Consider the following 57671-nt stretch of genomic DNA (forward strand, 5'->3'; position numbering starts at 1 on the left):
TCTCGCTCCGGTTTGAAGTTGAGGAACGGGTACTTCCGGTTGGACGGACGGATGTCATCCAGGGTAATCTTCTCCAGCTGCTTCTTCCGGGAAGTCGCCTGTTTGGACTTGGAAGCATTGGCGGAGAAGCGCTGGATGAACGCCTGAAGTTCCTTGATCTTGTCTTCCTTCTTCTTGTTGGCATCACGCTGCAGCGTCTGTGCCAGCTGGCTGGACTCATACCAGAAGTCGTAGTTCCCTACATACATCTGAATTTTGCCGAAGTCGATGTCCGCAATGTGGGTGCAGACCTTGTTCAAAAAGTGCCGGTCATGGGATACCACGATAACGGTGCCTTCGTAGTCCATGAGGAAGTTCTCCAGCCAGCCGATGGATTCGAGATCCAAGTGGTTGGTAGGCTCATCGAGCAGCAGGTTGTTCGGACGTCCGAACAGGGCTTGCGCAAGCAGTACCCGGACCTTTTCGTTGCCGCTGAGTTCGGCCATTTTTTTGTCATGCATTTCACGCATAATTCCCAGACCGATCAGCATGGCGGCAGCATCAGGCTCCGCGTCCCAGCCGTTCAGCTCGGCAAATTCGCCTTCAAGCTCGCCGGCACGCAGTCCGTCAGCTTCGGAGAAGTCGCTTTTGGCATATAGCGCATCCTTCTCCTTCATGATGTCATACAGTCTGGTGTGGCCCATAATTACGGTCTCCAGCACCGGATATTCGTCGTATTCAAAATGATTCTGCTTGAGGACTGCCATACGCTCGCCGGGTGTAATATGCACTTCACCGGTGTTCGCTTCAATCTCGCCGGACAAAATTTTCAGAAAAGTTGATTTTCCGGCGCCGTTGGCCCCAATGAGGCCGTAGCAGTTACCGGGTGTGAATTTTATGTTTACATCCTCAAATAGTGCGCGCTTTCCGTAGCGGAGTGTTACGCCGCTTGTACTAATCATTAAGCATTACCATCCTTTTCACATAGGTTCCGGCTCATTATAGCATAAAATCAAGCAAAAAAGGCTGCAAGAAAGCCTGTTAACATGGTTTTGGCGCAAAATTAGGAAAAAGGTTCTCTCTTCCGGTATTTCCGTCCTAATCCCCGGCATAACGCTCTTCCGGATGCACGATCAGCGTCTCTCCGTAACCTAATGTACGGATCCGCTCCGCGCTTATTCCATGGGCTTTCCGGGCCAGATCCATCCGGTCCAGCGCTTCACGCGCCGTGTCATCAGCCAGCCTGAAGGTTCCGAAATGCATCGGGATCATCAGCTCTGCCCCCACATCAAGAAAAGCCTGCACCGCTTCCTCCGGGTTGACATGCTGCGAGCTCATGAACCACTCCGGCTCATACGCCCCGATCGGCATGAGGGCAATATGCAGCTTGAAGCGGCTGCCGATCTCCTTGAAGCCCGGAAAAAAACCGCTGTCTCCGGCGAAATAAAGGTTCGGCGGGAGCTTGCGCTTTGTCCCGTCCCCTTCTCCCTCCGGGTGCTGCCCCGGATTTGACGGCTGAAGCACATACCCGCCCCAGTGGGAGCTGTTGGTGTCAAAAGGCGTCCGCCGCGTCCAGTGCTGGGTCGGTACGAACGTCAGCTTCACCGGACCCACCGTCAGCTCCTCCCACCACTGCATCTCCTGGCAGTTCGGAAAGCCCCTGCGGAGCATTTTCCGCTTCAGGCCGGCCGGCACTATAATTTTGGTGGACGCTTTATACAGCTTGCGGACCGAAGGGAAATGCAGATGGTCATAATGGGAATGCGAGATCAGAATCAGATCCACCGGCGGGACCTCATTCAGCGGAATGCCCGGCTGGCCGATCCGTTTCTCGAAGCCCAGTCTGCGTGCCCAGATCGGGTCGGTTATGATGTTCAAACCCTCATACTGCAGAAAAAAGGTGGAATGGCCGATCCAGGTGATGGTCGTATCCAGCCGGTTCCCTGTCAGGTAGGTCAGCTCCGGCGGATGATTCGGTACTTTATAGGAGTAGTCTTTCTTCTTGGTCCTCCGCTCCTCACGCCACTGGCGCAATTCCTTAAGCGTCTTGTCGACACCGACGTTATCAATATTTTTGTATCTTATTTTAGCCATAACGGCATCTCTCCTTAGCAGCATTCAGTACAAATTTTACCCATTTTACCTTCTCCTTAAGCGCTGCGGCGGCATGGCCGCCTTTGTATTCAGCCATGGAAATGATGTAAAATGCGGATAAAGACCACGGTATTGTACCGTTCAAAGGGGAGCTTAACGTATGAAGATCACATTTATTGAACCGACTCCTAGTCCAAATACGATGAAGCTTCATCTGGACGAAAGCCTCGAGCCCGGCATACGCCGGACATACACTCCGGAAAGCCAGCGTACTGCGCCTGCCTGGGCGCGGGATATGCTGGGCATTCCGGGCGTTACCAGCATCTATCACGCTGCCGACTTTGCCGCCCTGGAGCGTAAGGGCAGTGCCGACTGGGCAGCGATTCTCCGCGAAGTCCAGAGCCGCTTCGGCGCTGACGGGTTAAGCGCGGACTTTGACCCTGCCGATGAGAATGCGGGAGCCCATTTTGGGGAATCGCAGGTATTCGTGCAGATGTTCCGCGGCATCCCGATTCAGATCCGCGTAAAGACGGGCGCACACGAGGAGCGCATCTCCCTCGCTTCACGCTTCACGCAGGCGGTCACCGATGTCGCCAGCGCCGTGCTGATCAAGGAGCGCAAGCTCAGCGACTACGGCGTCCGCTACGGCGAGCCCGCCGAAATCGCGCGCGAAGTGGAACAGGAGCTGGAGGCGGCGTATCCGCAGGAACGCCTCGACTCTCTCGTGCAGCAGGCCATCGCGCACGGAACCGCCGGCGAGTTCATCGAGCAGCGGCGCAAGAAAGAACAGGCCGAGCTGCTGCGAGACCTGAAGGATGAAGACTGGCGCGTGCGCTACGCCGCGCTGGAGGATCTTGAGCCGGCGGCTGCGCTCCTGCCGGAGCTGCGGGCGGCGCTCCACGACCCCAAGCTGCATATCCGCAGGCTTGCGGTCGTGTATCTTGGCGACATCCGCACGCCTGAGGCGATGGAGCTGCTCTATGAGGCGATGGGAGACAGCAGCCCGGCCGTGCGGCGCACGGCAGGCGATACGCTGTCCGACATCGGCGATCCGGCGGCGACGCCTGTGATGACGGCGGCGCTGACGGATGCCAGCAAGCTGGTCCGCTGGCGGGCTGCCCGCTTCCTCTATGAGGTGGGTACAGCAGATGCCCAGGAAGCCCTGACGCTTGCCGCGGAGGATCCCGAGTTCGAGGTCGGACTGCAGGCCCGTATGGCTCTTGAGCGCATTTCTTCCGGTGAGGAAGCGGCCGGAACCGTCTGGCAGCAGATGTCCGAACGGCGCCGGAGCTGACGCAAACCTGCCGCTATTTGTCATTGCCCGATCACAGAGCTTGCATTATACTAGTCCCTGTTGTGTTCAACATTGTATAAAGATAGCCTCATCATACCCAAGATGAGGTAGAGGTCGCGAATATTAAGAGTACGCGCGTGGAGACGCCAGAGCCGTCTGTGAAACGCTGCGGAAAGGAATATCCGCCGAAGTCTTTGCCGCTGCTCTAATTGCCGCAAAGACTGGGGCCGCTGCCGAACAGGCACGGAACTGTCACGGTGCCCGCAAGTCTTAGGACTGCGGGATACATTGTGTTGCGCTATCTTAACAGGGAGTATGATGCGGAGCTGTAATACAGAAAACCGCAGAATCCGTCTGCGGTTTTTTTTGCGTTTGCCGGGCATGCCGCTTCCGGAAATGCCGGGACAACAGCATTCACCACTCCCCCTATTGAACGGACACGCACAAATTCAAAAGGAGTGTTCTATATTATGCAGGATAAGCTGTCCCCTGCAGGAAACGGCAGTCCACCTGCCGCCCCTGCTTTACGTAAAACCTTCAAGGCCAGGCACCTGACGATGATCGCCCTCGGCGGCTCCATCGGTACAGGCCTGTTTCTGGCCAGCGGCGGCGCTATCGCCTCCTCCGGACCTGGAGGTGCGCTGCTTGCCTATGCGGCAGTCGGTATTATGGTGTATTTCCTCATGACCAGCCTTGGTGAGCTGGCCACCTACCTGCCGGACTCCGGGTCCTTCAGCACCTACGGCACCCGCTTTGTCAGCCCGGCCTTCGGCTTCGCCATCGGCTGGAACTTCTGGTATAACTGGGCTGTAACCATTGCCGCCGAGCTGTCTGCAGCGACCGTAATCATCAAATACTGGTTCCCGGACAGCAACTCGATGCTCTGGAGCCTGCTGTTCCTGGTGCTGATGTTCGGTCTGAACTTCCTTTCTTCACGCGGATACGGCGAATCAGAATACTGGTTTGCAATCATCAAGATCGTCACCGTGATTGTCTTCCTGGCTGTCGGTGTATTGATGATTTTTGGCATCATGGGCGGCGAAGCTGTAGGCTTCAGCAACTTCCAGCTTGGAGGAAGCTCCTTCCACGGCGGATTCTTCGCCTTTGTCGGTGTATTTATGGCTGCAGGATTTTCCTTTCAGGGCACGGAACTGGTCGGTGTTGCCGCCGGTGAGAGCGAAAATCCGCGCCGCAATGTGCCGCTGGCGATCCGCCAGGTATTCTGGCGCATCCTGATCTTTTACATTTTCGCAATTTTCGTCATCGGTATGCTGATTCCATACACCAATCCCGACCTTCTGCGCGGCGGCATTGACGACATCGGCGTCAGCCCGTTCACGATTGTCTTCAATAAAGCCGGGCTGGCCATTGCCGCCTCTGTCATGAATGCGGTCATCCTCAGCTCTGTGCTGTCTGCCGGCAACTCCGGAATGTATGCCTCCACCCGTGTCCTGTACGCAATGGCAAAGGATGGAATGGCTCCGCGTGCACTGGCCAGGCTGAACCGCCGCGGTGTTCCTGTCGGTGCGCTGCTGGTGACTTCAGCTGTCGGTATGCTGGCCTTTCTGGCCTCATTCTTTGGCGACGGTGCAGTGTATAACTGGCTGCTTAACGCTTCCGGGATGTGCGGATTTATCAACTGGCTGGGGATTGCCGTCTGCCATTACCGTTTCCGCCGCGCATTTGTGAAGCAGGGGCATTCTCTCGATGAGCTGCCTTACCGGGCCAGATGGTTCCCGTTCGGACCTTTGTTCGCTTTGGCCTTATGTCTGATTGCTATATTCGGGCAAAATATGGGTGCCTTCACCGGAGACTCTATCGACTGGTACGGGATTCTGGTGTCCTATGTCAGCCTGCCGCTGTTCCTCTTGATCTGGCTGGGATACGGCTGGTTCAGAAAAAGCAGCATTGTGCCGCTGGATAAGTGTGATCTCAGCACAAACGGGGATTAAGCCGGACCTATCCGCTTGAATCATGCCTGCCGCTAGCGGTTAATTGTATTTTCTACAGTTAAAAGACTGCAAAATAACGGCTTTGGAAGTATAACTGTATTCTGTACATTTAAAAATGGCAGCAAGTCTCTTTTTGTGGGATATGCGGATATTTAGCTGCAGAAAATACAGGTAAAGTCCTCCTCACATAAGAAGAGCCCGCTTTAGCTGCATAAAATACACTTAAGGCTTCGGCCCGGTTCCTCCACTGGACAATTACGGGGAACTCATCAAGAGTAGAAGAAGGGATGCCCTGCGCTGGTCGCGCTGGAGCATCCCTTCTTCTATCCCATAACACACAGCTACTTCCAGGTCACATACACCTTAAAGTCCCCTGTATTGTCAAAAGCCGAGCTGTTGTAGGAAATATTATTCAGCCCGATGTTATAAAGCTCCTGAAGATCACTTTTCAGAGATTTCTCGCTGCCGCGGTAGCGGAACAGCAGGGACTGCTGACCGGAGGCTGCCGCCTGCTTCGCCAGCATCTTCAATCCGGCGGCAGAGCTGACAATCTGGTCTTCTTCATACAGCCGGTAGTCCAGTACCTCCTGGAGATTCTTGTAGACACTTACCCCCTGGCCGCCGCGGCTGACCAGCTCGGACAGCGTCTGGGCATAGCTGACAGAGGCTGCCGGATAGGATTTGGTCCAGCTGTGGTCACGCCGGATCTGGGAGTCTGTCCGCATGTAATAAGCTGTGCTGATTTCTCCCTCTGCGCCCTGCGCCGCCGGATCATCCCAGGTCGTATCCAGATGATACCATCTGCCTTCAAGCTGCACCAGATTCCAGGCATGTGACTCGGTTTTGCCTCCTTCCGGCCTTGCCTTCCCTTCCACAATTTTGTTAGGGATACCGGCTCCCGCCAGCAATTTATAAGTAAGGAGAGTATATCCCTGACATACGGCGCTTCCGCTCTGCAGCCCCTCATACGCCGTATATTTGCTGTACGTGTTATCATACTGCAAATGCTGCACTACCCAATCATGAATGACCTTCACCTTCTGATGGCTGTTCATGCCGGGCAGGATAATTTCCTTCAGAATAGCCTTGACCTGCTTGTTAACGTAAGCGGTCTGCTGCAGCGTTTCACGGTATTCCACCTGCACCGTCACATTGGCCGAGCTGCTGCTTCCCCGGTAAGAGAAGGCATAGCTGTCGATGATATAGTACAAGTACGGATCACTGCCCATTGCCTGATCAATCGCGCTTTGAATCTGCGATTTCAGCTTGCTTGTATTCCCCTTATAGACAAACGTGATTGTCTCCCTGCGGTTATTCATTGCCCCGGTGAGCTTCTCTGCCATTCCGCTTGTAGACACATATGCAGCCGAGTCTGCAGCAGCATAGGCATGATCCCAGCTCCAGTATGCCACCGGCGGCAATGCGCCGAATACAATCATTCCCCCAAGAACAGCCTTCATCAGTGATAAACGTTTTTTTGCCATGTTCCCCCGTGCCTCCTGCTGTATATAATGGCGCTAAACCAGTTAGTTTGTACTTTATTATTAGATGCGGAGATTTCCCTTCTCACGACCTAAATATATTACATTAATTATTATCGGTTTTATGCTTCTGATACATTAAAAAAGCTGCTTTTCCAGCAGGAAATTCCCGCTGGAAAAGCAGCTGTAACAGTTCTTATATTATGATCCGGACAACGTCACCAGATACACCTCTCCGGCTTTAACATCCCACGTCCCGCCTGGAGCGGCTGCTCTGCCGTCTGCAAGCCGGACAGTCAGCTCACGGTCATACCGCAGTGTACACTTCCCGTCATACGCTGCTGTAATGCGTGCGGATACCAGTGTATGATTCCGCCATTCCATATCCACTTCCAGGCCGCCGCGTGCCTTGAGACCCTTAACCCTGCCGTCTTTCCAGCTGCCGGGAAGCGCAGGCAGCAGACGGAGTTCACCAAGATGGCTCTGCAGCAGCATTTCTGCTATGCCTGCCGCGGCACCGAAATTCCCGTCAATCTGAAACGGCGGATGGGCATCGAACAGATTGGGGTATGCTGAACGGGACAATAGCGTACGGACAAAACGGTAAGCTTCCTCCCCGTCCTTCAGCCTGGCGTACAGATTAATCAGCCAGGCACAGCTCCAGCCGGTATGACCGCCCCCGGAGGAAATTCTGTGCTGCAGCGACAGTCTGGCTGCTTCCAATAGCTCCGGTGTATCCCGTTCATTGATATAATCGTCCGGATACAATCCGTACAGGTGGGATACATGTCTGTGTCCGGGCTCTGATTCCTGGAAATTCTCTCCCCATTCCTGAATGCGGCCATCCTCCGCAATCTTAAGCGGAGACAGCCTTGGGAGTGTATCCTGCAGTTCTGAAGTGAACTCATGCTCAATCCCCAGAATTTGCGCAGCTTCAATGCAGTGCCCGAACAGCTCGCGGATCAGGCTCATATCCATGGCAGAGCCATAGGCGACGCTGCTGATTCTGCCGTCTGCGGTCACAAAACGGTTCTCCGGGGAAGTAGACGGATTGGTTACCAGATAACCGTCCGGCCCTTCTACCAGCCAATCGAGACAGAACAGAGCTGCGCCTTTCATTAATGGGTAGGCTGTTTCCTCCAGATAAGCAGCAGAAGGATTATAGAGATAGTGCTCCCATAGATGGCGGCACAGCCAGACGCCTCCCATCGGCCAGAAGGCCCAGCTGGCATCTCCGCCGGACGGCACGGAGCTCCGCCACAGGTCCACATTATGGTGAGCCGTCCAGCCGCGCGCACCGTAATGAACCGCAGCTGTTCTCGTCCCCGTCTCGCTCAGTTCCGAAATGAAGTCGATCAGAGGCTCATGGAATTCACTCAGATTTCCTGCCTCAGCCAGCCAATAATTCATCTGTGTATTGATATTCGTCGTATAATTGCTGTTCCAGGGCGGGGTCACATGAGGATTCCAGATTCCCTGGAGATTGGCAGCCTGGGTACCGCTGCGCGAGCTGCCCATCAGCAGATAACGGCCATATTGGAACAGCAGCGCTTCGAGCGCCGGATCCTCTTCTCCGTCCTTATAATCGGCCAGCCGCTGATCGGTAGGCAGGTCATCCTTGCCGCGGCTGCCCAGATCCAGCTCCACGCGGCGGAAGATCGCGCTGTGATCCCTGATGTGCCGCTGCAGCAGCTCCTCGCAGGACTTGGCTGCCGCTGCAGCGAGTCTTGTTTCACAGCTCTCTGAAGGGCTTACGATCTTCCCGGGCCCCGCAGCAGCAGGCTTCTTCAAATGAGCTGCACGGCTTTTCAGCTCTTCATAGCTGGTAGCCGATGCCAGCAGCAGCAGCACACGGTCAGCACCGGATATCACGAGCTTCCCATCCTCATACTTCACCTCACCGCCCTCTGCATGCACCTGCAAATGCAGCTCGAACGACATGCCAAGTCCTTCTTCATACAGGATAGCGCCCGGATGATCCTGGTGGTAGTTGTCAGCGATGTGGGTCGGACATTGCCCTTGCAGCACGAGCTTACCGGCTTCTGCCTGCTTGACGGCATGCTTCAATTCACTGTCCAAAGACAGGGAAAGGCTCAGCCCTCCCTTGGCTTCACTTGCCGCCTGAATCACGCAAACGCCGTCCGGTGCACTGATCCACGCTTCCCTTGTGAAGCTCCCTGCTTCAGTACTATAGGATACTTTTGCAACCCCGCTGTCCAGGTCCAGTTCCCGCAGATAACCGCTGTAATTCTCCGCTCCGGGATGCTCTATGTAAAGATTGCCGAGCGGCATATACGCCTGTGAGTTCACGCCAAGCATGCGGGAGTTAATCAGAGCCTCGGCTTCGGCATAGCTGCCCTCATTGACAAGCTCCCGTGCCTTCTTCAAATAACGCAGCGCTTCATAATTGTTGGTATCCCGCGGAAATCCTGACCATAACGTATCTTCGTTGAACTGAAACCGTTCTTTCGCCGCGCCGCCAAATACCATGGCTCCCATGCGACCGTTCCCGAGCGGGAGCGCTTCTTCCCAGACAGCCGCCGGCTGGTTATATTTTAATCTATATGCATTACTCTGCTGATGTCCGCCCATTGTTCTCACCCTCCTATGTTATCCAAATACAGCAAAAGACCCTGACCAAAGTCGGGCCTTTTGCTGCAATTTTACTGCCTAATCAGAATTATTTGCTTCTTACAGATCTTTACCAGTCCACAGGGATACTCTCTTCTTCACAAGTTCAGTGAATTCTGCTTCCATGTCTTGTGCGCCGGCTTTGTCCAGCTCAGCAAGGAATGCGTCATACACTTTGTCGAAGTCTTCCGGTTTGGACAGAATCGCTTCAGGGATACGCTTGCGCACGATATCTTGAGTCTTCTTGAAGATTACCTGATATTGGCCGTCAGTTGGAACAGGCATGTTGTACAGGGCGCCGGTTTCTTTGACAGGGAACTCATCTTCTTTAGGGAACAGGTCTTTCCATGTTGTAGCGCCATAGCCTGCAAGAGATTCCTTCTCAGCTTCGGAGTAAGCAGCTACGATTTCTTCAGGGAAGGTTGCAGTGTAATAGTTACCGGAAGGATCCTTCACGCCGTCACCATAACGAGCACCGAAGATCAGGTATTGTCCAATACCGGATTCTTTTTGGAAAGCAGCGGCATCATTGGCCTTTCTGTCGGAAATTTCAGCCGGAACTTCACGTTTGCCTTCAGCATTTACAGTGTAATGCTTGCCTTCAATACCCCAGCTTCTCAGGACTTGGCCTTCATCGGAGGACATCCAGTCAAGCCATTTGATGATGCGGACAGGATCTTTAGCGGCAGTTGTAATCGCAAGACCATAGCCGTCGATACCTGTTTGGATGAAGGAGTGATCTTTATACTCTTCAGTCAGGGTTACTGGGAAGTGACCATAAGTATACTCATCTTTACCCGCTGCTTTCAGTGCGTTTTCACCATCAGAGTATTCCCATTCCTGGGAGATCAGACCGAGTACACGGCCGCTGGCCACTTTTGCTTTGTATTGGTCATCTTTTTGTACGAAAGTATCTTTATCCAGCAGTCCTTGGTTGTACATGCCGTTCAACCAGCGGAAATATTCTTTTTCTTCCGGACGTTTGTAGTGAAGCTTAGCTTCATAAGTCTCTGGATCTACATAATATTCACCATCATCCGGTGCACCTGTTGCAATGAACGCAGGGTTCGTAACAGTGATCATGATTTTCCAGTCATCGGCGTTCAGTGTCAGCGGAATTGTAGGCTGGCCATCCGTTTCAGGATGCAGTGCCACATAATCCTTCAGCGCTTTCTCAAAGTCTGCTACCGTACGAATTGTAGGGTAACCCAGCTCTTTCAGCACGCGGTGCTGGAGTTCAAAGCCGCCTGTTGCATCGAAGGAGGACTGGCCGACACCCATATTAGTAGGAATTTGATAGATGCTTTGATCATCCAGACTGTATTTCAGACGGTTCATGTTCTCGCCGTACACCTTTTTGAGGTTCGGAGCATGCTTCTCGATCAGGTCCGTCAGATCAATAATCAGACCGGCATCCACCAGAGTGCTCAAACTTCCTTTAGCGAAGATCAGGTCAGGAACGTCACCGCTCGCAGCCATCATCGCGATTTTTTGGTCGCCGCCGCCGCTGCCGACGTCAAATTCGGCCTCAAGCGTTACACCTGTTTTTTCAGTGATTGCTTTACCTACATCATCCTGCATGTTGGCCCAGTTTGGACTTGCATCCGCACCGAAGAATGAGATTGTAAAAGGGCTTGTATCCATAGCACCGTCATCGGTTGCCGCGTTGGTTCCTGCATTGTTGCCGGTATCGGTACCTGCGCTATTGTTAGCAGTATTATTGGCTGCATTGTTACCGCCACAGCCTGCAATCAGCATGGAGCTCATGAGCATAAGTGTAAAAGCGGTTTTAATGCTCTTGCTTTTCATTTGTAATCCCCCTTAATAATGTGTGTTGAATTATCTATGCATATCAGGTTAAACCTGAATATACCATTGTGAGCGCTTGCAAAAGAAATATAATAATAAAATTTTCAGCTGCCCTGGAACCAGGTTAGCTAGGGGGAGCGCAATCTGCCGGATCTTCGGTCAGCATATACGCTCCCTGCAAGCTTTACCTTAAGAAAACCTTAAGCCTTAACTGCACCCAGTGTCATACCGCCGACAAAATACTTTTGCAGGAACGGATAAACTACCAGGATAGGTACGGTTACAACAATCGTGATTGCCATCTTGATGGATTCAGGTGAAATCTGTGCCATCTGCTGGGCCATATCGTTGGCATTTACCATGCCGCTGCCCTGGTTGGTAGTCGCGAGTACCTTCATCAGCTCATATTGCAGTGTTGTAAGATGCGCTTTGTTGCCGTTGTACAGATAGGTAGAGAACCATTCATTCCATTGTCCGACCGCCAGGAACAGGGCAATAGTTGCCAGAACCGGCTTACAGAGCGGCAGGATGATCTTATAGAAAATCTTGAAGTCATTCGCCCCGTCCAGCTTGGCTGATTCCTGCAGCGCGAACGGCAGACCATCCATAAAGGAGCGGATAATGAAGACGTTAAATGCGGAAACTGCACCTGGCAGGATGTAAATCCAGAACGTCCCGATCAGGTTCATATCTCTCATCAGAATGTACATAGGCACCATACCGCCGGAGAAATACATAGTCAGGGCCAGGAAAACCGAGATGAACTTTCTGGCTCTGAATTCCGGGCGGCTCAGTGTAAAGGCGAGCATTGCTGAACTCGCCAATCCGAGCAGTGTACCTGAAACGGTACGCAGAAGAGAGATCTTAAAGCCCTGAATCAAGCCGGTATAGCTGAAGATCCGCTCATAGTTATCAAGGGTCCATTCTCTCGGCCAGATATAGATACCGCCGCGAACAGTGTCTGTAGATTCATTGAAGGAAATCGCCAGCACGTTCAGGAAGGGATAAAGCGTCACAATCATTACCAATGTGAGAAAAACATACAGGAATATATCGAATGCACGTTCAGACTTTGACATTTGAAAAGCTTTGGTAGCCACTTAAGATCCCCTCCTTACATAATGCTTTCTTTAGTTAATTTCTTCATCACACCGTTGGCAGTGAACAGCAGGATTACGCTGACTACTGAAGTGAACATACTGATTGCTGTACCATATGAGAACCGGCCTATTTGAATACCGTATTTAAGCGCATACAAGTCGAGCACTTCCGAATAATCGGTAACGAGGTTGTTCTGAAGCTGGAACTGTTTTTCAAAGCCGATACCGATCAGGTGACCGATGTTCATAATCAGGAGCACCATAATGGTTGAACGGATACCCGGCAAAGTAATGTTGAACATTTGCTTGATTCTTCCTGCACCATCCACTTTTGCCGCTTCATACAGCTCTTTATCGATACCTGTAATCGCTGCCAGATAGATGATCGCATTCCAGCCTGTTTCTTTCCAGATATCAGCTCCTGTTACAACTCCCCAGAAGTATTGCCCTTTTGCCATGAACTGGATCGGCTCATCAATGACATTCATCCAGAGCAGCAGGTCGTTCACGATCCCGCCGTCGATCGAGAGTGTCTTATAGACAATCCCGCCTACAACGACCCAGGATACAAAGTGAGGCAGGTAAGATACTGTTTGAACCGTTCTTTTGAATACGCTTCCCCGCAGCTCATTGAGCAGAACCGCAAAAAGGATGGGGACCACAAATCCGACGATCAGTCCGAGAATACTCATTGCCAGAGTATTTCTTAATACGAGATAGAAGCGTTCATCCTGGAACAGCTCTTTGAAGTTGTCCAGTCCGACCCATTTCTGTTCCCCAAACGACTTGGCAGGCTTATAATTCTGAAATGCCATCGTCCATCCCCATAAGGGCAGGTAGCTAAAGATGAAGACCCAGATTACGAATGGAAGAGACATCAGGTACAAGTACTTTTGCTGCAGTACGCTACTCCAAAATCCGTTTTTCCGCTTCGCAGGTGGGTGGGGGGTTACGCTTTTATTTGCTGTAACACCGTTTTCAGTGAGCGCTTTCACGATCATTATTCCCCCTTCGTTTTTATAGATTTATCATACCGCACCATTTTGTAAGCGAATACCCGACAGATTTTACCTAAAATCATATACAAATTAGACATTGGAGCAGCTGCAGGCAACTACATCTTGTAATCGCTATCAAAGGGGATAGAAAAGGAAATTTCTGTGCCCTGCCCGTCTGTGCTCACAATCTTTAGACCATGCTGTTCACCGTAATACAGCACAAGCCGCTGATGTACATTACGCAGGCCGATCCGGCTGCCCGGCTCCTCCTCCGGCTTGGTAATCAGCTCCAGAATCTCAGTCAGCCGCCCTGCTGTCATCCCTATCCCGTCATCTGTAACACTCACCAGAATTTCCTCATCGTTTAAAGTTACTTTCACTTTGACGTTCACTGTGCCCTCTTTATTCTCCAGCCCGTGGACAACGGAATTCTCCACCAGCGGCTGAATGATCAGCGGCGGAATCATAAATTCAGCTGCTTTCGGTTCAAATTCAATCTCATACATCAGCCTGTCCTCATAGCGGAACTTCTGGATTTCCAGATAAGAACGGATCATCTCGATCTCTTCCTTCATAGGCGCACGCTCCCTGCCTACCTCCAGGTTTTTGCGCATCAGCTTGCCGAGCAGCCTTACGATATTGGCAAGCTCCTTCTCGCCCTTGAGATGGGCATTCATCCGGATCGATTCCAGGGCATTAAACAGGAAATGCGGATGGATCTGGCTGGCCATCATTTTCAGTTTGATCTCTCTTTGGGCGATTTCCAGCTTGCTGTTCTTCTCGTTGCTCTCTACGACCTGATTGATCAGCTGGTTAATGCTGGTCACCATATAATTAAACTGCCGTGATAACTGGCCGATCTCGTCCGTACCGTCAATCCGGGAGACGATATTCAGATTGCCCAGCGCGACCTGGTTGAGCTGGCGGCTAAGCCGGAGCAGACGGTTAGTGGTCAAAAGAGAGATCGTATAGACAAGCACAAGCGCCACCAGCAGCACGCCAAAAATAATCAGCAGGCCGAGCTGGCTTACCTTATTGGCATCGCTTATAATGCTTTTCGTTTCGAACACGGAAATGAGCTTAAGCCTGCTGACGCTGAGCGGAGGTGTCACTTCATCTACAATCACATAGGAGTCCGCCCCCTTTACCGTTGTGCGGATCACGTCCTTGGACTTGCCATCTATATTCATCCCGATATCAAAAGCATCCAGGGTGCTCCCTACAAGCTGCGGATTCTTAGCAGCCACGATGTATCCCTGTTCATCGGTAATAATCGTCTCATAGGGCTCCTGCACCAGCATCCCGTTCAACTCGTCCTGTACCACCTGTACCATCAGTATTCCGGACTTCTGGTATTGAGGATAGGGTACTTGCCTCACAAGGCTAAGCTTGTTGATGGTCCCTCTGGTGCTGTTGAAATATTTATCCTTGTCGGGAATGTACATCCAGTAAATCCCTTTGCTCTCCATAACCTTTTTGTACCAGGCTCTTGATTCTATTTCAGGTGTCAGCGGCGCGACAGACATGTTATCCACCAGTGAATTGTTTTCAATAAAAACGCGGATGTTGGAAATCTCCCGGTAACGCAGGATGTACTCCTGAAAATTTGTATAGTCTAAGTAAGCCTTGGTCAGTTCCAGAATGCTGGGGTATTCCGTATTTACAAGCCCTTCAAGCTCCTCATCAAAGTACAGCAGATTGGAGATATCCGTAGGTACACGAAGCTTGGTGGTCACCTGGCTCTTCAGCTTATCGACATTGTTGGTCGCCTGATCAATGGCTCTGGTCAACGCCGCATCACGGAAGTAACCCGTCAGAATGATGCCGACAATAATTACCGGAATCATCACCACGACAATATAAAACAGGATAAGCTTGTATTTCAGCTTCAGATTATTAATGATGCGCACCAGCTTTTTAATCAACCGTAACCCTCCTTCACAAGTCGCCTGCCCTTCAAGGCAAACAGGCTGCCCCCCTCATTATCAAAAGGGAAACAGCCTGTCTATCATAATCTTCCCGCCGATTGTTCGGCAAGCCCTTTCAGCCTAAAGAGGCTCAAGGCACTTACGCTCCAAACTACTGGTCCTTCCGGAAGGCGGTTGGAGATACTCCGACATATTTGCGGAATTTGGCATTAAAATAATCGGAATTCATGTAGCCGACTTTTTCAGCCACCTCATAAACCTTCATACCTTGGGTCAAGAATTGCTTGGCCTTCTCGATTCGGACCTTGTCCAGGTAAGTATTGAAGTGCTCACCCACCTGCAGCTTGAACATCTTGCCCAGATAGGCGCTGTTATAATTAAAAATCTGCGCCAGCATTCCCAGCTTCAGATTCTCATTATACCGGCGCTGGATCAGGTCGGTAATCCGTTTGATCTCATCACCGCGGCCGCCCCCGTAATTCATCTGCTTGGAGAGTTGTACCAGATAACCTGACAGGATCTGCTCAACATCACTCAAATAATAGCCGCTGTATACCTCTCCTGCGGGGGAAGCATTGGCAGTAATATAAGAACGGATATCCGCGTTCACTGCCTCCAGACGGGCAATCGTACTGCTAAGGATGCGGATAAGATTGTCTTTGACATAAATCTCATCACGCCTTACTGCAACCAGCCTGCGGATAATCCGTCCCAGCAGGTGCCGGATTGCTTCCTCCCGTCCGGTTTCTATCGCAAGCAGCAACTCCATTTCATCATCGCGTTCGAAGTCGAGCGTCTCTTCCGGCTCCTCTACGGACTCTGTCCAATCATCCGGCTGCCCGCTGACCAGAATCTCCTTGCGGCCGAAAAAAGCGTTCTCCAGCAGCTCCCGGGCAGTTAGAAAAGACTCCCCTGCCTGCTCCGGGTCCTCCGCAGCTCCTCCGGCTGCTGCATGAAAATCAAGGCCTTCGCCTTCAATGATTCCTTTCAGGGTCTGCCACAATGCATTGCGCTGCATCTCATCTTCCAGCGGCTCCATAAGCAGAAGCCCCATATAAGGAGGGATGGTAAAGAACAGCGCCTGCTCCCGGGGCCAGTTCTCCTCCAGCAGGCTTTTGACACGCTCTTCCTTCCCGTCTTCCCCCTTGTGGGGCCGCTTAAGCTCTACCAGCACAACCTCACAGCTAGTTCCCGTAAGCCCCAGCTCCGCTGCAGCCTGAGCCGGTCCGGATCCGCCTTCACGCGGCTGAAGCAGCTCACGCAGGACGGCTTCATTGCTGCGTACAGGCATATCCGACCGACGCAGAGTCAGAAGCTCCTCCTCGGCTATCGACGTACGAATATCCTGCAGATAGGAGATCAGCTCATCTTCATCCACGGGCTTAAGCAAGTATCCGTCTATATGATAGGAAATGGCCCGCTTGGCATACTCAAAGTCGGCATAGCCGCTAAGAATCAGCACATGGCAATCTGCACCTTCCTTGCGCAGCTCACTGACCATTTCCAGGCCGTCCATTCCCGGCATCCGAATATCCGCGACAATCAGCTTGGGAGCAAAGGTATGGAACTTCTCAAGCGCCTCGATTCCGTTCGCCGCTGTCGCCACTACGGTATAGCCCTGCTCTTCCCAGGGAATGAGCGTCCGCAGCCCTTCTCTCAGCTTCGGCTCGTCATCAACAATCAGCACTTTTATCATGATGCTTCTGTCCCCCTAGATGGAAATCCGTAAGGGGGAATCCCCCTTACGGAAATCGCTAATAAACGTCAGCCTGGAGTACTCAGGCTCCGGTTTTTTATTTGCGGTACGCAGCCAGCTTGTCATTCATTCCGCGGGTCTGGCTGTATACTTCCTGGTAGACCGCGAACAAGCCGTCATAAGTTTTCACCTGTTCAGCGTCAGGTTTGAATTGTTCAGCCGGCCGGATAAAGGCCTCGGCACATTCAGCAAGCGAAGTGAACCAGCCGCTGCCGTAGGCAGCCAGCATAGCCGCACCCATTGCCGGTCCCTGTTCACTCTCCAGCTTGATGATTGAGGCATTAAAAATATCCGCCTGCATCTGCAGCCAGGCTTCATTCTTCGCCCCGCCGCCAATCGCTACAATCTCTGTAATTTCCTTGCCCGACTCCCGTACAATATCAATGGACTCGCGCAGTGAGAACGTAATCCCTTCCAACACAGAGCGGGTGAAGTGGTCCAGGGTGTGACCCGAATCCATGCCGATGAAGCTGCCGCGGATGTTGGCATCCGGATGCGGGGTGCGTTCACCGACAATATACGGTGTAAACAGCAGGCCGCCGCTGCCGGCAGGCACGGCATTCACGCCTTGAAGCAATTCATCGAAGCTCTTGTCCGCCGCGAAGGTTTCTTTGAACCACGTAAGGCTGTGGCCAGCGGCAAGTGTAACGCCCATGATATAGTAGGCATCCTTTTCACTGTGATTAAAGAAGTGAACCTTGCCTTCCAGATTCAGATCCTTGTTGCTCTCATAAGAGAGCACTACACCGGAAGTACCAATGCTGCACATCGTACGGCCTTCTCCGAGAATTCCGGCACCAAGCGCTCCGCAGGCATTGTCGGCGCCGCCGGCAAATACCTTCGTCGAAGGCAGCAGGCCTGAAGCTTCGGCAATCTCCGGAAGCAGGGTTCCGGTCTGTTCAAAGGATTCCACCAGTCTCGGGCACAGGCTTAGCGGCAGGTTAAAGGCTTCGGCAATTTCGGCACTCCACTCTTTCCCGGCCACATCCAGCAGCAGTGTACCGGCAGCATCAGAATAATCCATCGCATAGTCGCCGGTCAACCGCAAACGCACATAATCCTTCGGAAGCAGGAACTGGTGGGCCCGGGACAGAACCTCCGGTTCATTCTCCTGAACCCAAAGAATCTTGGGCAGAGTGAATCCTTCCAGCGCACGGTTTCTGGCGATATCGATCAGCTTGCTGCCGAGCGTGGATTCAATTCTGCGGCACTGTGCAGTGGTCCGCGTATCATTCCACAGGATCGCCGGACGCAGTACTTTGCCTTCACTGTCTACCAGCACCAGTCCGTGCATCTGCCCGGAGAAGCTGAGGCCGTCGACCTGGGAAGGGTCTACTCCCGATACCTCGATGAGCCGGCGCAGGCTGACCAGTGTACCGTTCACCCAATCCTCGGGGTTCTGTTCGCTCCAGTTCGGCTGGGGTCTGCTCAGCGGATAAGCTTCGGAATGCTCGAAGGCTACCTTTCCCTGCGGATCAACCAGCACCGTTTTTACTGCACTTGTTCCCAGATCGATTCCAATAACATATTTCATATTTATCCTTCTCCCTCTAACAAGTTATGCAAGCCTGGTATGACGTTAAAAAGGGGGCTGCCGAAGAATGCTCTCTTCAGCAACCCCCGCTGCATTTGATGCGGCTGTGAACTAAAGCCGGAGCTTAAAGTTCACAGGACAGGTCCTACTCAGCCAGGATGTACTGGTTCAAAGTGGCTCTGAGCAGCTCTTGGCGTCCGGATTGGTTAGGACGCGGATTTTCGTTGTTCAGTGCATATTCAGCAAGCGAAGCCAGTGTAGCTTTGCCGGACACGATGTCGGCGCCGATACCTTCGTTATAGCTGCTGTAGCGCTTGGCAATGAAGTCTTCGAATACACGGTCTTCCAGCAGCTTGGCAGCTACCTTCAGGCCTTTGGCATAAGTGTCCATGCCGGCGATGTGCGCCAGGAACAGATCCTCAGGCTCGAAGGAAGGACGGCGTACCTTGGCGTCGAAGTTGATTCCGCCTTTGCCAAGTCCATCGTTCTTAAGTACTTCATACAGAGTCAGTGTAGCATCATAGATGTTAACCGGGAATTCGTCAGTATCCCAGCCCAGCAGCGGATCGCCCTGGTTCGCGTCAAGGGATCCCAGCATGCCGTTGAGGCGGGCTACACGGAGCTCGTGCTCAAAAGTATGGCCGGCCAGCGTTGCGTGGTTCGCTTCAAGGTTCAGTTTGAAGTGCTGGGACAGGTTGTACTTCTGCAGGAATGCGATGCAAGTTGCCGCATCGAAGTCATATTGGTGTTTGGTAGGCTCTTTCGGCTTAGGCTCGATCAGGAATTGTCCTTCAAAGCCGATTTCCTTAGCATAGTCAATTGCCATGTTGAACAGGCGTGCGATGTTGTCCTGCTCCAGGCCCATATCCGTATTCAGCAGCTCTTCGTAGCCTTCACGGCCGCCCCAGAATACATAGTTGTCAGCGCCCAGACGTTTACCCACTTCCAGACCTTTCTTCACTTGTGCAGCTGCATGTGCGAAGACATCAGCGTTAGGCGTGGAGCCTGCACCGTGCATGTAGCGCGGGTTAGTGAACATGTTGGCAGTGTTCCACAGCAGTTTTTTGCCGGAAGATTTCATGCCTTGCTCAAGAATATCTACGATGGTGTCGATGTTGCTGTAGAATTCGCGCAGGGACGTGCCTTCCGGAGCGATGTCCACATCGTGGAAGCAGTAGTACTGCAGGTTCATCTTCTCCATGAATTCAAAAGCAGCTTCTGCGCGGGCCTTGGCTTTGTCCAGACCGCTCAGTTTGTCCCAGCTGCGTACTGCTGTTTCTGCGCCGAACGGATCGGATCCGCCTGCAGTTAATGTATGCCAGTATGCCATTGCAAATTTCAGGTGCTCTTCCATCGTTTTGCCGGCTACGATTTCTTTAGGGTTGTAGAATTTGAATGCGAAAGGGTTGGTGGAACGGCTTCCCTCGTAAGAGATGTTGCCTACTGATTCAAAATAAGCCATTTGTAAAATCCTCCTCGGTATTGTGCTTCGCCCGCAAGCGTTTACAGCATCATCTTAACACATCTTTCTGACTTTGTATATTGGTTAAACAAAGTTTTACAAACTTTTTATTTTGTCAATTTATGATATAAACTCCCCCTCCGCCCCATACCCTATTCACGCTGGCATAGAGCCGGGCTGACCTCTTTCCTGCACCCCCTGTTGCATTTTGCTCCACATCATTCTAGACTAAATGGCATACTGTTTTATGAGAACGTTATCAACAAAAGGAAGTGTAATGTGTGAAAGTAACCGGTGATCAGGCGCTGGTCAAAAAAATCAACAAGTCGCTTATTTTACATACCATCCGTACCCATTCCCCTGTCTCACGGGCCTCACTCTCAAGTATGACCGGCCTCAACAAAGCCACTGTATCCAACCTTGTGGGCGAGCTGTGCAGCCAGGAGCTGCTGACCGAAGCAGGGCCCGGGGAATCCAGCGGCGGCCGCAAGCCGCTGATGCTGCACTTCAACCACATGGCCGGCAGTGTAATCGGTATAGAGCTGCGCGTCAAACAGCTGACTGCAGTCCTGTGCGATCTGGGGGGCGGTATTCTTCAGGAACGGGAGGCACTGCTGGACACGCACAGCCTCCCTTATGTGCTGGAGCAAATGAAAGGCATGATTACAGAGTTGATTGCAGAGGCTCCCCCTTCCCCTTATGGCATAGTGGGCATAGGTGTAGGGGTTCCGGGGATGGTTGACGAGAACGGGGTCGTGCTGTTCGCACCCAACTTAGGCTGGGAAATGGTCGATCTGCGGGGAATTCTGGAAAATACCTTTGAAGTGCCGGTGACCATCGACAACGAGGCCAATGCCGGAGCGCAGGGTGAGCTGAGCTTCGGCGCAGCCCGCGGCGTCCGCCATCTGCTGTACATCAGCGCAGGCTCCGGTATCGGTTCCGGAATCATTATCGGAGGCGAGCTGTACAAGGGGGCCCGCGGGTACGCAGGGGAAACGGGCCACATGACGATCGAAGCGGACGGAACACCCTGCAGCTGCGGCAGCCGCGGCTGCTGGGAGCTGTATGCGTCGGAAAAAACCTATGATAATGCCGGCCTCTCATTACCGGCACGCACAACGCCTGAGCTTGTACAGTATGCGCGGAACGGGCAGGAGGATACGCTTCGCCATTTCGCCTCTATGGGGGAATCTCTGGGGATCGGGGTGACGAACCTGATTAACAGCTTTAACCCGGAGCTGATCGTCATCGGGGGCGCCTTATCCGAGGCTGAGCCGTGGCTTGGCGGGCCGCTCCGGAAGGTCGTAGCCGAACGCACGCTGCCCTATCACAAACAGCAGCTGGAAATTACTTTTTCCAGGCTAGGCAGCCGCGGAACGATGATCGGCGCGGGCTTCTCGGCGGTGATGCATTTTCTCGGCAATATCCGCGTAACCCTGTAGACTTCATAATGCTCAGGCAAAAGCCTTCATTTGGCTTCGCCAATCCGGGACCGCCAGCCATAACAGGATCGACAAACAATTGACGTAAAATAGACGTATTATAGTCCTTCAAGGTGCAGAAAAGACAGCCGCAATCCTATATAATTAAGGTCACAAGTGTGATAAATGTCACCATCACCCCTTCATCTGAAAGTGAGAGTGAGTCCATGACCTATGTTGATACGTCTGATATTTCGGCGCAGATGTTCATCGCTGTGCTGCTGCTGCTGCTCATCATTGCCCCTCTGGTCAGCTTAGGTGTGCTGCGTCTGTTCCAGTCCAGAAAGAAATCAGGATTCATGCTTATTTCCAGCGGTATTGCTGTATATGCTGTTTTTCAGGTCGTTATGTCTTTTACCCAGGCGTAGGCTGTTTAAGACTTACTTGATCCTGCCCATACACAATTTAGCCCTTGCCTGTGAACAGACATGACTGCTGATGCTGCGCAAGCTGCCGGCAGGTTCACAGGCTGGCCTCTTCGGAGCGGCTTAACGGCAGAATGCACTGGAATCTCTCTACTCCCGGATATTTTTCTCCCAGGCTCGTAACGCTGAACCCGGCCTTTTTATAGAATACGACGGCTTCATGGTCAGTCTCCGCCTTTAAGGCCCCTTTCCCCCAGGCCCGGGCAATCTCCTCAATCATCCCGCTTCCCAGCCGTTTATGGCGCCACTTGGCTTTGACGACAAAATGCCTGATCACGAGATCCTCACCGGAGCTGCACAGTCCGGCCAGGCCGGCCAGCTCGCCGTTTACGAAGCTTCCGAATAACCTCATTGAATCATCCTGCAGATAGCTTTGCACTTCCTCCTCTACCCGCTCTTCTCCGGCCCGCATACATTCAGCGAGCAGAGCTTTCACGGCTTCGGTATCCCAATAATTTTTCAGACTGATTAACACTTGTACGCAGCAACCTTTCATTGGTAAATATGATGAGCGGCCAGTCGGACCGGGCAAAACTAAAGACCGCTTCCGTCGCGGAAGCGGCCCTCTATTCATATTTTGTCAAAAGAAAATGTATTATACCGCAGCCAGGGCTTTGGCGAATTGTGTTTTGTTCATCCCTACGATTTTGAAATCACCGATCAGGGTGACAGGCACAGCTCTCATCCCCATATCCCAGACCTGCTGGGCAAAATCATCGTTCTGTTCAATATTGCGCTCTTCGAAGGGAATCCCCTTCTCGCTCAGGAAGCTTTTCACCTGGCGGCAATGCGGACAATTGGTCGACGTATATACAATTACATTTTCCATAGCGGAACCTCCCGAATTTTATGCAAAACCTGCCCTGCAGATTCTGTCAGCTGCTTTTAATTGTAGCATCAGAACGGCTCTGCTTCCAGGCGGAAGGTTACAGCATAACTGCGCTGTGTTCCAGACTTTCAATATATTTCTCGGCATCCATAGCCGCCATACAGCCGCTGCCCGCAGCCGTGATTGCCTGTCTGTAACGTGTATCCTGCACGTCGCCGCATGCGAACACGCCCGGAATATTAGTCTCGGAGGTACCTGGATTCGTAACGATATACCCATTGGCATCCGTAGTGATCTGTCCGCCCAGGAAGGCTGTATTAGGGTGATGGCCGACCGCTACGAATACACCGCTGGCCTCAATAAATTCTTCCTGTCCGGTCTCATTGTTGAGCACCTTCAGCCCGCTTACACCGCGCTCGCCTGAAGTCACTTCGATTGGCGTACGGTTCAGGCTCCAGCTCACTTTGTTGTTATCACGTACACGGTCCTGCATGATCTTGGAAGCACGCAGCTCACCGCGGCGGTGCACCAGCGTTACTTTGGATGCAAAACGGGTCAGGAAGCCCGCCTCTTCAAGCGCGGAATCACCGCCTCCGACAACGATGATCTCTTTGCCCCGGAAGAAAAAGCCGTCGCAGGTTGCACAAGTGCTGACACCGCGGCCGATGTTATCCTGTTCGCCGGGAATGCCCAGATACTTGGCAGTAGCGCCAGTGGACAGAATCAGTGTATCTGTAGTGAGCGCACCCATTCCTTCCACATTCAGCTTGAACGGACGTCCGCCCAGCTCTACGCTGTTCACCCATCCGGTAACGAATTTGGCTCCAAAACGCTCAGCCTGCTTGCGCATATTATCCATCAGCTCAGGACCCATAATGCCCTCAGGGAATCCGGGGAAGTTCTCGATTTCCGTAGTCGTGGTGAGCTGGCCCCCGGGTTGGGGTCCTTCAATGACCAGCGGATTCAGATTCGCACGGGCCAGGTAGATAGCAGCAGTCAGTCCGGCCGGTCCGGTACCAACAATAATGGATTTATACATGACTTTATCCTCCTTGAGTAGGGCGGTTAAGGTGCCGACTCTTAATTAAAATTATTATAATGTAGTCTCATTATGATGACCCCAAGGGAATATGTCAATATGCCAGACTCCTGCAAAGAGACTTTTTTTGTGAACAATTCAATTTTAAGCAATTTAATATTCAGCGGAAGGGTTTGCCCTGCCGGTTTGTATTTTTCAGCGCAAAAGACGCAGTCCGTTAAGAATGACCAGAATGGTGCTGCCCTCATGGCCAACCACGCCAAACGGAAGTGCGATCCCCTGTACAAAGTTGCTGATCATCAGCGCAGCAATGACGGTCACCGCAAAAATCATGTTCTGCTTCACGATCCGCTGTGTGCGGCGGGCCAGTGCTATGGTGGAAGCAATCTCTTCAATATTATCATTCATCAGCACAACATCGGCAATTTCCAGTGCTGCACCGCTGCCCTTCATGCCCATTCCCATGCCCACGGTCGCCGCTGCCAGTGCAGGAGCATCATTCACACCGTCGCCAACCATAATGACCTGGCCGTATTGTTCACGCAGCGCCTGAATCCGCGTTACTTTATCCTCCGGTAAAAGACCGGCAAACACGTAGTCGGCTCCCGTCTGGGCAGCTATTGCATTTGCGGCTACCGCCCGGTCACCGGTCAGCATCGCTACCTTAAGCCCAAGCTTCTGCAGCTTGCGCACCGCATCCGCAGCCTGCGGCCGCACCGTATCCTCCAGTGCAATCATCCCGGCAATGCGCTCTCCTTCAAGGATCAATGACACTGTTTTGCCCGCTTCCTCAAACTCTCTGCGCAGCGTTCTCCAATGCTCCAGCTCTTCCGCCGCATCCCCGGCCTCTGCTTCATCAAGAATATTGGTTTTCCCGATCCGCCACAGAGTCCCGTCAATCTGTCCTTCGATCCCCCAGCCGGTTACCGCCCGGCTCTCCTGAACACTGCGCAGCTCCGCGCCCTCCTCTTCGGCCAGACGGACTACCGCCTCCGCGAGCGGGTGACGGGACAGCGCCTCAACCGATGCACTGGCTGCCAGCAGTTCATGCCGGTTATAGCCCGGGCCAGCGATAAAATCAGTTACCCGGGGAACCCCTTCGGTCAATGTGCCTGTTTTGTCAAAGGCAACCACGGACACTTTAGCCATGTTCTCCAAATGGACCCCTCCTTTAAAAAGGATCCCTTTCCGCGCACTTTTGGAGATTGCTGACAGCATGGCCGGCATAATGGACGATACGAGAGCGCACGGGGAAGCAACGACAAGAAAAACCATAGCCTTGTAAAAGGTATCACTCCAGCTCCAGCCCAGCAGGAAAGGCGGCAGCACAATCAGGCCCGCAGTTGCCGCTACGACGACCCGGGCATACACCGATTCCAGACGTTTAATGAAACGCTGTGAATCCGGCACCTCGGTTTCCGCTTCCTCGACCATCCGGATGATTTTTGCAAAAAGCGTGTTCTCTGCTGCAGTCGTAACTTCGACATAAAGCGGACCTTCACCGTTGACGGTGCCTGCGTATACTTCGCTTCCGGCCATTTTATCAACCGGCAGCGGCTCCCCTGTGATGGAAGACTGGTCCACTGCCGATTCGCCGCGGTACACCCTGCCGTCAGCCGGAATCAGCTCGCCCGGACGGACGAGCAGCAGGTCGCCGGGGGCGAGCTGACCAATCTCTACCTCATTCATTACGCCCTGCTCAATCCGTACTGCAGTGGCAGGCTTCAAAGCGAGCAGCGCAGAAATATCCTTGGTGCTGCGCTCCATCGTGTAGCTCTCCAGCGCTCCGCTCAGCGCGAAGATAAAGATCAGCATCGCTCCTTCATTCCAGTAGCCGATGGAGGCTGCGCCCAGTGCTGCCGCGATCATCAGCAGATTGACGTCGAGCTCGCGTTCCTTAATAAGTGTCTCCACGCCTTCCTTGGCTTTGATCCAGCCGCCTAGGGTGTAGGAAATCACATAAAGCAGCACCGAGATGACTTCGGACCAGCCGCTGACAGCCCAGGCGATCAGCATCAGCAGCCCGCTGCCGAGAGCCGCCTGCATTTCAGTATTGCCGAGCATGGCCCGTGGATCAAAACGGCGCGGCTCCGGGATACGCGGCTGCTGCGCGCCGCCCTGGCGCGCGATGGATCCCTGCATAGATTTGGATGATGCTTGCATAAATAATCACCTTCCTGATGGTTTGTTGCCCCCCCTCCCGGCCGGTTACGGCGGGAAAGGACTGGCTTACTGAGAATGAGAGCCATTATTAAAGCCCTTAAAATGACACATGCTGCCCCGGCTCAGCCGGGACAGCATGTTAATGAGAATGATAATCATTGTTTCTATTAGGCAAATAAATTTCCTCAGTGCAACTTATAGCTCTACTATACCACTTTAATTTGTAATGTAAAGCCGGAGACAGGCTGAAATTTTAATATTGGGCGTTTGGCTGGTGCTGACCGGCGGAGCCGGCTATTGTATCGTAATCCGGCCTTCGTGCTTGCCGGCTGCACTCAGGGGATTGTGGCAGCCCAGAGGGTAAAGCGGATGAAAGTACCGGGATATGGGATCAGCTAAATAGCTGTATGAGTGAACTAAGGAGACTGATCTGGTGAAGGAAGAAGTTAATCTGATGAACAGAGGATCGAAAGTTTGCTTGGCAAAGAGATTAGTCTGATGAATAGAGGTGTTAAATGTGCTGGAGCAAGGAGGTTAATCTGATGAATAAAGGAGTTAAATGTGCTAGAGCAAGGAGGTGAATCTGAACAAAGGGAAATTGAATGTGCAGGACCAAGGAGATTAATCGGATGAACAAAGGAGTTAAATGTGCTAGAGCAAGGAGGTGAATCTGATGAACAAAGGAGTTAGATTTGCTGGAGCAAGGAGATTAGTCCGAATGAGCAAAGGAGTTAGATTTGTTGGAGCAAGGAGATTAGTCCGAATGAACAAAGGAGTTAAATCTGCTGGATCAAGGAGATTAATCCCATGAACAAAGGAGTTAAATCTGCTGGATCAAGGAGATTAATCCTATGAACAAAGGAGTTAGATCTGCTGGATCAAGAGATTAATCCCATGAACAAAGGAGTTAAATCTGCTCGCCGCCTGGATTTAATTGATGTTCTACTGGGATGTTTGTAAGCTGGGCAACATTTCCTAGTTCAGCTTAAATTGGCTTTGCGCATTTAGCTTAACCGGCAATCTACGTATTGGCTCCTAAACACTGTTTGAACCAACGCTGTCTGGGCAAGACCCGCCGCCGGTTCTAACAGTATATTGGGCACAGTTAGTACAGCTGTTCTTATTGCGGGAAATTTGTAGTTGTATGCTCCTGCACCTGTTGATTAGCCGTCAGAGAGAAAATTAGTCTAAGAGCGTCAGAAGCGTGACAGAGCAAGCTAAGTGGAATTTCTCCATTTAATTCTCCGAAAATTGCTGGTATTACAAAACTTATTGGAAAAACTCCACTTAAATGCGCTGAATGAGTCTGTAAAGGCCATTATCCACCCGATTAGCTGGAGTATTTCCACCTAAAGCTAATGAATGATCAAAAAGGACCCAATTAAATGGAGAAAATCCAACTAAGCTCTGTAGCCTCTAGCATTCTCACTGTTGCAGACTTTGCCCGTAGTTAAACGCTATGCGCTCTCATTTATTTGCGGCGTATCCAAAAAGCAGGACATTTAATAAGTTCAATCAACGGAAATAATGCGCCTGAACGTAGTAATCACTATAAGAGTCCCAAGGTTAGCGAAGTTATGAAGCTATAATGAGTTTCCTTCAACCCCGGTCCACTGAAGCATCGCTACTAGTCCAACTTTTATCGAGCAGTTATCCAACAAGCGGTTCATGGGACGCGAAAAAGCAGACCAACCTTCCCCCATCTTATGGGAGGAGGTGCTGGTCTGCTTAGTATTGCCGCAAAAATATACTCATTGGTGCTCCATTCACGGGAGCCCCGCTTAAGGGCGCAACTTGGTATGAGAAGGTTAAGCAGATGGTGTTATCGGACTGTACAACCGGTAAACTTAAGGGGCCCAGGTCAGCATATTATGCTGCATTTAGCAGGCAACTCCCACGCTGCCTGCAAGGCGGCGGCTGCCCTGCCGGTCACTGCCATCCGCCGGCGGCAGGTTCAATGTTGTCCTGCCGGGCCATCCAGGTCAGGCAGGCCGCCCTGAGCAGCGCTTCAGTCCGCTGTTCTGCGCTGCAGAAGATCCCGCTCATGCCGATCCGGTACAGATCGGCCAGCTCACTCGCCGCCGCCGGGCCCGCGGCGAGCACCACCGCCGCCGGCTTCACGCGCTGCACGGCGGCCAAAATCTCCGCCGCCGCGGACGCGAAGCTCCCGCCGGCAGGCTCCTCCGGCGCGGGCCAGCCCGCCGCGCCGTCCAGCACAAGGAAATCGGCGATACGCGCGATTTCCCCCGCGGCGGCGTGCCGCACATCCGGGGCGAGCATCGCCCCGGTGCGGCACGCTGCCGCGTAAGCGTGGCCGAGGGTCTGCTCGGCCACGTCCTCGATGAATTCGCGCTGTGCCGCGAATTCGGCTGCGCTGGCGGGATAAGGCGCCAGCAGATCCACGCGGCTGTCGCCGCCCTGCCGGTGGTGCTCCGCCACCGCGGCGAACAGCGCCTCAAGCTGCGCGTCCTGCAGCGCAGCCAGCTTTGCCGGAGCGCCGGCCAGCTCCGGCGTATAGATCAGGGTGACGGCGGCCCAGGCCCCGTCGCCTGATTCCAGCAGCCCGGCTGCAGCAGCACGCAGCCGGTAGTAGATCCGCTGCAGGATACGTTCCTCCAGCAGCGGATCCGCAGCCGACAGCCAGCTGTCATACAGACCGGTGAGTTCCGGGGTCAGCAGCCACTCCTCACTGCGGATCAGGCAGGGACCGGCCGGATAAGCCCCCTCCTCACGGAAGGACGTCCGGACCTCCTGGCCCTCGCGCAGCACCAGAAAAGCAGGGCGTTCCCCGGGCCGTCTAAAATAAGTCCTGTCCGGCACCTCCGTTTCCCTGCGGGGCTCCTCGCCCGCAATAAATTCCGCAGCAGCAGAAGCCACCGATGCAGCCTGGCTCATCTCCACGCCTACCGCCCGATTAACGGCATTATACGTAAACGGGCGCTCCTCATTGCTCCGAACAAGATCCTGCTGCTGTTCACCCTTCATCACCGCACCCACCTTTTTGGACTTTGATATGCTGCCGGCATCCGCTTTGCTGCCTAAGGACACCGCTGCGTAACCTCTTTCAATTTATAAATACGGGAGCACTCCATGAAATATGCAAGCGGTGTCAACAGAGTCAAATATTTACGGATTACGAAGAGCAGATGCTGCCGCCAAGTGCGGCTTGATTTTAAGGAGTATGCTGCCGGAGGGGGCTATATTCAGCTATTATGTTCACCTGGCTGTCCTTCAGTTCAGCACCTAAAAAGGCCGTCTGGCCATGCACGCCGTTCTTCATCAGAAGAGATGCCGTACAGGCCAGAGGCCCGGATGTATTAGGTATGATATCTTCTGCCCTTACTGCTGGCTGGCCGCAATGGCCTGCTCCAGATCATACAGAATGTCGTCAATGGACTCCGTTCCGATGGACAGGCGCAGCAGTTCAGGATTTACTCCGGCTGCGGCCTGCTCTTCAGCAGACAGCTGCTGGTGCGTAGTGCTTGCCGGATGGATAATCAGCGATTTGGAATCCCCCACATTCGCCAAGTGGGAGAACAGCTTCACATTCTCGATCAGCTTTACGCCCGCTGCGGCTCCGCCTTTGATTCCAAAGGTAAGAATCGCTCCCTGGCCCTTCGGCAAATATTTCTGTGCCAGCTGATAGGACGGATGGCTTGGCAGGCCGGCATAGCTGACCCATTCCACATCCTTATGAGCCTCCAGGTACTGCGCGACCTTAAGCGCATTCTGGCTGTGGCGCTCCAGCCGCAGATGCAGAGTCTCCAGTCCCTGCAGCAAGAGCCAGGAGTTGAAAGGAGAAATCGCCGCGCCCAAGTCACGCAGCAGCTGTACGCGGGCCTTGATGATATAGGCAATCGGCCCCACAGCTTCTGTATACACTACTCCGTGATAGCTTGGATCCGGCTCCGTCAGCCCCGGGAACTTACCGCTGGCTTTCCAGTCAAACTTGCCGCCGTCTACGATGACCCCGCCGATGGAGGTGCCGTGGCCGCCGATAAATTTGGTGGCAGAATGCACCACAATATCCGCTCCATGTTCAATCGGACGCAGCAGATACGGGCTCGGGAATGTATTATCCACAATTAGCGGAATGCCGTGTTCATGGGCGATGGCTGCCACCGCTTCAATATCCAGCACATTGCCCTGCGGATTGCCGATGGTCTCGGCATACAGCGCCTTCGTCTTGTCCGTAATCGCACTTCTAAAATTCTCCGGATGATCGGAGTTCACAAAATTTACCTTGATGCCCAGCTTGGGCAGTGTAGTGGAGAACAGATTGTAAGTCCCGCCGTAGAGACTTGCCGAGGAGACAATTTCGTCCCCTGCACCGGCAATATTCAGCAGGGAAAAGGTAATAGCCGCTTGCCCTGAAGCCGTCGCAAGTGCCCCTGCCCCGCCTTCAAGTGCAGCAATCCGCTGCTCGAATACATCGGTAGTCGGATTCATCAGCCGGGTGTAGATATTTCCGAATTCCTTGAGCGAAAACAGATTGGCTGCGTGCTCGGCATCCCGGAATCCGTAGGAGGTCGTCTGGTAGAGCGGTACAGCGCGCGATAACGTTGTTGGATCAATCTCTTGTCCTGCATGAACGGCTAAAGTTTCAAACGACAGCTTGCGGTCTTCTGACATGGGTATTTCCTCCCCTGAAATTATAGTTGGCAAACGTTAACAGCCAGGAATTGTAACTATTCTCTCACAAAGCATGTCATTTGAAAAGAAAAAATTCTCATTATTCCGCTATGTTTTATTTAATTTAAAATCACTTTTAATGAAACTCCGTTAATTAAACCTGCCTCTCTGCCAGATAACGCTTACAATGATAAGCAGCAGCTTGATTTGGGAAGTCTTCGCACCGGATCTTTAAGCGAGCAAAACCCGGGCACTTGTCCGATACTCAGTTTCCGGTGCTATCGCGTGAATGTCCAGAATGTCTATCTGGTAAACTGACTTTGCCGCATATAGAAATATACCAGATTGTCTACGAGTTCCTCTTTTTTGCTGAAGCCTAACGTACTCAAAAGGCGCAATGATCGCTCATTCTCCGGATCAACCGTCGCTTCAATGGTCTTAAGCCCCATCACTTCATAACCGAATGAAATCACCGGAAGGAGTGCCTCGGTCATCATCCCTTTACCCCAGCAGGCTCTGGACAGATCAAAACCGATCTCCGCTTTTCCCGCAGGTCCGCCCGACCAGCAGTGGTAGCCGCATGTACCCGCCAGCTGATTTTGCCGCTTATCAAAAATCCCCCAGCGGCAGCCGGGATCATCCATATGAAACCGGATAATTCCATCCGCTTCGCGGATGTCCCTGCAGGGCGGAATATCCATGTAACGGGTGACTTCTTCATCCGAGAAATGACGGAATACTGCCTCACGGTCTGCAAGGGTCAGCAGCCTCAAGCTCAATCTGTCCGTTTCAATGACAGGATAATTCATTTTCGGCAATGCTCTTCTCCCCTTACCTTCACTTCTACACCATGCTCACAGGCGCTTGCCTCACATTCTACCATACTATCACTCCATGCCGAATTTTTTCCTAATATATTTTGAATTTGAAAGGTTAATTTTGTTCCATCCAGCGCGTATCTGAAGTGCAGTGAATGAGCTCATGAATGTCTAATGCATTTTCTGCAAATCTGTTGTTCGTCAGAAAATAGTAATGGAGTGTGGCAGAGACTGCTTCAACGGGAGGTGCTGCAGAGTTTAGTTGGATTTCCTCCATCTAATCCTGCACGTTTTCATCATTTATGAGCTTTAGTTGGAAATTCTCCAGCTATTTGAGCGGATAAAGGCCCTTTGGGACCCGTCTAATACATTTAAGTGGAGTTTTTCCAACAAGCACTGGAATACCGGAATTTACCGGAGAATTAGATGGAGAAATTCCATTTAGCTTGATCCATACACGCTCCCGGAGACCCTTTTCCATAACACGGCTAAACCACAGGCTCTCATGTCTTGCCGCAAAATCTTCTCTGCATCTGCCGAAGAACGAATCTATTGCAGATTGGAGGGAATGCCAACATCCCCGCTGGTGGCCATGAGGATTTAAGTTCAAACTGTATAAAAAAAGACCCCCGCTGCAGCCAGCGGAAGTCAGGAAGAATGATACTTATTGTTGCCGCAATGCGTCAGCCTCACGTATCATAACTGACCAGGTAATGATGCAGTTCCGTGTTATAGCAGCCGATGCTGTGTTCAATCAGCCTGCCTTCCCCGTCGTAGGAGTTGCGCAGGCGTTTGAGCACATGGGTCCCCGGGGGAAGCTCTAACAGCTGGCAGACCTCAGGTGGTGCCGGCTCCACAAAAAAACGGTCCTTGAAGTTCTCAAGTACAATGTCGTTCTCCTCCAGAGAGTCATACAGCGACTGGATATCATCACCTATGTTTTTGGCGTCGCCGTCCGGAAGCGCGTCTGCTGTCAGGAAGTGTATGAGATGAATGTAAGGCTGCCCGTTCAAAATATAGAGACGTTCGATCCGCTGGCAATACGGGCCGCAGAGGTCATATTCCTCCGAACCGTCATCGTTTGCAATGAGCTTGGATGCCAGCAGTTTTTTTTCCAGCTTATGCCCCTCTTCAACGAGCAGCTCCGTAAATCTTTTGCCTTTGGAGAGCTTCTGGTAGGAGGTGTTGCGCATTACAATCGTGCCGACGCCGCTTTTCTTCTGTACATAACCTTCCCTGGACAGCTCCTGGACCGCGCCGCGGACCGTCATTTTGCTGACACCGAATTCCTTTTCCAGCTGCGGCTCGGAGGGGATGATGCTCCCCAGAGGATAGACACCGTGCAGAATGCGGTCTTTGAGAATTTTTTGAATCTGCTGATATAAAGGGCCTTGCTTGCGTTTCAGGGACACGCGCCGTTCACTACCTTTCAACATCTAAGGTATGGTCTGACATCGCCCGGACCACCTCAGCCTCGGTAAAAAGCGCCGTATCGCCTTGGACGGTGTGGGCCAGCATCGCTGCCGCCGCTGCCAGGTTCACCGTGTGCTGCTGCGGATACTGCTGCAGTTCCCCATGGATGACGGCACTGGCAAAGGCATCACCGGCGCCAATCCGGTCAAACACAGGAAAGGTCAGCTTGCGGGAGAATTCGAACGTACCTTGATGATAAATATATCCGGTTAAGGAATGCGTATTGTCAGCGTTAATCTCACGGTGCGTTCCCGCTGCCGTTCTGATCCCGAAGCGTTCGGCCACTTCAGGAATGGCCTGCTTCAACTGTGTTATTCTATCATATTCTCCAGTACTGATGCCAAGGATAAACTGTGCATCCTTCTCATTCATCATCACGATGTCCGCCAGCGTAAGCAAATCCTCATAGTGCGGTCGTGCCTTGGCATAGCCGTCTATTCCCCACAGTGCCGGCCGGTAATTGCAGTCAAAAACGACCTGCCCTCCGGCATGTTTCACCTCTGCAGCAAGCAGCTTCATCTGCCTGCGCACTTCTTCATTCATGGCCAGCGTAATGCCGCATAAATGAAGAACATCCACACTTGCGGCAAGGGCCCTCATATCATAGCTGTCTGCTTCAGCCGTATTAAAGCTGCTGCCCAGCCGGTCTGTGTAGGTGACTCTGCCGGGGCGGGCGCCAAAGCCGTTTTCCAGAAAATACATTCCTAGATGCCGGCCGCCCCTGCTGATCAGCGACGTATTTACTCCGAGTTTGCGCAGGTAAGCGATAGCCGCTTCGCCTACCGGAGTCTCCGGTAAAGTGGTAATGAGCGCACCCTCATGACCGTATCTGGACAGTGCCGCCGTTACATTAACCCCGGTCCCGGAAAAAGAGTAGTCCAGCCTGCTGCTCTGGACCAGCGTTTCATAGCCCGGAACCTGCAGCCGCATCATCACTTCGCCAAAAGCAGCGACCCTAGGCATACCGGTCCACCAGCGATTTCATAATATCGAGCAGTCTGCGGACATCCTCTACCTTCGTATTCCCGGTCTGCGGATCAATAATCGAGGAATAGACATGCGGGATAACCTGCGGCACCCCTGCCTGAAGGGCAATCTCCAGAATCGGGCCGAAATTATCCATATCAATTCCGCCCGTAGGCTCAAGGGCAAACCCGGCTGCTCCGCAAGCTCTGGCAACCGCACGGTATTCTTCTTCCAGCTTCAGGCCCTGCATCGGGAAATACTTCAGCGCATTGCCGCCCATGTCACGAACCAGCGCAATGGCGGCCTCAACCGGAACGATGGCCTGCGGGCCGGTTCCCGAGCTGGCCGGACCGGTTGATATATTCACATAGCCCGGCTTGCCGCAGGGAGAGACCAGGCTGTTGATCCAGCTGTCCCCGGCTCCCAGATTGGCGCGGGTTGCCCCGACTGCCGGAAATACCTGATTGATGTGGCTGCCGGGATAGCTTTTGGCAATCTCCGCTACCACTGCTGCCTGGCGGTTATCTCCCGCTCCCAGTCCGATGGATACGGCATCCTCGATCGACTGGCCGTATTCAGCCATAGCAGCCGCGGCTTTCTCTGCAGTCGGATAATTTTTGGAGAGCACACCTACCAGGACATGCCCTTCTGCTGCCGCAAATACATCCTTGGCATTCTCAATGCTGCCGGCCAGTACATTAAGTGCGGCTCTGTTCTTGTACAAACGCTGCTGGATATTACTCATTACGGTCGCCCCCTACAATCTCGCTTATTCTGCTTGCAATGATCTGAAGATCGTCTCCCTGCAGAGATCTTGGATCGATATCAAAATAGCCCTGCTTTACGCCATAGTCCCGCGTATACACCGCAATCTCACCTTCACGCAGACTGTCATTGACGGTCTTGGCATCCGTTCCGGCAGCGGAGGCATCAATCTGGATGCGGCCGCGGAATATGGCCCGGCCTGCTTCATCCTGCACGATGCGGACGGATACTCCGCTGAGCTCTTCCAGCGGCTTAAGCGCCTCCAGCGCCTGCTTCTCCGCCCCGCTGTTGTCAGCCTTGTCCTGGTATTCATCCAATGCCTGCAGCAGTCCGAAGGTTGTCTCCTTGCCGACCTTCATGCTGCGGCCGATCCCGTGAAGCTGGACTTTCAGCCATTCAATGTACTTCCTTTTGCCGGCCACAATGCCTGAAGTCGGGCCTTCAACAGCCTTGGAGCCGCTGTAAATGGCCAGGTCGGAATACCGGATATACTTGTTCAGATCCTCTTCCGCCGCCGCATCGACGATCAGCGGCACCCCTCTGCGCTCTGCAACCTCCCAGGCCTCTTCGACGGAAATCATATTCTTCTGAACGGCATGATGGGATTTCACATAGAGGATGGCTGCGGTGCGTTCACCGATAGCCTGTTCAATATGCTCTTTGCGGCCTTCATTGGCGTATCCGGCCTCCACTACCCGGCCCCCGCCAAGGAATACCATCGTTTCTACAGGAGCCCCGTACTGCACATTATGGCCTTTCAGCATAATAATCTCGTTCTTCAGTACCGGCTCCTGATGCAGCCTCAGGCTGAGCCGCGGATCTCCGCCGGTGACGATGGCCGCCACCGACAGCGCAATCCCGCTGGATGCCGAATTCACGACTGCCGCCCCTTCAGAGCCGAGCAGCCGGGCAATGTACTCTCCGGATTTGTCCACCAGGTCGGCAATTTCCACATACTTCTGTCCGCCCTGTTTCATCGCCTCCATGACCGTATCTGTTGGAGCAGACACTCCCAGAATGCTCATTCTTCCGCTGGCATTGATAACACGCTTCAATCCGTATCTAGCATGTAATGAGTGATCCATTGGCATAGACTCCTTTAGCCTCAATATAGTGGTGTGCGACCCGGACATCGCCTTCCGAGTCCCTCAGCTGCTTCTCTCCCGCCTCCAGTGCAAACAGGGTCAGGTTGGCCTGCTGCCCTACTCTGATCCCGGCCAGCTCCGGCTTGCCCAGCCACTCTGCAGCACTGCTTGTGACCGCGCGGATGACCTCCTCCAGATGGTAGCCGAGATACAAAAATTTCGTCAGCACGTTTGACATACTGTATACAGGTCCGTTCAGACGGTTGCCCCGGTAAATATCTGTGCTGATGGTATTTAGCGCAATGCCGGCCGCCTTTGCCTGTTCGGCGATCCGGAAGGAGAAGCTTGCGGTGCCGTGGCCCACATCCAGATGAACCCCGCGGGCAGCTGCATCCAGCAGCCCTTGCAGCGGCGTGCCGTCCGCATGGAACAGATTGTTGGATTTGCCGTTTAGGTAATGGGTGATCACATCGCCCGGCTGCAGCAGCTCAAGCACTTCGGAAATAGCCGGCGGAGCAGAACCGATATGTACCATGAGGGGAAGCCCGGTATCCTCCGACAGTCTGCGTGCCAGCTTGAGCGGCTGTATGCCGCTGTCTTTGACGACACTTTGGCTGATGCGCGCTTTCAGACCGACAATGAAGTCGGGATAAGCTTCCGCCGCCTCCGCGGCCTTGGATTGGTCAATCCACTCCAGCCGCGACAGCTCATCCGTCCGTTCCAGGCCGATGCGTGAAATATTCAAGAAAGCAAATACCTGTGTAGCCGCCTTCAGACTCTCCCTGTAAAAAAGTCCGATCCGGTCTGCACCGCAGCTTCCGGCATCGACCAGCGTCGTTACCCCTTGCTTCACACCAATTTCATCAATCTCATCGCCGTAGGGGTCAAAGTCAGGTACAGCATGCACATGCAGATCAATCCAACCGCTTGATACATATAGTCCCGAACAGTCCTGCCCGGTCTCTCCTTCAGCCTGGCCTGGCGGTGTAATAGCAGTGATGATACCGTCCCGGATGGTGATATCCACCATCTGCCCGTCCACAAGCTGCAAATTGCGCAGCACATTCTCTGTGCCCACTTCTCCCATCTCCTCATTAAACCGGATAGCAGCATTTTTTTGAATATGAACCTAACTTGCTGCTCCAAACTAAAGATTATAATGTTATAATGTTTATATTAGCATAAGATTGCTCAGGAAGAGAACAGTGTTTATTATTTAAATATCTCTAATTTGAATGAACTACTTTAACACTGGAGGGACGTTTAATGGCAAATCCTGCACTCAAGTCATCCTTGTTCGCCAGATTCCGGCTCAATTGGAATCATCTTAAATCCAAACTTCTGCTGAAGTATGCTTTTTCTTATATCCTCATCTTTCTGATTCCTTTAACTGCCGTAACGATCTTTGTTTATGAAAACGCTGTAAAGGGCCTGCGGGCCGAAATTGAACAATCGAATGTCAACCAGCTCACCCAGGTGAAGAACACGATAGATACCCGTATGGTTGAGCTTCAGGAAATTTCAGGAAGAATAGCTTATGATAATCATCTGACACCGTACATGGTAAGGCATCCTTACTACAGCCTCGAGGCCATCCAGGCACTGGCTAACTACAAGGCAAGCAGCAGCATTACGGAAGACCTCTTCCTGTACTTCCATGACGATTCCAATATCTATTCCTACCGCGGCCTCACCGATCTGAATGTGACTTTCAATACCCTCTACCAGTTCGAGGACTGGAAGCCGGAAAATATACGCCAGACCCTTAACGAAACAACCCAGCCTGTGATGCGTCCGGCGGAGAATGTGACGGTCAACTCCCGCAAGGAATCCATGCTGGTGATGCTGGTCCCGGTTAAACCGAATGATCCGTTTCCCTACGGGACCGTTGTGTACCTGATGAAGGAATCGAAGCTGACCGGCGTCATGGATTCGATTCTCAGCGATTTTTCGGGAAGCAGCTATATCTTCAGCGCCAGCGGCGAGGTGCTGACAGCGAACAGCCACGGCATCAACCTGCCCCGGGAGGAGCTCAGCACTCTGTCCACGCTTGAGCCGGGTATACATAATCTCAAGATGGACGGTGAACAGTACTCCGTGGTTTCTGTCCGGTCCGAAGAGAATGGCTGGAACTATGTGACCACGATGCCAAGCTACCAGTTTTTCAGCCGGGTTGCGCATGTTCAGACTCTGATTACGCTCGTTTTCTGCATAACAGTCATTACCGGCATAGCCGCCGCACTGCTGCTTGCCAAACGGCAGTACCACCCGATCAAGGATCTGATGGAGTTCGCCAAGCTGAGAGGCAGCGGCAACGAGACGATGAAGCTGCGCAATGAATGGGAGTGGATCCGGCAGACGCTCCATGACTACAGTGCGAGAATTGACCTGCAGGAGCCTTTTGTCCGCAATCAGTGCATGCTGCTGCTGCTCAAGCACGGCAAGCCGGATGATCCCGAGATCGAGCAGATGATTCTCAGCGCAGGCCTCAAGCATCCGCAAGGACAAGGCCTCTACTTCTCTGCGATCCTGTCCTGGGATAACGCTGCCCCGGATTCCGGTTCTCCGCATGAACGCCTTCTGGTACAGGAGATGCTCAGCAATATCTGCCTGCCCGGTCCCAATGCCCAGATCTTCGGTGTAGAATTCTCAACCAAGGACCAGTTCGCCCTCATCATTTCTCTTCCCGGCGGTCAGGCTGAGCCGGTTCAGAGCACCATGGAGCAGGTTATTGAAGGGATTCAGGCTGTAATCAGTGAACACTCCGGGCTGGGGTTAAGTATCGGTGTCGGCATGGCCTACAGGGACCTGGCCCAGCTCAACCAGTCCTTCATAGAAGCCGCGGCAGCGCTGGAGCACCGGATGATCCGGCGCAGCGGGCAGGTGACTTACTTTGAACAGCTGACCGAGCTGAATCCTCCCGCCGCCGAGAGCTTCTGGATTCCGCGCAAATCCATGCTGAAGCTGGAGCAGAGCCTTAAGCAGGGCAGTGAATCGGTAACTGTCCAGCTGATCGCCGATATCATTGATACAATCAGGGATGAGCCGCTGCCGGTTCATCTGCTGCGCTGCATCTGCTTTGATCTGCTGAATGCTTTTTTGCGCACCGCCTCCGAGCTCGGTATGGATGAGGTATTCGCGGACATTGCGGGGCTTACCACCTTCGAAACACTCGAAGAGCTGGAGAGCCGCCTGCGCTCCCTGGCCTCCGCGATCTGCGAGCAGGTGGAGCGGAATACGGAGACAAGCGAGTCCTCATTAATGGACGACATCCTGGCTTATGTGGACCAGCAGTTCGCGGATTATACACTCAGCCTGGAGCATGTAGCGCTCAAGTTCTCCATTTCGACCTCTTATTTAAGCCGGAGCTTCAAAGAGAAGACCGGCAGCAATTTCTCACAGTATATCTGGCAGCGGCGGGTGGATGAGGTCATCCGGCTGCTGGAGAATACGAGCGCACCGCTTAAGGAAATTATTGAGCAGGTAGGCTACCTGGATGCGCCGAATTTCATCCGCAAGTTCAAAAAAGAAACCGGCCTGACGCCGGGGCAGTACCGCAAGGACTTCGCCTCGAAGGGAACTGCTGCGAAAAGACCGGTATAAATTACGGAGCTGCCGCACTTTCTGGAAAGATAATTTATAGGTTCACAGCCCCCACAAAGCCCTGAGTCCCCTACAAGCTGAGGTCTGCTTTGTGGGGTTATTTGGCTACTGCGCTTCCTTCAGGATATGCTCTACCAGATCGTCCAGCGGAACGGTGGCAAGCGCAATCGCGGTGTCCGTCACCCCGTAATAGATGTAGAGCAGTCCGTCTTTAACTACATTTCCCGTCGGGAAAATAACATTCGGAATCTGGAACCCGAATTTCTCATAATACATCTCCGGCTCCATAATGAAGTTATGTGTCCGGGCAATGATCTTCTCCGGCTGCTCCAGATCAAGCAGCATGGCCCCTACACGGTAGACGATGTCCTCATCGACGCCGTGATAGAGCACCAGCCAGCCCTTGTCTGTACGAATCGGCGGCGTGGAGCCCCCGATCTTCCGCGATTCCCAGGACAGGTTCCCGGCTTTGGCAAGCAGCTTGGGCTCTTCCCAGTGGATAAGATCCTCAGAGTAGGTGATCCACATAGCCGCCTTCTCGGTGCCGTAGGCTTCGCCCACGTATTCTTCAGGACGGCGCAGCAGCACGAATTTGCCGCCGATTTTTTCAGGGAACAGAATATTGTCACGGTCGTTGATATCCAGCGGTGTCGTGTCCGCCACAAACTCCCAGTCCAGCAGATTATCCGATTTCAGAATGGAGGAGCGTGTCAGCCAGTGCCCCTCCTCTTCCCCCCAGCCGTCCGGGTATTCCGGAATGGAGCGTTCAGGAACACCTGCCCCGGTAGGATAGTAGCTCATGGCGCAGGGACGCAGGGCATAGTTCATATAAAAGGTTCCGTCGATTTTGACAATCCGCGGGTCCTGCACACTGCCGTACGGAAATCCCAGCATATCAGGCGTCACAATCGGCTCATCCTTCACATGGGTGAAGTTTACGCCGTCCTCGCTCTCCAGGAGGCCCAAAAAGTTCTTGCACGGGGTCAGGGAACCTGCGGTGCGCTCGATCATATAGAATTTCCCGTTATCAATAATAACCGCAGGATTAAAGACTGTAACTTTGCGCCATTCATAGCCGCCAGGGACGACAATCGGATTATTGGGATGTCTTGTAATTTGCATGTCTATTCCTCCTGCGAATGTTGTTCATGATATAGTTTGATCGTTTGAACCTCGTAAGGTTTAAAGGAAAGCGGAATTACTCCGCCGGAAGTCTCTACGGGGCCCGTCTCCGTCTCCAGCAGATTTACGCGGCAGACGCGGGTATCCCCGGCTTTCCAGTCAAGTACAGCCGTATCCCGGCTTCCTGAGGATTCATACAGCCGGACAATCGTCGTCCCGCTGCCGTCCTCTGCATGCTTGATCGTATCGAGCATGACATGTCCGCTCTGAAAACCAAGCCAGGCATAGGTACCCGGATAACTCCCCGGGTGAGGTTCTTGACTGACGGCAAGCAATGGCTCGTTCAGCTCTGCCGCTTCCCGTACAACCCCCGCCTGGCGCCATTCGCCATTGTGCGGATAGAGGGAATACGTAAATTCATGCTCACCCTGATCCGCATAGCGGTCAGGCCAGCGGGGCGCGCGCAGCAGCGAGAGGCGCATCACTCCGTCATGGATGTCGTAGCCGTATTTACAGTCATTCAGCAGACTGACGCCGTAGCTCCCCTCGGACAAATCCGCCCAGCGGTGGCCGCACACCTCAAACTGGGCCTGTTCCCAGCTGGTGTTGCGGTGGGTCGGACGGTCCAGTGCTCCGAACGGAATCTCATACGCAGCCTTCGCGGCCACAATGTCCACCGGAAAGGCAGCCTTAAGCACCTTATGCTGCTCTTTCCAGTTTACGCGGGTCTGGAAATCCACTCTGCGGCTGTACCGGGGCAGCGTAATCTCCTGCTCAATCAGGGATTCATTCAGCTGCCAGCGGAATTTCAGCACCGTCAGCAGAGGTCCGCTGACCAGCACCTGCCGGTCCAGCAGCTTCGCCCGGCCGGCAGGCTGCTGCTCATACCGCGGATCGAGGTCCCAGGCATCCCATAAAGGCGGAGTGTCATGAAAGAACTGCAGCTGGTTGCCGGTTTCCCCGGGCTGAAGCAGCTCCCGGCCGGCACTTTTGTCGTACCAGCGGCTGATTTCGCCTTCTTCATTAAATTTAAGAATATAATGCTCCGTCTCCCATTGTTCAGGGAACGCTTCTCCGGAGCTGATGTCCGCCGGCTGATTATGCTGACCGGTAGCCTCCCGCAGCCAGAATGTCCGGCAGCCAAATGCAGGGACCTTGCGGACCCGGACGGCCAGCGTATAGCTGCCGCCGGCACCATCCGTATTCCAGCATTCGCTGTCCAGCAGGCCATCCGCATCAAACGCCTGAAGCGCGGCCAGACTGCTGTCCCCCTCAATCCGGACCCCTTCGGTCCGCTCCCAGCCCAGGCTGTTGAAGACGACATAAGGGCGGCCTTCCCCCGAGGTATCCACTCCGCCTGCCAGAGCACGGAGTGAAGTGTCCAGCACCTGCCGGCCCAGGCGGAAGATTTCCGCGTACTGCTCCCGCGAGGTGGTGTACACTTCCGGTATGGCAGTCCCCGGGATAATGTCATGGAACTGGTTAAGCAGCAGCAGCTTCCATCCTTCGGCAAGCTCCGGATGTTCCGGTCCCGGCTGCTTCAGAAGCCCGCTCCTCTCCGCGAGGACACTCCAGATCTCTGCTTGCCGGTACAAAATCTCCGCCTTGCGGTTGCTGCGTTTATTAAAGGCATGTGTAGTGAACGTCCCCCTATGAAGCTCCAGGTAGAGGTCACCGTGCCACGCGGGCAGCTCCGGCTGGCGCAGGCCGATCTCCGAGAAAAAGGCCTCCGCAGTGGAAAATCGGCTGACCGGCTGGCCCGGCGTCAGGCCGGTACGCTCGACATACTCCAGCATTTCATGCGTAACCCCGCCTCCGCCGTCTCCATGCCCGTAGAGCAGCATCAGCTCATCATGCTGCTCCTTCTGGGCATAGGCCTGCCAGTGCTCCTGGACATCCTTCGGATGGGTATGCTCATTCACCCCGTGGTTTTGATAGGCCACGATTTTTGTCCCGTCAATACCCACCCAGTGGAAAAGGGTATGCGGGAAGGGATTGGTATCATTCCAGCCGAGCTTCGTGGTCATGAAATAATCGATTCCGGCCTGCTTCAGCAGCTGCGGCAGAGAGGCGCAGTAGCCGAAGGTATCAGGCAGCCATTCAATCGCAGACCGCTTACCGAACTCCTCCATATAAAAGCGTTGGCCGTACAGCATCTGCCGCACCAGCGATTCCCCGCCGGGGATGTTCAAGTCGGGTTCTATCCACATGCCGCCGACCAGCTCCCAGCGGCCTTCGGCAATCCGTTCTTTAATCCGTTTGTACAGCTTAGGATAATGCTCCTTGGCAAAGGCATACAGCAGCGGCTGGCTCTGGGAGTAGCGGAAGTCCGGATACTTGTCCATCAGGGCGCAGACCGTAGAGAAGGTCCGGCTGACCTTGCGTACCGTTTCCCTTACCGGCCACAGCCAGGCAACATCTATATGCGACTGTCCGACCATGTGCATCGTTCCGGCGGACAGCCCTTCTGACCTTTCCGCCGAGACCGCCTCACGCAGTTCTTCTTCAGTATCTGCGACAGCTGCTGCGTTACGGATCAGCTCCTCTTCCATGTAGAGTGTATCCATGGCGCGCTCAAGCGCCTTCCCGATGCGGATGCGGCGCATATCTTCTGCAGGCAGCAGCAGGGCTGCTTCATGCGCCGTCTTCACTGTATGCAGCAGGCTGTATACGGGCGGATCCACACGGACTAGTGTGATCTCAATTCCGTCCAGCGGCGGCTTGATCACCGCCTGGCGGTTCAGGGGGTCCTCGGGCTCGGGTATCGGATCATACAGCTCGATGCCAAGCTCCAGCTTCTCTCCGGCAGCACCGGGAGGCAGCGGAATGAACCAATGATTGATGTCCAGGCCGTGGTGCGGCTCACCATTAATACTCAGCAGCCCTTCCCCGCGGCCCAGATAGAGCAGCGCAGTCTCTTCACGCGGCCAGCCCTCCGGGAGCGTGATTTCGCGCTGAAGGAAATACGTAGTACCATATCCGCCTTCAAGCCGGGAAATGCTGTAATGAGGATGAAGCTCCTCTTCATGCTCGTATACGCCAGGCGTGATGTAGCGTGATTTGCGCATACTCCATTCCTTCAGCTCTATCTTCTCTGCCCACTGCTTTTTGGCCAGCCAGCCGATAAACCGGTTCATACGCTTCATGACTCAGCCTTCCTCTCTGACATGGAGCGGTGCCGTCAAATAGTCTGCGGAGTGGGGCCCTGCCATGATTGTAAATCCTCCCGGCTCCACGATCCGCGTTAAATCTGCCGACACATATTCCAGCTGCTCCCTGCCGACTTTGAACGTAACCGTCTGTGTATCGCCGGGCTGGAGGCTGATCTTGTGGAAGGCTTTGAGCTGCTTCTCCGGACGGGTTATGCTGGAGGCCAGGTCTGAAATGTACAGCTGAACCACTTCACTGCCCTGCCGGTCACTTGCATTTGTGACATCAACGGATACAGCTGCTTCCTCATCTGCAGAGATAACGGAAGGCTCCACCCTCAAATTGCTGTATTTGAACTCGCTGAAGCTAAGGCCGAACCCGAACGGATACTCGGCATGGAAATCAGTCTCCAGGTAGCGTTTGCCTCTTGTCCGCCGCTTGTAGTAGTACACGGGAAGCTGGCCGACATGCTTCGGAATACTGATCGTCAGCCGTCCGGAAGGATTCACATCGCCGAAGAGAATGCCGGCGATGGCATGTCCGCCTTCCTGCCCGGGATACCAGGCTTCCAGAATGGCGTCGGCATGCTCTACGATCCATGGCTCGGCAATCGGCCGGCCGTTGATATAAACCACAATCAGCGGCTTGCCCAGCTTGTGGATCTCCTGGACCAGCTCAAGCTGCACGCCCATTAGGTTCAGTGTGGCCCGGTCTATGCCCTCGCCGCACTCCATATCGCTCCAGGAATGTTCAGTCACGACAGAAGCACCGGTGAGCAGATCAATCGTCCCTTCGCCAAAGTCCCGGGCACTCGAGCCGCCAATGGCCATCACAACGGCGTCAGCCTCAGCCGCACAGGCCAGGGCATGAGCGAAGCCTTCCCGGGAGTCGCCTTTAATCCGGCAGCCCGGAGCATACAGCACCCGGTCCGGCCCGCCGCCCAGCGCCTCGCGGATTCCATCCAATACAGTGACAATCGCGCCTTTGGGCTGGGGCGAGGTATAATCACCCAGCTGATTGTACGCCGCATCTGCATTGGGTCCAATCACTGCGAGCTTACCGATTCCCTTGCAGAGCGGAAGCGTTCCGCCTTCATTCTTCAGCATGATGATGCTCTCACCTGCAATGCGCCGCGCCAGCTCCCGGTGCTCCGGCTTGCCGATCGTCTGCTCCGCCTGTTCAGGATCGGTAAAGGGACGGTCAAACAGCCCGAGCCTGAACTTCAGCTCCAAGATCCGGGCAGCCGCGCGGTCCAGGTCAGACTCCCGCAGTCTCCCATGACCGATAGCGTCAAAGATATGCTTCTCGAACATCTCTCCCGACATCTCCATGTCGATCCCGGCCAGCAGCGCCTGGGCAACTGCCGCTTCCCCGCTGTCCGCTGTGTTATGCCCGTTCGCCAGCATGCCGAGCGCTCCGCAATCCGTAATGACGAACCCGTCAAACCCCCATTGTTCCCGCAATACATCCTGCAAAAGATAACGGTTGGTTGTGCAGGGAACCCCGTCAATTTCGTTATAGGCGGTCATAATGGATAAGGCTCCGGCTTCCACCGCTTTGCGGAAAGGAAGCAGATCCACCTCATGCAGTTCACGGTATCCCATATGCACCTGCGCCGAGTTCCGGCCGCCTTCAGAGCTGCCGTAAGCGGCGAAATGCTTCAGGGTCGCCAGAACAGAGTCATCCGCATCCAGCGATTCTCCCTGCAACCCCTTAACCGCTTCTACTCCCATCGCGGCAATCAGGAACGGATCTTCGCCGAAGGTCTCTTCCGTCCGGCCCCATCGCGGATCCCGCACGACATCCAGCACCGGCGAATAGGTCGCCGCACCGCCCTGGCTGCGCGTTTCCAGTGCCACTACCCGGCACATCTCCCGGTATAGCTCGGGATTCCACATGCTGCCCAGAGCCAGCGGCACCGGAAATACAGTCGCGCCAATCGCCATATGCCCGTGTGAGCACTCTTCGCCGAACAGGATGGGAATGCCGAGACGGCTCTCCTTCATGGCATAAGCCTGAATGGCATTAACCGCCTCCGCCCCTTCCTTCGGGGACAGCCCCGTCTCCAGGGTGACGCCGGTCCACGGGTCTGCCCGCAGCGTTCCATACAACGAGCCTACGCCTCCGGCGGCAACCTGCCGTTTGAAGGCCTCCGTCATGCCGACGGTTCCATCGGCCTGCTTCTCGTAGCACTGCCACCCGAAAGGCTGGACTAATTGTCCAGCCTTCTCTCCAGGTGTCATGCGCTGCAGCAGGTCCTGTACCCGGTCCGCTACAGGGCGTGTTTTATCCTTATAGATCATTTCTACAGCACCTTTCTGCGCATGCAACTTGATTGGAATTAGTTGGCTTTCCAGCGGTCATAGGCAGCCTGATTGATCTCGGCTACACGCTCACCGCCCATTTTCTTGACAGTTGCCACATAGTTGTCCCAGCCGGAGAGCGGCTCGGCACCCGTAATAAACTTCGCTTCCATCTGCTTCACATAGGTGCTCAGATCCGAATTCAGACTGCTGATTTCGGTCTGCTCTTCCACAGTGAGGAACAATGCCGGGAATGGAATCCGCGCACCTTTATCAAGAAGCTTCTGCTGAGTCTCCTGCTCTACCCAAAGGTCAAAGTCTGTCTTCAGCCCTTTGTTGATATCATCCATGGAGAGGGTTGGGGCCGGGATGCCGTAGTTAGGCGTCAAAGTCGCGCGGTAATCTTCCATCTCCTTGCCGTCCGGTACAGGCAGGTACTGCTTCACTCTGTTGGCTTCATCCGTGTATTCCCAGAGAATTCCCTCAGGCCCTTTATTGAAGAACATTGCGCCTTCATAAGAATACAGGTAGTCCACCCAGCGGATTGAGGCTGCAGGATTCGGGTTGCTCTCCGAGATGGCGAACGCGCCGGTAGTGATCCCTCTGTTCTTGGCAATCGCCGGGGCGGCAACGGATTCGCTGCGGACCGGTGCGAACATCGGATCTTCCGTTGAAGGCTCGCCGCCTTTAGTCATATAAGCATGCCAGTCGGAGAACAGGGCGACACGGTTCTCCTGTGCCTTCGCCTTCTTTTGCTCTGCCGTCTGGGAGAAGCTCTCGTGATCCAGCAGCTCTTCCGACCACAGACGGTTCATATAGGTCAAATATTCCTTGAACCCTTCTTCAAGCGGTGTATAATGCACGACATCGTTGTCATCAACATAAATCTCTTCCTCATAGACGCCGAAGGCGCCCAGCAGCCAGGTGCGGATATCCCGGAGATTCGCAGCGGTTGTCGTTACCGAAGAGATCGGAATTTCGTCTGCGATGCCGTTCCCGTTCGGATCTTCCTCTTTTACACGCTTCAGATAGGTGTACAGCTCTTCAGTCGTTTCTGGAAGCTTCTCAATGTTCAGCGCCTTCAGGAAATCCCCGTTATACCACATCGGGTTGCGGTACCAGTGCTGGCTGAGCTCCACGACCGGCAGGGAATAGATATGTCCGTCCGGTGCTGTGATCGACTTGCGCACATCGGGATTCTCCTCCAGCAGCGCCTTGAAGTTCGGGGCGTATTCATCAATCAGATCCTCCAGAGGAAGCAGGATACCCTGCTCTCCATAATTCATCTGCTCTGCAGTCGTCAGACCGGCGGCATAAAAGATATCCGGGTAATCGCCGCTTGCAAACACCAGATTCTTTTTGGTCTCAAAGCTGTCCTTCGGCGCATTCTGGAATTCCATCGTAATGCCTGTGAGCTTCTGCATCTCCTGCAGTACAGCCATGTTCTCCCAGTTCTGAATTCCTACATCCGGCGCCATCATCGTCAGCGTAACGGGTTCGGTTACAATCGGAAATCCTTCCTTGTTCACAGCAGCTTCACTTCCCGCCGCACCGCCGTCCGATGCCCCTTCATTCGAGTTGCCGCTGCCGCAGCCTGCGAGCAGTGTCAGGATCAAGGCCGAAGACAGCAGAAGCTTCCATGGTTTACGTGTGGTCTGCATAAAAGTGATTCCTCCCTTAGTATCATTACATTTTATACGCTTACCCTTTGACAGAGCCAATCATGACCCCTTGGACAAAATAACGCTGCAGGAACGGATAGACAGCCACGATGGGCAGTGTGGAGACAACAATAACCCCATATTTGATCAGCGATGCCGTTTCTGCCTTATTATTCATGGCTACAGCCACCTCGCCGTTAATCGCGGCACCAGTGGTTTCAGCCGACATTTCCTGAAGGACAAGGATCTGGCGCAGAACCATCTGCAGCGGATACTTGGCTTCATCGTTCAGATAAATCAGGGACGGGAAATAGCTGTTCCAGTGCCCCACACCGTAGAAAAGGGCCATAACGGCTACAATCGGTGCAGACAGCGGTAAAATAATGCGGATGAACAGCTTCAGGTTCGTACAGCCGTCAATGTGCGCCGCCTCCTGGAGTTCCTTAGGGATTGTCGTCTGAAAAAACGTACGGGCCACGACAATGTTCCAGACGGATGCGGCCACCGGCAGAATCAAAGCCCCCATGCTGTTAATGAGGCCCAGGTTCTTGACCAGCAGGTATGTCGGCACCAGCCCGCCGCTGAAGAACATCGTGAACAGAATAATGCCCATAAACAGGTTGCGGCCGACAAAATCAGATCTGCTTAGCGCATAAGAGGCCGGCAGCGTAACAGCAAGATTAAGCAGCGTGCCTAACACCGTATAGATAATCGTGTTCAAATAACCGTTCCATATCTTCGGGTTCTCAAAAACAAGCTTGTAGCCGTCCAGGGTCACATTCTTCGGGAACAGCCACATGGCTCCCGAATTGACGTCCTGCGGCGAACTGATCGAAGCGCTGAGGATGTAGATCAGCGGGTAAAGGACAACCACCAGGGCAAGACACAGATAAATATAGGTGCTGATCAGAAACAGCTTGTCTCCCCTGGATTCTTTCATGGCAGTAACCAAAAGACTTCAACTCCTTTCTACCAGAGGCTGTTCTCACTGGTCCGTTTGGCAATCCGGTTCACGGTAACCAGCAGAATGACATTGACCACCGAGTTAAATAATCCGACAGCCGTTGAGAAGCTGTACTGGGCGTTCACAAGACCGGCCCTGTATACATAGGTGGATATTACATCGGAAGCTTCCATATTAAGCGAGTTCTGCAGCAGCAGGATTTTCTCAAAGCCGAGGCCCAGAATATTCCCCATGTTCAAAATCAGCATGATCGTAATTGTGGGGATAATGGTCGGCAGGTTGATATGCAGCACCCGTTTGATCCGGCTCGCCCCATCCACTATGGCAGCTTCATGCAGCTGAGGATCAACACCCGACAAAGCCGCGAGATAAATAATCGTCCCCCATCCGGTGCTCTGCCAGACGCCCGAGAAGACATACACAGTCTTGAACCAGGCCGGATCGGTCAAAAACTGTGCAGGCTGAAATCCGAGGAACTCGATGACCCGCACAATCATTCCGATAGAGGGTGACAAAAAGGTAATGATCATTCCCGCCATGACAACTACAGAAATGAAATGCGGCGCATAGGTGACGGTCTGGACCGTTTTTTTGAACGGGCCGTTGCGGACCTCATTGAAGGCAAGCGCCAGAATAATCGGCAGCGGAAACCCGATCGCCAGCTCATAGAAGCTGATGCTGAAGGTGTTCCAGAGCAGATCCCAGAAAAAATAGGAATTGAAGAACCGTTCGAAATGGTCAAAGCCGACCCATTCACTGCCCGTGATCCCCTTGGAAGGCACGAAGTTCTTAAAAGCAATCTGGATGCCGTACATGGGACCGTAATGAAAAATGAAGAAATACAGCAATGCGGGAAGCATGAACAGATACAGCTCCCAGTTTTTCCAGATTCTTTTGCCCAGGGTGTTCTTCTTCAATGAAGGACTTGCCGAACCCGAAGCGTTACTCCCCTTCATTCTCCCACTCCTCTCTATGTTAGTTTCCATAACATTAAGCCGTGTAGCTGCTTCGCATTCTTGTCAATGCAACTCCTGCTAACGCTTACAACACAAAGTGTAGTGAAACTTAGCTGACATCGTAAATATGTAGGTTCTGCATTGTCATGTTAAAAGAGTGCAAAACCGCGCCGCTGCGCCAATTCTCCCCCTTCCTTGCCATTGTCACTTTCAGGCGCGCCGCTGCTGCAAATGTGTGAATTATGAACCTTCCCCGGGGCTGCAAAAGTTACATATTGTGATCACAGGTGAGGTATGCAAACATTTGCTACGAATGCCCGGCTAAACGATTGACTGATGATATAGGAGGTTTCTGACATGACACGTACAACTGCCCACCTGATTTCGCACACCCATTGGGACAGGGAATGGTATATGCCTTATGAGCGTCATCATGTGCTGCTGGCCAAGCTGATGAATGAACTCCTGGAAACGCTGGAGAAGGATGAACGCTACCGTTATTTTCACCTGGACGGACAGACCATTATTATTGAGGATTATCTTCAGGTCCACCCCGAAAAAAGAGAAACGCTGGAAAAATTCATCCGTGAAGGACGCATTGTCATCGGCCCCTGGTATGTGCTGCAGGACGAGTTCCTGACCAGCTCGGAAGCCAATGTCCGTAATCTGCTGATCGGCCATCAGGATGCGGCCAAGTATGGCGTCATCTCCAAGCTGGGCTATTTTCCGGATTCCTTTGGCAATATGGGACAGGCGCCGCAGCTGCTGAAGCAGGCGGATATTGAAACTGCAGTGTTCGGACGCGGCGTGAAGCCGACCGGCTTTGACAATCTGGTCGTAGATTTGAACAGCGCCAGCTATGAATCGCCTTATTCGGAAATGTTCTGGGCGTCCCCCGACGGCTCCGTCGTGCTGGGACTGCTTTTCGCGAACTGGTACAGCAATGGGAATGAGGTGCCTGCCGATGCGCAGGAAGCCAAGGTGTTCTGGGACAAAAAGCTCGCCGATGCCGGCAAATATGCCTCTACTCCGGAGCTGCTGTTCATGAACGGCTGTGATCATCAGCCTGTGCAGCGCGATCTTGCTGCTGCGCTGGAGACTGCAAGAAGGCTGTACCCGGACGTGGATTTTGTCCATTCCAGCTTCGAGCAGTATCTGCAGGCGCTTACGTCTTCGCTTCCGGATGATCTGGTAACGGTGAACGGCGAGCTGCGCAGCCAGCACACCGACGGCTGGGGAACACTGGTGAATACCGCTTCGGCCCGTGTCTACCTGAAGCAGATGAACCAGCGGGGCCAGACGCTGCTGGAGAAGGGGGCCGAGCCGCTCGCCACGCTTGCCTTTCTGCTCAGCGGACAAGCCTATCCCCATGCCCTGCTGACCTATGCCTGGAAGACGCTGATGCAGAACCATCCCCATGACAGCATCTGCGGCTGCAGCGTGGATGAGGTTCACCGGGAGATGATTACACGCTTTGAGAAAAGCAGGCATACCGGTGAGGCGATTATTGAAGACAGCCTGAAGGCTGTCACCGGACAAATAGACACTTCCGGTACAGCTTCCTGGGGAAAATCCGCTATTCCCGTAGCCGTCTTCAATACCACAGGCTGGGAACGCAGCGGAACAGTAAGCGTGGAGGTTATCGCCGCCAAACGTTATTTTAAGGAAGGACCGAACCCTCCGGCGATTGCCGAGGCGCTGGACCTGCTGCCGCTGGATCTGGAGAACGGCCGGCTGCTGGATAGTGAAGGGCAGGCCATCTCCTGCCGGGCAGAGGATCTCGGCACCCGGTTCGGCTATGAGCTGCCGGACGACCAGTTCCGCAAGCCGTATATGGCCCGCATCATCTCTCTGACCTTCGAGGCCTCACAGATTCCGCCGCTCGGCTACACAACATACGCCTGGGTACAGTCACCGGCTGTCCCTGCCGAAGCTGCGGCCAGTCCGCTGGAACTGACGGAGCGTGGAATGGCCAATGAATATCTTGCAGTTCAGATCCGGGAAGACGGCTCCTATGATGTAACGGACAAGACCACCGGCAAAGTCTTTGGAGGACTCGGTGTCTATGAGAACTGCGGCGATATCGGCAATGAGTATGTATTCCGCCAGCCGGAGGGCGATGTTCCGCTGACTACCCGCGGTCTTGATGCCCGCATCTCGCTTGCCGAGCATGAGCCTTACCGCATTACCTATGAAATCATTCACGAATGGCAGATACCGGCTTCAGCCGACGCTTCGTTCGGGGAGGAGAAACGCCGGATGGTTCCTTTCCGGAAGCGCAAAGCTGGACGCGCCGCTGAACAAGTGCCGCTGCGGATCGTAACCCGGATCAGCCTGGAGGCTGCCGGAACCGGCATTCAGGTCTCTGCCGCGTTTAATAACCAGGCCATGGACCACCGGCTGCGCGTACTTTTCCCTGCCGGGCTTGCCGCCTCCACCCTTCTGGCTGATTCCATCTTTGAAGCGGCGGAGCGAGATATCGAGCCGGCTCCGGACTGGAGCAACCCGAGCAATGCGCAGCATCAGCAGGCTTATGTCAGTGTGTCGGACGGCAGCTGCGGCCTTATGATCGCCAACAAAGGGCTGAATGAATACGAGGTTCTGCGCGACGGCAGCAATACCATTGCGGTAACCCTGCTGCGCAGCGTGTCGGAGATGGGCGACTGGGGGGCGTTCCCGACACCGGAAGCCCAGTGCCTCGGAGAACATACTGCAGAATTTGCAGTTCGTCCTTATGCCGGAGATGCCGGCCAGCCGGAAGCTTCGGCCTGGGCCTATCAATACCAGACACCTTGGTTCGCTGCTCAGGCCGGCATACAGCAGGGTACACTGCCTGTCCGCTATCAGCCGCTGGAGTGGCAGGGCCGGACACTTGCGCTCTCTGCCTTTAAAATGTCCAAAGACCACGAAGACGTTATTCTGCGGTGGTACAATCTGGCGCACAAGGAGCAGGATTTTACGCTCAAGGCTAACTTCCCCGTCCAGACTGTATATGCCAGTGATATTCTGGAGCGCCGGAAACACGAGCAGGCTTCAGACGAAGGAACACTTCATCATACCGTCAGCAAAGCCCAGATTGTCACCTATGCGCTGCAACCGCGGCAATCCTAATATCAACTACGCCAGGAGGAGTTAGACCATGAACCTGCCAGCTTCCATTACCCAGTATCTGAATGAGGCCGATGAACGCCTCGCCCATCATCCGAAACTGCAAAAGCTGTTCCGCAACTGTTTTCCGAATACGCTGGAGACTACAACCAAGCTGCTTGATGACGGAACCACCTTTGTATTCACTGGAGATATTCCGGCCATGTGGCTGCGCGATTCCACGGAACAGGTACGCCACTATATTCCTTTTGCCAAAAATGACCCCGAGCTTCAGCGGATCCTCCGCGGCCTGATCGCCCGGCAGATGTTCTATGTCAACATCGATCCGTACACCAATGCCTTCAACGAAACGGCAAGCGATAAGCATTACCGGGATACCGATGACTGCAACCTGAATCCGTGGATGTGGGAGCGCAAATACGAACTGGATTCCCTCTGCTTTGTTGTACAGCTGGCTTATATGTACTGGAAGGAAGCGGAGCAGAGCGATATTTTTGATACCGCCTGCTATCAGGCGCTGACCTCTATTGTAAATGTGATTGAAACCGAGCAGCATCACGGGGAAAAATCTCCGTACCATTTCATCCGCCAGACGCTTCAGGATACGGAGACGCTGTACAACAACGGGCGCGGCATGCCCGTCAACTACACCGGCATGAGCTGGTCCGGCTTCCGTCCGAGCGATGACAGCTGCGAATTCGGCTATAATATCCCGTCAAATATGTTCGCTGTAGTGATTCTGGGCTATATCCGCGAAATCGCAACCGAGGTGTACAAGGACGAAAGACTGGCGGCCCGGGCTGCGAAGCTGCGCAAGGAAATCGACTTCGGTATCCGTACCTACGGCATTGTAAACCATCCGAAATACGGCAGAATTTATGCCTACGAAACGGACGGCTTCGGCAATTATTCCCTGATGGATGATGCCGGTACACCGGGACTGATGTCCATCCCTTATATTGGTTATGTGGGCGTGGAGGATGAAATTTATCAGAACACCCGCCGGTTTGCACTCAGCTTCGACAACCCGTTCTATTTCGAAGGCAAGCACGCCAAAGGGATCGGCAGTCCGCATACGCCGGGCGGTTATGTATGGCATATGGCACTGTCGATGCAGGCGCTGACGGCAGACAACGATGAAGAGATTAAAGAACTGATTGATATGCTCATCCGGACAGATGCGGATACCGGGTATATGCATGAAGGGTTCCACCCTGACAATCCTGCCGATTTCTCGCGCGAGTGGTTCGCCTGGTCCAACAGCCTGTTCGCCACACTGATCGGCAAAGCGATGGATAGAGGACTGGTCTAACCGGAGCTTTCTCCGCGGCCCCTGGCCATGACCTGCATTGTATAAACAGATCCTTCAATTAAAAAACCGGCTGCGCCGTCCTTTAAAGGAAGGCGCAGCCGGTTTTGGCTTGCTGGACTACATCATATTAATAGCTGCTCTGGCTCTGTTCACCTTTGGCAATGGCTACGCCGCCGCTGGTTCCGATCCGGGTTGCCCCCGCTCCGACCATCACAAGCGCGTCTTCAGCACTGCGTACACCGCCGGATGCCTTAACGCCAATCTCCGGCCCTACGGCTGCGCGCATCAGCGCGATATCTTCCTTGGTCGCCCCTCCGGTAGAGAATCCGGTGGATGTCTTCACAAAATCCGCTCCGGCTTCCACGGACAGCTTGCAGGCGCGGGTCTTCTCTTCGTCCGTAAGCAGGCAGGTTTCGATGATGACCTTGGTCAGCGCCTTGCCGCGGGCTGCCTCAACAACAGCGGCGATATCACGTTTAACCAGCTCGTTGTCTCCGTCCTTGAGAGCGCCGATATTGATGACCATATCTACCTCCCCTGCACCGTTTGCAATCGCGTTCGCAGTTTCAAAAGCCTTCGTTTCCGGTGTGGAAGCTCCCAGCGGGAATCCGATAACCGTACATACCTTTACTTCCGGAGTATCCTTCAGCACTTCATGGGCCACAGCAACCCAGGCCGGATTGACACAGACAGAAGCGAACTTGTAAGTCTTGGCTTCTTCTGCCAGCTTGATGATATCTTCTTTACGCGCATCGGCTTTGAGCAGCGTATGATCTATGATCCCGGATAGTGTAATTTCACTCATTGTTAATTCCTCCATGGCTTGTAGATGTTCTTCGTTCCTTGTAATCATACCAATAGTAAGCCGCTTTGGAAAGGCAGCCGGAAAGCTGTGCGTCTGTTCAACATAGATAAGGCATCCTTTATTTGTGAAGGATATATATCCCTTTTTATAAATATAAGTAATAAATAGTTTAATTGTCCTAAAAAATCCTGTTCAAAACATCGATAATAGTTATAAAGTGATAATGTATTATTTTACCTTATTTATCACACTTTTAATTTGAAGGAGATGTATGGGCAGATGGGCAGCTTTAAATTTGCAACTAACACCGCAGGACGCACATTGGATGTACAAGTGGAAGGAACCATGTCAGAAGCGGATGCGGGGCGTTTTATCGAGGAATACAACCAGACTGTCAGCAGGTTCGATCCAACCGAATACGACATTATTCTGGACTGCACCGGACTGAACGTGTCATCCCCGGACATGCTGCCTATGCTGGAGCAGTGCTATATCCTGTACAAGCAATCCGGATTCAAAAAAGTCATCTTCACTATCGCCAAAAGTCCTGTGCTGAAAATGCAGCTCAGCCGGATCGCCCGCTCCACCAAACTGGAAAACTACGAAATCCGTGAAGTGTAGGTGAACCTATGATACATACCGGAGATAGCATTGTCATCCGCAGCGCCGCTTATTACCACCCCTCACATATTGTCGGCAATGATTATTACCTGGAGCATTTTGCTGCGCTCGGGAAGGACATCAAGCGGTTCCTGGAGGTTATGGGCCGCCGCAGCAGATATATTGTAAGTGATGACAGCGAGAATTCGCTGACTATGGGACTTAAGGCTGCCCAAAAGGTGCTTAAGGATGCGGGGCTGCAGAGTGAAGATCTCGACATGATCGTCTTCGCCTCACAGACACCGGAGTATACTTATCCAACCAATGCCCTGCTGCTGCACAATAAGCTGCAATGCAAGCACCGTACCATTACACTGGATACCAATGCCAACTGCGCCGGTATGGTCGCTGCCGTTGAACAGGCGAGCCGTTACATGCAGTCGAACCCGGGCATCCGTTATGCGCTGGTCACGGGCAGTGATTACAGCTCCATTAACTGCAACACGGATGATGAGATTACCTATCCCAACTTTGGAGATGCAGCCGCAGCCGTGATCCTGGAGCGGAGCAGCGAACCCGGAGGCTTCAGGGATTCCCTGTACTACACCGATTCCGAAGGCTGTGAGAACATTATGTTTCCCGCTTGCGGACTCTCGGGCATTTATCGTGAAGAAACCACTGCCGAACAGATCCGGATCCGCTGGACACCGTTTGATGGTACAGTATGCGTGGGTGCAGCCATAGCGGATATCCAGGAGCTGATGCGCCGCAACGGCCTGACCGCCGAGGATATCTCCGCCTTCTGTCTCTCCCAGTTCTCGCTCAAAAATATCGAGCTGATTCAGGATGGTCTGGGTCTGGGCCCCGAGAAGTTCATCTACGTCGGTGACGAGTTCGGCTATACCGCTACGAGCAGCCCGTTTATCGCTTTTCAGCGCGGCGTCGAGGACGGCCGGATCAAACGCGGCGACTATGTCTTCTTCTGGTCTGTAGGCGCCGGCTGGCAAATTCCGACGATGCTTTTTAAGTATTAAATACAGGGTGTCCTTAACGCGGCTATGATACGGCGCTCAGGACACCTTTTCTTTGTGCACTGAGAGTTCTATTGAATGTTGTACACCAGACTCCTGCGCTTTAAGCGGAAAAAGAGTCTTAGGAGCGTGTGTAGATCAAGCTAAGTGGAAATTCTCCATATAATTTCAAGGAAAATACCGGTAGTGCAATATTAGCGGGAAAAACTCCACTTAAAAGTACTGGATGAGTCTCCAAAGGCCTTTTTCCGCCCGAATAGCTGGAGAATTTCCAACTAAAGCTCCTAAATGAGGAAAAAGGACAGAATTAGCTGGAAGATTTCCAACTAAGCTCTGCAGCAATCAAACTGACGAAGATTCCCCCCTATATATTCAAAAAAAAACAGCTCTCTCCGCAGAGAAAGCTGTATATTATAAAGCTGAATTTAAGAATGTCCGCCGGAAAATGCAAGCCCGATCCGGTTCACAAGCTGCTTGCTTTCCTCGTTCAGTCCGGTAATCGTCACGGTCTTGCCGTGCTCGGCATACTTGCTGATTGTTTTGGCAATCGCCCCTACTGCGGACTGATCCCACACGTGGGAATGGCTGAAATCTATAACGATCTGCTGCCGGTCATTCTCATAATCAAACTCCTGGACAAAATGGCTTGTCGTACCGAAGAACAGCTGGCCTGACACGGTATACGTTGTCGTATCGGTTCCGGTCTTAACCGTTAAGCGGATAGAGGCCATTTTCCAGGCGAAGGACAAGGCGCTAAGCAGCACGCCGAACAGAACGCCGATCGACAAATTATCCGTAGCTACCACCGTAACCACTGTTACGATCATCACCAGCGCATCGCTTTTCGGAACCCGGGCCAGCGACTTCAGCGAACTCCATTCAAAGGTGCTGATGCAGACCATAATCATCACTCCAACCAGCGCCGCCATCGGAATTTGCTTGACCACATCGCCAAGCACCAGAATCAGGAACAGCAGAAAAACACCTGATACAAAGGTCGACAGACGCGTCCGTCCGCCCGATTTCATGTTGACCATCGACTGGCCGATCATGGCACAGCCGGCCATGCCGCCGAAAAACCCGGTAACGATATTGGCCAGGCCCTGGCCTTTGGCTTCCCGGTTCTTGTCGCTGCCGGTATCGGTAATATCATCAATCAAAGTCGCTGTCATCAAGGATTCAAGCAGTCCTACCACAGCAAGTGACAGGGAGTACGGCAGGATAACGAGCAGCATATCCAGTGAAATTGGCACCTGCGGCAGATGGAACACCGGCAGGGCGGAGGTAATCTCCCCCATATCGCCGACGGTTCTTACATCCAGCTTCAGCACGATGCTGAGCACGGACACAATGATGATCGCG

Annotated in this window: 40 protein-coding genes and 1 riboswitch (2 of these 41 cut by a window edge); of the genes, 9 read left to right on the forward strand and 31 right to left on the reverse strand. The window is 53.4% G+C overall.

Translation table 11 applies throughout. The annotated features are described in order from the left end of the window. Both C2I18_RS08365 and C2I18_RS08370 read right to left on the reverse strand, forming a co-directional pair. Positions 1 to 941, reverse strand: partial view of an ABC-F family ATP-binding cassette domain-containing protein gene (locus C2I18_RS08365; protein WP_249900772.1) — the 5' portion only. 685 nt of this gene lie to the left of the window's left edge; 941 of the gene's 1626 nt are visible here — the first part of the coding sequence; it begins with the start codon at positions 939 to 941; its stop codon lies beyond the left edge, outside the window. Between the two features lie 136 nt (positions 942 to 1077). Then, positions 1078 to 2073, reverse strand: a complete 996-nt coding sequence (locus C2I18_RS08370; RefSeq protein ID WP_249900773.1) for an MBL fold metallo-hydrolase — start codon at positions 2071 to 2073, stop codon at positions 1078 to 1080. 160 nt (positions 2074 to 2233) lie between these two features. On the opposite strand from C2I18_RS08370, the gene C2I18_RS08375 reads away from it, so the two are divergent. Further along, positions 2234 to 3367 (forward strand): virulence factor, encoded by a 1134-nt coding sequence (locus tag C2I18_RS08375; RefSeq protein WP_249900774.1) that lies wholly within the window; start codon positions 2234 to 2236, stop codon positions 3365 to 3367. 100 nt (positions 3368 to 3467) lie between these two features. Next, positions 3468 to 3676: riboswitch (Lysine riboswitch) on the forward strand. A 161-nt stretch (positions 3677 to 3837) separates the two neighbouring features. Continuing rightward, positions 3838 to 5319, forward strand: coding sequence for an amino acid permease (locus tag C2I18_RS08380; protein ID WP_249900775.1), 1482 nt, complete (start codon positions 3838 to 3840; stop codon positions 5317 to 5319). A 341-nt stretch (positions 5320 to 5660) separates the two neighbouring features. Here C2I18_RS08380 and C2I18_RS08385 read toward each other — a convergent pair whose 3' ends face one another. The 9 genes from C2I18_RS08385 to xylA all read right to left on the reverse strand — a co-directional run bounded on the left by C2I18_RS08385 (position 5661) and on the right by xylA (position 20018). Continuing rightward, positions 5661 to 6803, reverse strand: coding sequence for a transglutaminase domain-containing protein (locus C2I18_RS08385; protein ID WP_249900776.1), 1143 nt, complete (start codon positions 6801 to 6803; stop codon positions 5661 to 5663). Between the two features lie 198 nt (positions 6804 to 7001). After that, the gene (locus tag C2I18_RS08390; RefSeq protein ID WP_249900777.1) at positions 7002 to 9392 is read right to left on the reverse strand and encodes a glycoside hydrolase family 95 protein; all 2391 of its coding nucleotides are present in this window, start codon (positions 9390 to 9392) and stop codon (positions 7002 to 7004) included. Positions 9393 to 9491: 99 nt separating this feature from the next. Continuing rightward, the gene (locus tag C2I18_RS08395; RefSeq protein ID WP_249900778.1) at positions 9492 to 11240 is read right to left on the reverse strand and encodes an ABC transporter substrate-binding protein; all 1749 of its coding nucleotides are present in this window, start codon (positions 11238 to 11240) and stop codon (positions 9492 to 9494) included. 200 nt (positions 11241 to 11440) lie between these two features. Continuing rightward, positions 11441 to 12340 carry a carbohydrate ABC transporter permease gene (locus tag C2I18_RS08400; RefSeq protein ID WP_249900779.1) on the reverse strand — a complete coding sequence of 300 codons (900 nt, stop codon included), beginning with the start codon at positions 12338 to 12340 and terminating at the stop codon, positions 11441 to 11443. A gap of 14 nt (positions 12341 to 12354) precedes the next feature. Beyond that, on the reverse strand, positions 12355 to 13341 hold the full coding sequence (locus C2I18_RS08405) for an ABC transporter permease (protein ID WP_249900780.1): 987 nt from the start codon (positions 13339 to 13341) through the stop codon (positions 12355 to 12357). A 113-nt stretch (positions 13342 to 13454) separates the two neighbouring features. Continuing rightward, complete coding sequence (locus C2I18_RS08410; protein WP_249900781.1) at positions 13455 to 15263, reverse strand: sensor histidine kinase; 1809 nt, start codon at positions 15261 to 15263, stop codon at positions 13455 to 13457. A 154-nt stretch (positions 15264 to 15417) separates the two neighbouring features. Then, the gene (locus tag C2I18_RS08415; protein ID WP_249900782.1) at positions 15418 to 16962 is read right to left on the reverse strand and encodes a response regulator transcription factor; all 1545 of its coding nucleotides are present in this window, start codon (positions 16960 to 16962) and stop codon (positions 15418 to 15420) included. Between the two features lie 97 nt (positions 16963 to 17059). After that, positions 17060 to 18556: a xylulokinase gene (gene xylB, locus C2I18_RS08420; RefSeq protein WP_249900783.1), complete on the reverse strand. Its 1497-nt coding sequence runs from the start codon at positions 18554 to 18556 to the stop codon at positions 17060 to 17062. A 145-nt stretch (positions 18557 to 18701) separates the two neighbouring features. Continuing rightward, entirely contained in the window at positions 18702 to 20018 is a 1317-nt protein-coding gene (gene xylA / locus C2I18_RS08425) for a xylose isomerase (protein WP_249900784.1), read from the reverse strand. A gap of 281 nt (positions 20019 to 20299) precedes the next feature. Here xylA and C2I18_RS08430 point away from each other — a divergent pair, with 281 nt between their 5' ends. Together C2I18_RS08430 and C2I18_RS08435 are read left to right on the forward strand one after the other, a co-directional pair. Further along, positions 20300 to 21460, forward strand: a complete 1161-nt coding sequence (locus C2I18_RS08430; protein WP_249900785.1) for an ROK family transcriptional regulator — start codon at positions 20300 to 20302, stop codon at positions 21458 to 21460. Between the two features lie 206 nt (positions 21461 to 21666). Beyond that, positions 21667 to 21867, forward strand: a complete 201-nt coding sequence (locus C2I18_RS08435; protein WP_249900786.1) for a hypothetical protein — start codon at positions 21667 to 21669, stop codon at positions 21865 to 21867. Positions 21868 to 21961: 94 nt separating this feature from the next. On the opposite strand, the gene C2I18_RS08440 is transcribed toward C2I18_RS08435, so the two are convergent. The 12 genes from C2I18_RS08440 to C2I18_RS08495 all read right to left on the reverse strand — a co-directional run bounded on the left by C2I18_RS08440 (position 21962) and on the right by C2I18_RS08495 (position 36781). Then, positions 21962 to 22399: a GNAT family N-acetyltransferase gene (locus tag C2I18_RS08440; protein ID WP_249900787.1), complete on the reverse strand. Its 438-nt coding sequence runs from the start codon at positions 22397 to 22399 to the stop codon at positions 21962 to 21964. A 120-nt stretch (positions 22400 to 22519) separates the two neighbouring features. Then, the gene (locus tag C2I18_RS08445) at positions 22520 to 22753 is read right to left on the reverse strand and encodes a glutaredoxin family protein (RefSeq protein ID WP_249900788.1); all 234 of its coding nucleotides are present in this window, start codon (positions 22751 to 22753) and stop codon (positions 22520 to 22522) included. A 97-nt stretch (positions 22754 to 22850) separates the two neighbouring features. Next, positions 22851 to 23792 carry a thioredoxin-disulfide reductase gene (gene trxB, locus C2I18_RS08450; protein WP_249900789.1) on the reverse strand — a complete coding sequence of 314 codons (942 nt, stop codon included), beginning with the start codon at positions 23790 to 23792 and terminating at the stop codon, positions 22851 to 22853. A gap of 195 nt (positions 23793 to 23987) precedes the next feature. Then, complete coding sequence (locus C2I18_RS08455) at positions 23988 to 25955, reverse strand: heavy metal translocating P-type ATPase (RefSeq protein ID WP_481857903.1); 1968 nt, start codon at positions 25953 to 25955, stop codon at positions 23988 to 23990. Between the two features lie 1929 nt (positions 25956 to 27884). Further along, entirely contained in the window at positions 27885 to 28940 is a 1056-nt protein-coding gene (locus tag C2I18_RS08460; RefSeq protein ID WP_249900791.1) for a hypothetical protein, read from the reverse strand. Between the two features lie 354 nt (positions 28941 to 29294). Continuing rightward, the gene (locus tag C2I18_RS08465; RefSeq protein ID WP_249900792.1) at positions 29295 to 30587 is read right to left on the reverse strand and encodes a homocysteine synthase; all 1293 of its coding nucleotides are present in this window, start codon (positions 30585 to 30587) and stop codon (positions 29295 to 29297) included. A gap of 302 nt (positions 30588 to 30889) precedes the next feature. After that, positions 30890 to 31396, reverse strand: coding sequence for a GNAT family N-acetyltransferase (locus tag C2I18_RS08470; RefSeq protein ID WP_249902048.1), 507 nt, complete (start codon positions 31394 to 31396; stop codon positions 30890 to 30892). 698 nt (positions 31397 to 32094) lie between these two features. After that, a complete protein-coding gene (locus tag C2I18_RS08475) occupies positions 32095 to 32817 on the reverse strand; it encodes a GntR family transcriptional regulator (RefSeq protein ID WP_249902049.1) in 723 nt (240 codons plus the stop codon). Positions 32818 to 32827: 10 nt separating this feature from the next. Then, positions 32828 to 33841, reverse strand: coding sequence for a sugar kinase (locus C2I18_RS08480; protein WP_249900793.1), 1014 nt, complete (start codon positions 33839 to 33841; stop codon positions 32828 to 32830). After that, a complete protein-coding gene (gene dagF / locus C2I18_RS08485) occupies positions 33834 to 34589 on the reverse strand; it encodes a 2-dehydro-3-deoxy-phosphogluconate aldolase (RefSeq protein ID WP_249900794.1) in 756 nt (251 codons plus the stop codon). Before dagF ends, C2I18_RS08480 begins: the two co-directional genes overlap by 8 nt. Next, a complete protein-coding gene (locus C2I18_RS08490; RefSeq protein ID WP_249900795.1) occupies positions 34582 to 35694 on the reverse strand; it encodes a DgaE family pyridoxal phosphate-dependent ammonia lyase in 1113 nt (370 codons plus the stop codon). Before C2I18_RS08490 ends, dagF begins: the two co-directional genes overlap by 8 nt. Continuing rightward, positions 35672 to 36781 carry an amidohydrolase/deacetylase family metallohydrolase gene (locus C2I18_RS08495; protein WP_249900796.1) on the reverse strand — a complete coding sequence of 370 codons (1110 nt, stop codon included), beginning with the start codon at positions 36779 to 36781 and terminating at the stop codon, positions 35672 to 35674. The genes C2I18_RS08490 and C2I18_RS08495 overlap by 23 nt, the downstream gene beginning before the upstream one ends. 179 nt (positions 36782 to 36960) lie before the next feature. Between C2I18_RS08495 and C2I18_RS08500 the strand changes: the two genes are divergently transcribed. Further along, positions 36961 to 39297 carry a helix-turn-helix domain-containing protein gene (locus tag C2I18_RS08500; RefSeq protein WP_249900797.1) on the forward strand — a complete coding sequence of 779 codons (2337 nt, stop codon included), beginning with the start codon at positions 36961 to 36963 and terminating at the stop codon, positions 39295 to 39297. Positions 39298 to 39402: 105 nt separating this feature from the next. On the opposite strand, the gene C2I18_RS08505 is transcribed toward C2I18_RS08500, so the two are convergent. From C2I18_RS08505 to C2I18_RS08530, 6 genes are read right to left on the reverse strand one after another with little or no spacing between them, the layout of a single operon-like run. Next, positions 39403 to 40419, reverse strand: a complete 1017-nt coding sequence (locus tag C2I18_RS08505; protein WP_249900798.1) for a glycoside hydrolase family 130 protein — start codon at positions 40417 to 40419, stop codon at positions 39403 to 39405. A 2-nt stretch (positions 40420 to 40421) separates the two neighbouring features. Then, positions 40422 to 43565, reverse strand: coding sequence for an alpha-mannosidase (locus tag C2I18_RS08510; protein ID WP_249900799.1), 3144 nt, complete (start codon positions 43563 to 43565; stop codon positions 40422 to 40424). Positions 43566 to 43568: 3 nt separating this feature from the next. Beyond that, entirely contained in the window at positions 43569 to 45872 is a 2304-nt protein-coding gene (locus C2I18_RS08515) for a glycoside hydrolase family 3 N-terminal domain-containing protein (RefSeq protein ID WP_249900800.1), read from the reverse strand. 38 nt (positions 45873 to 45910) lie between these two features. Further along, positions 45911 to 47533 carry an extracellular solute-binding protein gene (locus C2I18_RS08520; RefSeq protein WP_249900801.1) on the reverse strand — a complete coding sequence of 541 codons (1623 nt, stop codon included), beginning with the start codon at positions 47531 to 47533 and terminating at the stop codon, positions 45911 to 45913. A 40-nt stretch (positions 47534 to 47573) separates the two neighbouring features. Then, a complete protein-coding gene (locus C2I18_RS08525) occupies positions 47574 to 48485 on the reverse strand; it encodes a carbohydrate ABC transporter permease (protein ID WP_249900802.1) in 912 nt (303 codons plus the stop codon). Between the two features lie 17 nt (positions 48486 to 48502). Continuing rightward, the gene (locus C2I18_RS08530; RefSeq protein WP_249900803.1) at positions 48503 to 49453 is read right to left on the reverse strand and encodes an ABC transporter permease; all 951 of its coding nucleotides are present in this window, start codon (positions 49451 to 49453) and stop codon (positions 48503 to 48505) included. Between the two features lie 357 nt (positions 49454 to 49810). Here C2I18_RS08530 and C2I18_RS08535 point away from each other — a divergent pair, with 357 nt between their 5' ends. Then, a complete protein-coding gene (locus tag C2I18_RS08535) occupies positions 49811 to 52564 on the forward strand; it encodes an alpha-mannosidase (RefSeq protein ID WP_249900804.1) in 2754 nt (917 codons plus the stop codon). Between the two features lie 28 nt (positions 52565 to 52592). Beyond that, positions 52593 to 53873 carry a glycoside hydrolase family 125 protein gene (locus C2I18_RS08540; RefSeq protein WP_249900805.1) on the forward strand — a complete coding sequence of 427 codons (1281 nt, stop codon included), beginning with the start codon at positions 52593 to 52595 and terminating at the stop codon, positions 53871 to 53873. 127 nt (positions 53874 to 54000) lie between these two features. Here the strand turns inward: C2I18_RS08540 and deoC are convergent, their stop codons facing one another. Then, entirely contained in the window at positions 54001 to 54678 is a 678-nt protein-coding gene (gene deoC, locus C2I18_RS08545) for a deoxyribose-phosphate aldolase (RefSeq protein ID WP_249900806.1), read from the reverse strand. 279 nt (positions 54679 to 54957) lie between these two features. Between deoC and C2I18_RS08550 the strand changes: the two genes are divergently transcribed. Then, complete coding sequence (locus C2I18_RS08550; protein WP_249900807.1) at positions 54958 to 55299, forward strand: hypothetical protein; 342 nt, start codon at positions 54958 to 54960, stop codon at positions 55297 to 55299. 8 nt (positions 55300 to 55307) lie between these two features. Continuing rightward, complete coding sequence (locus C2I18_RS08555; RefSeq protein ID WP_249900808.1) at positions 55308 to 56312, forward strand: ketoacyl-ACP synthase III; 1005 nt, start codon at positions 55308 to 55310, stop codon at positions 56310 to 56312. 422 nt (positions 56313 to 56734) lie between these two features. Here C2I18_RS08555 and C2I18_RS08560 read toward each other — a convergent pair whose 3' ends face one another. After that, positions 56735 to 57671, reverse strand: partial view of a SulP family inorganic anion transporter gene (locus C2I18_RS08560; protein ID WP_481857927.1) — the 3' portion only. It continues 521 nt past the right edge of the window; only the last 937 of its 1458 coding nucleotides appear in the window; its start codon lies off the right edge, out of view; it ends in the stop codon at positions 56735 to 56737.

It is taken from the genome of Paenibacillus sp. PK3_47 (genome assembly GCF_023520895.1).
Classification (GTDB): Bacteria; Bacillota; Bacilli; order Paenibacillales; family Paenibacillaceae; genus Paenibacillus_AQ.

Excerpts from the sequence above, each read along its gene's own strand:
- trxB (WP_249900789.1), bottom strand. The coding sequence starts at position 23,792 with ATGTATAAATCCATTATTGTTGGTACCGGACCGGCCGGACTGACTGCT.
- dagF (WP_249900794.1), bottom strand. The coding sequence starts at position 34,589 with ATGAGTAATATCCAGCAGCGTTTGTACAAGAACAGAGCCGCACTTAAT.
- C2I18_RS08455 (WP_481857903.1), bottom strand. The coding sequence starts at position 25,955 with ATGCAAGCATCATCCAAATCTATGCAGGGATCCATCGCGCGCCAGGGC.
- C2I18_RS08510 (WP_249900799.1), bottom strand. The coding sequence starts at position 43,565 with ATGAAGCGTATGAACCGGTTTATCGGCTGGCTGGCCAAAAAGCAGTGG.
- C2I18_RS08490 (WP_249900795.1), bottom strand. The coding sequence starts at position 35,694 with ATGGATCACTCATTACATGCTAGATACGGATTGAAGCGTGTTATCAAT.
- C2I18_RS08555 (WP_249900808.1), top strand. The coding sequence starts at position 55,308 with ATGATACATACCGGAGATAGCATTGTCATCCGCAGCGCCGCTTATTAC.
- C2I18_RS08370 (WP_249900773.1), bottom strand. The coding sequence starts at position 2,073 with ATGGCTAAAATAAGATACAAAAATATTGATAACGTCGGTGTCGACAAG.
- C2I18_RS08375 (WP_249900774.1), top strand. The coding sequence starts at position 2,234 with ATGAAGATCACATTTATTGAACCGACTCCTAGTCCAAATACGATGAAG.
- C2I18_RS08380 (WP_249900775.1), top strand. The coding sequence starts at position 3,838 with ATGCAGGATAAGCTGTCCCCTGCAGGAAACGGCAGTCCACCTGCCGCC.
- C2I18_RS08445 (WP_249900788.1), bottom strand. The coding sequence starts at position 22,753 with ATGGAAAATGTAATTGTATATACGTCGACCAATTGTCCGCATTGCCGC.
- C2I18_RS08500 (WP_249900797.1), top strand. The coding sequence starts at position 36,961 with ATGGCAAATCCTGCACTCAAGTCATCCTTGTTCGCCAGATTCCGGCTC.
- C2I18_RS08505 (WP_249900798.1), bottom strand. The coding sequence starts at position 40,419 with ATGCAAATTACAAGACATCCCAATAATCCGATTGTCGTCCCTGGCGGC.
- C2I18_RS08535 (WP_249900804.1), top strand. The coding sequence starts at position 49,811 with ATGACACGTACAACTGCCCACCTGATTTCGCACACCCATTGGGACAGG.
- C2I18_RS08390 (WP_249900777.1), bottom strand. The coding sequence starts at position 9,392 with ATGGGCGGACATCAGCAGAGTAATGCATATAGATTAAAATATAACCAG.
- C2I18_RS08405 (WP_249900780.1), bottom strand. The coding sequence starts at position 13,341 with ATGATCGTGAAAGCGCTCACTGAAAACGGTGTTACAGCAAATAAAAGC.
- xylB (WP_249900783.1), bottom strand. The coding sequence starts at position 18,556 with ATGAAATATGTTATTGGAATCGATCTGGGAACAAGTGCAGTAAAAACG.
- C2I18_RS08470 (WP_249902048.1), bottom strand. The coding sequence starts at position 31,396 with ATGAATTATCCTGTCATTGAAACGGACAGATTGAGCTTGAGGCTGCTG.
- C2I18_RS08515 (WP_249900800.1), bottom strand. The coding sequence starts at position 45,872 with ATGATCTATAAGGATAAAACACGCCCTGTAGCGGACCGGGTACAGGAC.
- C2I18_RS08540 (WP_249900805.1), top strand. The coding sequence starts at position 52,593 with ATGAACCTGCCAGCTTCCATTACCCAGTATCTGAATGAGGCCGATGAA.
- C2I18_RS08385 (WP_249900776.1), bottom strand. The coding sequence starts at position 6,803 with ATGGCAAAAAAACGTTTATCACTGATGAAGGCTGTTCTTGGGGGAATG.
- C2I18_RS08495 (WP_249900796.1), bottom strand. The coding sequence starts at position 36,781 with ATGGGAGAAGTGGGCACAGAGAATGTGCTGCGCAATTTGCAGCTTGTG.
- C2I18_RS08395 (WP_249900778.1), bottom strand. The coding sequence starts at position 11,240 with ATGAAAAGCAAGAGCATTAAAACCGCTTTTACACTTATGCTCATGAGC.
- C2I18_RS08460 (WP_249900791.1), bottom strand. The coding sequence starts at position 28,940 with ATGAAGGGTGAACAGCAGCAGGATCTTGTTCGGAGCAATGAGGAGCGC.
- C2I18_RS08530 (WP_249900803.1), bottom strand. The coding sequence starts at position 49,453 with ATGAAGGGGAGTAACGCTTCGGGTTCGGCAAGTCCTTCATTGAAGAAG.
- C2I18_RS08465 (WP_249900792.1), bottom strand. The coding sequence starts at position 30,587 with ATGTCAGAAGACCGCAAGCTGTCGTTTGAAACTTTAGCCGTTCATGCA.
- xylA (WP_249900784.1), bottom strand. The coding sequence starts at position 20,018 with ATGGCTTATTTTGAATCAGTAGGCAACATCTCTTACGAGGGAAGCCGT.
- C2I18_RS08415 (WP_249900782.1), bottom strand. The coding sequence starts at position 16,962 with ATGATAAAAGTGCTGATTGTTGATGACGAGCCGAAGCTGAGAGAAGGG.
- deoC (WP_249900806.1), bottom strand. The coding sequence starts at position 54,678 with ATGAGTGAAATTACACTATCCGGGATCATAGATCATACGCTGCTCAAA.
- C2I18_RS08520 (WP_249900801.1), bottom strand. The coding sequence starts at position 47,533 with ATGCAGACCACACGTAAACCATGGAAGCTTCTGCTGTCTTCGGCCTTG.
- C2I18_RS08550 (WP_249900807.1), top strand. The coding sequence starts at position 54,958 with ATGGGCAGCTTTAAATTTGCAACTAACACCGCAGGACGCACATTGGAT.
- C2I18_RS08435 (WP_249900786.1), top strand. The coding sequence starts at position 21,667 with ATGACCTATGTTGATACGTCTGATATTTCGGCGCAGATGTTCATCGCT.
- C2I18_RS08480 (WP_249900793.1), bottom strand. The coding sequence starts at position 33,841 with ATGCCTAGGGTCGCTGCTTTTGGCGAAGTGATGATGCGGCTGCAGGTT.